This window comes from Streptomyces pinistramenti (assembly GCF_020564935.1).
Lineage (GTDB): Bacteria > Actinomycetota > Actinomycetes > Streptomycetales > Streptomycetaceae > Streptomyces > Streptomyces pinistramenti.
Genome location: NZ_JAJCXB010000053.1, coordinates 1 through 53,765 on the forward strand (window position 1 = coordinate 1; position 53,765 = coordinate 53,765).

Sequence of the window (53,765 nt, forward strand, 5' to 3'; positions counted from 1 at the left end):
ATCCGGGGCGGGTGGCCGGGGCGTGGCGGGCCGCGGGCCGGATGGCGTGGCGGGTGCCGGGTCATGGCCGGGGGCCGTGGACAGGGCTGCCAGGCAGGCGAGCAGCGAGGCGGACATCGTTCCCCCGGTGGGGTGCGTGGTGCGGAGCGAGGAGCCGGCCGCGGCCCGGGCCGGAATCGTACGCGCGGCGCCTGCGGGCCGTGGCGGCGGCCGCCGGAAAGCCCGATGGCCGGGCATCTCCCCAGATGCCCGGCCACTCGTGCCGTCCGCCGCACCCCCGTCCCCACGGGGTTGTCGGCCGGAGTCCCCCGTCCCGGGCCGCTCTCCCGGGACCGGGACGCCTCAGCGCCCCAGCATTCCGACCACGGACGACGCCTGTGTCAGGACGGCTTCCCAGCCGCCGAAGACCACTGCCAGGAGGATCGCCAGCGGCAGCACCATCGCCACGGCGACGAGGGGATGGCGGGTACCCGAGGGCTGCCGGCCGAGCGCGGTGGCGGTCTTGCGCCCCTGCGCCCTGAGGCCCGTACGCCCGGGGGTGTCCGGCATCACCTGACTCCTGTCCTTATTTGGAGCGGCGGGCGGGTGACCTCGGGGGACGAGTGCTGCGCCCGCCGCTTGACCCCCACAGTAGGCAACCGGCGGTGGACCGGCGTCAGCCCGTCGTATCGATGACGGGCCTCCAGGAGGATGACGGCAGGGGGCCCTGTGTACTCCCCTGGTTGGAGAGCGGGATGAGGCAACCCCGAGGTGACCCCGAGGCGGCTCGGGGCGCTGCGTGGATCGGGGAGCGCCGGGTGCCCCCGGGGCCGTCGTCGCCGGGTTCTCCGACGGGTGACTTCTCTCACTCCCGCAACTCCCCTCCCTCCTCCGGGTCATGCCTCGCGCGCTCCGCACCCGGCCCGTACCGCGGCGACTTGGGAGGCCGCGGGCCGGTCCCCGGCGCTTCCCGCGCGTCTGACCTGGCGCCCGTCCCCGGCGCCAATCCCCGTTCCAGGACGCGGGATTGGGCACCCGGGCCGGGCGGCGGGCCGCGGGCCTGCCCGCACCGGGAACGCCGTGCCCGGATCCCGCCGGCCGCCCGGTAATCCCGATGCCGACGCATGCGCGGCCTCGCAGCGCAGCGGGCCGGCAATCCGTAAGCTGTGCCACGTCAGACGGTTGGCAGTGTGGGGCCTCCCCACCGCAGGTAGGGGACGGACATGGCGATGATGCGGCTCCGGCGCGAGGACCCGCGTGTCGTCGGCACGTTCCGGCTGCACCGCAGGCTCGGCGCGGGCGGGATGGGCGTCGTCTATCTCGGCTCGGACAAGCGCGGGCAGCGGGTGGCGCTGAAGGTGATCCGCCCGGACCTGGCGGAGGATCAGGAATTCCGCTCGCGGTTCGCGCGCGAGGTGTCGGCGGCCCGGCGGATCCGCGGCGGCTGCACGGCGCGGCTGGTCGCGGCCGATCTCGACGCGGACCGGCCGTGGTTCGCCACCCAGTACGTGCCGGGCCCTTCGCTGCACGACAAGGTGAACGAGGAGGGTCCGCTGTCCCCCGCGCAGGTCGCCTCGATCGGCGCCGCGCTGTCCGAGGGGCTGCTGGCCGTCCACGACGCGGGAGTGGTCCACCGCGACCTCAAGCCGTCCAACATCCTGCTGTCCCCCAAAGGGCCGCGGATCATCGACTTCGGCATCGCCTGGGCCACCGGCGCCAGCACGCTGACGCATGTCGGCACCGCCGTCGGCTCCCCCGGATTCCTCGCGCCCGAGCAGGTGCGCGGGGCCGCGGTCACGCCGGCGACGGACATCTTCGCGCTCGGCGCCACCCTCGCCTACACCTGCACCGCGGACTCGCCCTTCGGACAGGGCAGTTCGGAGGTCATGCTCTACCGCGTGGTGCACGAGGAGGCACAGCTGGCCGGGGTGCCGGACGCGCTGGCGCCGCTGCTCGCCTCCTGTCTCGCCAAGGACCCGGCGGACCGCCCCAGCACGCTGTCGCTCTCGCTGCGCCTGAAGGAGATCGCAGCCCGCGAGGCGCACGGTCTGTCGGGCCCGGCGGAGAGCGCGCCGGGCGGCCCGAATCCCGGGGCCGGCTGGGCGCGTACGGACCGCCGTCCCTCCGACCGGCCCACCGGGCAGCGCGCCGAGGAGTACGCACGCCAGCGCACCGAGCGGCGGCCGGCCGGCACGCCGGCGCCGCGTCCGCAGGCCGCCAGGCCCCCGGCGCAGCGGGAGGGGACGTCCCGGCCGTCCGGTCCTGCGTCGTCGTCGGGCGGCAGCAGCGCAAGGGCCGGCGGGTCACATTCGGGACGTGTGCCGGCCGTGGGTCCTGCCGGGCGCAAGGGGCGGCGTGCCCCGGTGCGTACGGGGCCGGGCGGCCGGCGGCCGGGGCCCGACCGACGGCTGCTGCGGCAGCGCATCATCGTGTTCGTGACGGTGACGCTGCTGGTGGCGCTCGGTATCGCGGCGGCGCAGGGCTGCCAGGGGCCGAGCCACGGACTGGGTGTGGAGCGAAACGTTCCGGTCAGCCGTGCCACGGCGGGAGCGCCGACTGCCGGGCCTGCGGCGGAGGATGACGGTACGGCGGCGGCCGGTGGCGGTGCCGCCGGGCGGGCCCGCTGACCGTCGTCCTCTCCTGGGCGGCCCGGCCGCTCAGTCCTTCGGGCGGCCGGTGGCGACCGCGTAGAACGCGACGGCCGCCGCGGCACCGACGTTGAGCGAGTCCACGCCGTGCGCCATCGGGATCCGCACCCACTCGTCGGCGGCCCGCAGCGCTCCGGTGGACAGTCCTTCGCCCTCGGCACCCAGCATCAGGGCGGCGCGCTCCAAGGTGTGCGGGGCGGCCTCGTCGATGGCGGTGGCCTGCTCCGCGGGAGTCAGCGCGAGCAGCTTGAAGCCGGCTTCCCGTACGGCCGCCAGGTCGCGGGGCCAGCTGTCGAGACGCGCGTAGGGCACGGAGAAGACGGCGCCCATGGAGACCTTGACCGAGCGCCGGTAGAGCGGGTCGGCGCAGTCCGGGGAGAGCAGGACGGCATCCATGCCGAGGGCGGCGGCGCTGCGGAAGATCGCTCCGATGTTGGTGTGGTCGTTGACCGCTTCCATGATCGCGATCCGCCGGGCGCTGCCGAGCAGTTCGGCGGCGTCGGGCAGGGGTTTGCGCTGCATGGAGGCGAGCGCGCCGCGGTGGACGTGGTAGCCGGTCACCCGCTCGGCGAGGTCCGGACTGACGGCGTAGACGGGGGCCGGGACCTCGTCGATGACATCGCGCATGACGTCGACCCACTTGGCCGAGAGGAGCATCGAGCGCATGGTGTAACCGGCGTGCCCGGCGCGCCGGATGACCTTCTCACCCTCCGCGATGAACAGGCCCTCGGCGGGCTCGCGCCGACGCCGCAGCTCGACGTCGGTGAGGCCGGTGTAGTCGCGCAGCCGCGGGTCGTCCGGGTCATCGACGGTGATGATTTCTGCCACGGGGAGATAGTGCCTTGTCGGTGTCGAGGTGCCAATGCCGCTTACGGAATCGGCTACTTACGGGTAGGTGAGGCGATGGCGACGACGTCTCCGACGACGATGACCGCGGGCGGGCGTACGCCTTCGGCCCGTACCGTCTCGCCGAGTGTGGCGAGGGTGGCGTCGACGCGGCGCTGGGCCGCGGTGGTGCCCTCCTGGATGACGGCGGCGGGGGTGTCGGCCGGGCGGCCGTGCTCGATGAGCTTGGCGGCGATGGCGCCGCTGTTCTCCACGCCCATCAGGACGACGAGGGTGCCGCGCAGCTTGGCGAGCGCGGGCCAGTCCACCAGCGAGCGCGCGTCGTCGGGGGCGACGTGGCCGCTGACGACGGTGAACTCGTGGGCGACGCCGCGGTGCGTGACGGGGATGCCGGCCGCGCCGGGTACCGAGATGGTGCTGGAGATGCCGGGGACGACGGTGCAGGGGATGCCGGCCTCGGCGAGTGCCTGGGCCTCTTCCATGCCGCGGCCGAAAACGAACGGGTCGCCGCCCTTGAGCCGGACCACGGCCTTGCCGGCCTGCGCGTGCTCGATCAGCGCCTGGTTGATCGCCTCCTGGGCCATGAAGCGGCCGTAGGGGATCTTCGCCGCGTCGATGACCTCGACGTGCGGCGGGAGTTCGGCGAGCAGGTCGCGGGGGCCGAGCCGGTCGGCGATGACGACGTCGGCCTCGGCGAGCAGCCGCCGGCCGCGGACGGTGATCAGGTCGGGGTCGCCGGGGCCGCCGCCGACCAGGGCGACGCCGGTGGCGCGGCTGCGGTGGTGCGGCGCGGCGAGGGTGCCGTCCCGCAGTTCTTCGACGATGGCGTCGCGGACGGCGGCGGAGCGGCGCGGGTCACGGCCGGTGAGCACGGCGACGGTGACGCCCTCGCTGTGACCGGTGGCCGGGGTCCAGGCGGTGGCCGCCTCGGCGTCGTCGGAGCGTACGCACCACACGCGGTGGTCCTCGGCCTCCTGGGACGCGGCGGCGTTGGCCTCGGGGTCGTCCGTGGAGATCAGCGCGTACCAGGCGTCGGCGAGGTCGCCCGCCTCGTAGCGGCGGCGCTCCCAGCGGATCTCGCCGGTGTCGGCCATCGCCTCGACGGAGGGGGTGGCGGACGGGGAGATCAGCAGGACGTCGGCACCGGCCGCGATGAGCGAGGGGAGCCGGCGCTGGGCGACCTGCCCGGCGCCGAGGACGACCACGCGGCGGCCGGACAGGCGCAGTCCGACGGGGTAGGCGGCGTGTTCGGCGGCGTGCTCGGCCATGGCGGTGTGGCTCCTTGTGCGGAAGGTGCGAGTTCAGCGGCGGCCGCTGCGGCGCTGGAGCGGCTGGTGAGGGGTGGGACGGCCGGGGTGCCGGTGCGGGGCATCCTGGCCGCCAGCCTAGATGAGCGCCCCCGCGAGGCAGGCACCCGCTCATCTCTGTGGCTCGCGGCCCGGCCTACCGGGGCGGGGTAACGACCTGGGGAGCAACAGTCCTCGGGAGAAGGAGCGGCCGTGCCGGACGCCGCGACGCCGCGGACTGTTGCTCCCCAGGTCGTAAGGCCCCGGCCCGCAACGTGAAGAGCTGCGGGCCGGGGGTGCTGCGCGGGCGGTGCCGGTCAGCCCTTCTCGGTCACTCCGGCGGAGTCGAAGGTGGCGACCTCGTGCATGGCGCGGGCGGCGCTCTGCACGATGGGCAGGGCGAGCAGCGCGCCGGTGCCCTCGCCGAGCCGGAGGTCGAGGTCGACCAGCGGGCGCAGGCCCAGCTTGGTCAGGGCCGCGACGTGTCCCGGCTCGGCGCTGCGGTGGCCCGCGATGCAGGCGGCCAGTGCCTCGGGGGCGATGGCGCGGGCGACCAGGGCGGCCGCGCCGGCGCTGACGCCGTCGAGGATGACCGGGGTGCGCAGCGAAGCGCCGCCGAGGATCAGGCCGACGAGGGCCGCGTGCTCCAGGCCGCCGACCGCGGCGAGGACGCCGATCGGGTCGGCCGGGTCGGGCTGGTGCAGCTCCAGCGCACGGCGGACCACCTCGACCTTGCGGGTGTGCGTCTCGTCGTTGATGCCGGTGCCGCGGCCGGTGACCTCGGCCGGGTCGGCGTCGGTGTAGACGGAGATCAGGGCGGCCGATGCGGTGGTGTTGGCGATGCCCATCTCGCCGGTCAGCAGCGCCTTGTTGCCGGCCGCGACGAGGTCGCGGGCGGTCTCGATGCCGGCCTCGATCGCCTTGAGCACGTCCTCGTGGGACATCGCGGGGCCCACGGTGAAGTCCGCGGTGCCGGGGCGGACCTTGCGGGGCAGCAGGCCCGGCGTCGCGGGGAGTTCGGCGGCCACGCCGACGTCCACGATGCAGACCTCGGCGCCGACCTGGTTGGCGAAGGCGTTGCAGACCGCGCCGCCGCCCAGGAAATTGGCGACCATCTGGCCGGTGACCTCCTGCGGCCAGGGGGTGACGCCCTGGGCGTGCACGCCGTGGTCACCCGCGAAGATCGCGACGGCGGCCGGCTCCGGAATCGGCGGCGGGCACTTGCGGGAGAGTCCGCACAACTGCGCGGAGATGATCTCCAGCATGCCCAGCGCCCCGGCGGGCTTGGTCATCCGCTTCTGCCGCTCCCACGCCTCGCCGAGCGCCTTGGCGTCCAGCGGGCGGATGCCGTGCAGCGTCTCCTGGAGCAGGTCGTGCGGGTCCTCGCCGGGCAGGGCGCGGCGGCCGTACGTCTCTTCGTGGACGACCCAGGACAGCGGGCGGCGCTTGGCCCAGCCTGCCTGCATCAGCTCGGGCTCGTCGGGGAACTCGTCGACGTAGCCGACGCAGAGGTAGGCGACGACCTCCAAGTGCTCGGGCAGGCCCAGCTCGCGGACCATCCCGCGCTCGTCGAAGAAGCTGACCCAGCCGACGCCCAGGCCCTCGGCGCGGGCCGCCAGCCAGAGGTTCTCGACGGCGAGCGCGGAGGAGTACGGGGCCATCTGCGGCTGGGTGTGCCGGCCGAGCGTGTGCCGGCCGCCGCGGGTGGGATCGGCGGTGACGACGATGTTGACGGGCGTGTCGAGGATGGCTTCGATCTTCAGCTCGCGGAACTGCTTGGCGCGGGCCTTGGGCAGCGACTTGGCGTACGCGTCCCGCTGGTCCATCGCGAGCTGGTGCATCCGCTCGCGGGTCTCGTCCGAGCGGATGACGACGAAGTCCCAGGGCTGGGAGTGGCCGACGCTCGGCGCGGTGTGCGCCGCCTCCAGGACGCGCAGCAGCACGTCGTTGGGGATCGGGTCGCTGCGGAAGCCGTTGCGGATGTCGCGGCGTTCGCGCATCACGCGGTGGACGGCGGCGCGCTCGGATTCGTCGTAACCGGTGGCCGGGGCCTGGAGCGGAGCGCTCTCGGACGCGGGTGCGGGCACGGTGCCGTCGTCCGCCGGGGCGTCCTGGGGGGTGGACGCGGGGGCGGGGGCGGCCTCGTCGGTGGGGGCGGTGGCCTGGGCATCGGCGGGGGGCGCGGCCGGGGTGTCCGGGTGGCCGGTTTCGGCGGCGGCGCCGGTGGTCTGGCCGGACGTCCCCGTCTCGTCGGCTGCGGCGGGGGCGGTGGCCTCGGCCTGGCTCCCGCCGTCGGGGGCCTGGTCCGCGGCCTGGTCCGCGGCCTCGGTCTGGGGCTCGGCCTCCGCCTGGGGCGCCGCCTCCGCCTCGGCCTCGCCGAGCTGGACGAGTTCGGCGCCGTCCTGCTGCTGCGGCGCGGGACCGTCGGCGTCGTCAGGCGCGGCGTCGCCGGGCGCGGGGATCACGGCGGCGGGTACGTTCCCGGGCCAGCCGTCGATCGGGGTGCCGACGGCCGGGGTGCCGTGGACCGGGATGGCGACGGGGAAGGCGTCGGTGGCCCGGTCGGCGGGCTGCGGCTGTCCGGGGATCTCCTCGGCGGGCGCCTGCTCCGGGAGGTTCGGCGCGACGGCCGTCTCTTCCGGGGTTGCTGCGGCTTCCGGCTGCGCCTCGGCAGCCGACGGCTCCGCGGCTGCGGGTGCCTGGCCGTTGACGTCGGCTGCCGGGGCGGCCTCCGCGTCGGGGGCGGTGCGGTCGCCTGCGGCATCCTCATCGGCATCGGCCGGTGTGCCGTCCGCCGTCCGGTCCGCGGGCTGGTAGGCCGTCGGCTCCTCGGCCTGCCCGGCCTCCTGGGCCTCGGCCTGCGGCGACGGCTCGGCCGGGGCTCCGGCGTCCTCTGCGGCCGGCGGCTCCACGGCTTCGACGGCCACGGCCTCCGGGACCTGGTCGCCGACGGCGACCGGCGGCTGCTGCGCCACCGGCTGCTCGGCGGGGGAAGGCTCCGCGGCGGCGGCCTGCTCGTCTTCGGGGGCGGCCGGTGTGCCGTCAGCGGTGGGCTGTGCCGGGTCGGCAAGCTCCGCGTCCTGCGGCGCAGGCTCGTCGGCCGCGTCCGCAGCGGCGGTCGGGGCATCGGCCGCCGGCGGTTCCTCCTGCGGCGCCTGTTCGGCGGCGGGCTGTTCCGGCGCGGCCTGTATGACCGGGTCGGCGGTCGCCTGGAGCGGTGCCTGCGGCGGCTGGGCCTGTGTATCCGGGGCCACCTGCGCGGGAGTTGCCCCGTCGGCGTCCGGCGCTGCGGGGGCCGTTCCGGACTCCGGCAGGTCCCGCGGCGCGTCCTCGGCCGACTGCGGCACGGCGGATCCGGCGGCCGGCTCATCGGCGCCCGGGGCGGCCTGCGGGACCGTCTCGTCCGGTGTCTGCTGCGGTTCCTGTGCGTTCTGAGGTGCGGCCGCGCCGTCGGGCGTGCCGCCCTGACCGACCGTTTCTGCGACCGGGAGGCCGACGGCCTGGGCCGACGCCTCGCCCCACGGCGGCGCCTGCGACGGGATCTCGCCGAGCTGCGGGCCGGGCAGCGGGGCACCGCCGGGCGCGCCGTACGCGGTGAGGCCCTGGGCCTGCGGGCCGAACGACCGGCCGTCGTGGGCGGCATCGCGCGGCTGCCCGGCGTACGCCTGGACGGCCTCCGGCCCGGCCGGGGCCTCGGTGGCGGGGCCCGCTTCGTGGACGTCGAGGTATTCGGGGCCGACGGTGGGCGGGCCCGGCTGCCGTACGGGCATCGGCTGGGGCGGGTGCGCGGGGCCGCGGTCGGCGAGGGAGCGGACCACGCCGCCGGTCGCGTCGGGCACCGGCGGGCCCATGTGGAGCGGGCGGCGCGGGGGCGCGGGCTGGGCGGCCGCCGGCACCTGCGGGGCGGCCTGCTGGAGGCGGACGGCCTCGAAGTCGACGGAACCGGTGTCGCGGCCGCCGCTCTCGTGGTCACCGGCCTGGGCGGGCAACTGCGCGCCGGCGGCGGCTTCCTGGGGCGCCGGGGCAGCCGCCTGGGGCTGCGGGGACGGCTGCGGCGCCTGGTGTTCGCTCCAGGCGCCCTGGGCGCCGGGCATCAGCAGCAGATCGTCGTCGGCCACGGCATCGACCGGGTCGACGTAGGGGTACGCGTCCGCGGGCGGCAGCACGCCCTGCTCGATCGGTCCGGAGCCGGCAGGGGAGGGAACGGCCGCCGGCTGCGGCTGTCCGGGATGTCCGCCTGCGTTCTCCGGCAGTCCCTCGCCCGGGACCTGGCCGGTGTCGGTCATGCGTACCCCTCGCCCATTGGTAGTTCCTTCCCACCGCTCGTACGACGCGCTCGACCGGGACGCGTCGTCCGCCCCGATAGCTAGAACGAGCGAGCACGCCTCGCGGCACGTCCGCCCTCTAGAGCTTCATTTTCAGCCAAAACCGCGGCATTTTCCGGATATTGGTGCACGAAGCCGAACGCAGCACGGCGGCGCAACGATCCGCCAGCCTACCTGCCGCCGGTTACCTTCCTGGTCACGGGTGAGGAACCCGGTATCCGCTCAGCAGAAAGACGACGGAGCGCTCGCGTTCGACCCAGGCCGATGTGTCCAGATCGACCGATTGCAGCAGCGCGCACTCGACGTCGTACCCGCCGTCGGCCAGGGCCCGGCCCAGCGACTCGGCCTCGTCACGGGTCGACGCGTGGGTGACGATCCGCTCCGGACGGCGGGCCGCGCAGGCGGTGACCACCGCCGCTCCCCCGCCGCCGACCCGCACCACGTCGGGCTCGGGCAGGTCTTCGAGGATCTGCGGCGCGCGGCCGTGCACGACCTGGAGCTGGACGCCGTAGCGGCGGGCGACGGCGGTGGTGCGGGCGCAGGCGTCCGGGTCGGCGTCGACGGCGATGACGGCGGCGCCGAAGCGGGCCGCCTCCACCGCGGCCGCGCCGCAGCCGGAGCCGATGTCCCAGACCAGCTCGCCCACCTGCGGCCCGAGCCTGGCCAGTTGGGCGGTGCGCAGCTGGACGGACTCGCCCTCGCCGAGCACACCTCCGTAGGCGCCGGCCGGCAGCCCCCAGCCGCGCGGCCCGGCCGGGTGCCCGACGTCGTGGCCGGCGATCCAGCCGCTGCCCTGGGCCGCCGCGCCGCCGGCCGAACCGCCGACGACGATGACGACGTTGGGGTCGCGCCAGTCGTGGTCGGCCGCCTTGTCCGACGTGAGAACCGTCACCCGCTCGCGGTCGGTGCCCAGCGCCTCGCAGATGACGAACGTGCGGTGCACGCCGCCCAGCAGCAGGGCGAGTTCGGCGGGGCCCGCGCCCGGTGCGGTGAGCACCGCGACCTTGGGGTGGGCGCGGCAGACGTTGACGGCGCGGCGCAGGTCGCGGCTGTGCGCGACGACGATCTGGGCGTCGTCCCAGGGCATTCCGGCGCGCGCGAAGGCGGCGGCGACGGAGGAGACGGCCGGTACGACCTCGACCTCCAGGCCGTGTTCGGGGGCGCGCAGGGTGCGCACGACGCCGAAGAATCCGGGGTCGCCGTCGGCGAGGACGACGGCGGTGCCGCGGTGCTGGGCGATCCGGCGGGCGGCGAGTGAGACGCTGCCGAGCCGGATGCGTTCGGCGGCGGGCGGCACTTCGGGCAGTGCGAGGTGGTGGGCCGCGCCGGCCACGAGGGTCGCGGCCCCCAGTGCTGAGCGGGCGGCGGCGGTGAGCGGCGAGCCGTCCCAGCCGATCACCGTGACCCGGTCGGCCATGCTTCGTCAGTCTCCTGTGGCTGGTGGGGTTGCGCGGGCGGGTGCGGGGTGTCCGCGGCGCCGCAGGTCCGCGCGGTGGCGGAGGGTGGCGGCAGGCCGAGACTACCCCCGGCGGGTCCGGTCCCGGGATCGGACCCGGTGCCGGGTCAGTTCCACTCCGGGTGGGCGAAGCCGTTGGCGTCGACCGTCCTGCCGGGCAGCACTTCGAGGTCTTCGGGCAGCAGGCTCCAGACGATGAGGTCCGTGCGGATGTCCGCCCAGCCGCCGTCCTCGGTGCGGCTGCGGGCTATCCAGGCGTTGCGCAGGACGCCTTCGCTGATGCAGCCGACCTTCTGGGCCACTTGCTGGGAGGCGGTGTTGTCGGCGGCGATGCGCAGCTCGATGCGTTCGAATCTCTGGTCGTGGAAGAGCCATTGGGCGACGGCCAGCACAGATTCGGAGGCATAGCCCTCGCCGCGTGCCCAGGGAGCGGTGACGTAGCGGACCTCGGCGCTGCGCACCCTCCAGTCGGTGCGGTCGACATGGATGGTGCCGACCAGGCGCTGGGTGAGGAATTCGGTGACGGCCAGGGCGATGCCGCGGCCTGCGCTGCGGACGGACGCCGCCTTGCCGTTGGCCCAGGCACGGGCGTCGGCGGTGGTGTACGGCTGCGGCACCGCGGTCCACGCGGCCACCAGCTCGTCGTTCATCATCTCGGCCAGCGCGGGGGCGTCGGCCTCGTCGAAGGGGCGCAGGACCAACCGCTCCGTGCTGATGGAGATGTCCGGAAAGGTGGGTGTCATGCCGCTGCTCCAACGCCGTTGACCGTAGAACTCCGGGAAGTTACGGGTCGTTTTCGATCATCTTGGTGACCTCGTGAGTGCACCAGCATGCAGCATCCGGACGTGGATGTGCCAAGCACGACGGCCCGTGCGCAGCGCTGAGCTGCGGACGGGCCGTCGGGATGCCGACGCGGGGTCAGTTCTTGGGCTTGCCGAAGGACGGCAGGGCGGAGCCGTCGCTGTAGGTCTTCTCGATGTACTTCTTGACCGCGTCGGAGTTGAGGAGCTTGGCGAGCTTCTTGACCCGCGGGTCGTCCTCGTTGCCCTTCTTCACGGCGAGGAAGTTGGCGTACGGGTTGCCCTGGACCGGCTCGATGGCCAGCGCGTCCTTGGACGGCTTGAGCTTGGCGGGGATGGCGTAGTTGCCGTTGATCGCCGCGGCGTCGTAGTCAGGCAGGGAGGACGGCAGGGTCTCGGCCTTGGCCTCTTCGAACTTCAGGCCCTTGGCGTCCTTGATGTCGTTGAGGCCCGGGTTGTCGGCGTTCTTGTCCTTGAGGACGATCAGGCCCTTGGACGCGAGCAGCTTGAGGGCGCGGCCCTGGTTGCTGGGGTCGTTGGGGACGCCGATGAGGCTGCCCGAGCCGAGTTCCGAGAGCTTGGTGTGCTTCTTGGAGTAGAGGCCCATGGGCTCCAGGTGCACGTTGACCACCGGGACGATGTGGCCGTTCTGCTTCGTGTTGAACTCGTCGAGGTATTCCTTGTGCTGGAAGTAGTTGGCGTCCAGCTCCCCGTTCTCGGTGGCGGGGTCGACAAGCGTGTAGTCCTCGAAGGTGCGGACGTTGAGCTTGAGCCCTTCCTTCGATGCCAGGTTCTTCTTGACGTAGTCGAGTATCTGGCCCTGCGGGACGGACGTGGCCCCGACGGTGAGCGGCGCGTTCGCGTCGTCCTTCTTGCCGGTGTCCGGGTCGGAGGGGGCGCTGCAGGCGCCGAGTCCGAGGGCGAGGGCTGCGGCGGCCGCGACCGCCCCGGTGATCTTGATGGTGTTACGCACGAAGAGTGCCTTTCTTGCGGGTGTGTCGTCCGGCAAAGGGTCCGGACTCCGGGTCACAGAAGATGCGTCAGGTCACGGGTGATCTGCTCGGACTGCTTGCGCTGCCGGGGCAGGCGCAGCAGCCGCACGGGGCTGTCGGCGCGCGAGGAGCGGCGGGACAGGATGCGCACCGCCAGGTCGCCGATGAGCTGGACGGCGGTCACGATGACGATGATGAGGATCACCGTGACGACCATGAAGCGGGTGTCGAAGCGCTGCTGGCCGTAGGTGATGGCGACGCTGCCGAGGCCGCCCGCGCCCAGTGCGCCGGCCATCGCGGAGTAGCTGATGACGGTGATGACGGTGTTGGTCAAACCGGCCACGAGCGAGGGCATGGACTGCGGGAGCAGGACCTTGAAGACGATGGTCCAGGTGCCGCCGCCCATGGACTGGGCCGCCTCGACGAGGCCGCCGTCGACCTCGCGCACCGAGGTCTCCACCAGCCGCGCGAAGAACGGGATGGCGCCGATGGCGAGCGGGACGACCGCGGCGCTCGGGCCGATCGAGGTGCCGATCACGAAGCGGGTGAAGGGGATCAGGGCGATCATCAGGATGACGAAGGGCAGCGAGCGGCCGATGTTCACGACGACGCTGATGACCTTGTTGACCACGGCGTTCTGCAACTGTCCGCCGCGCTCGGTGAGCACCAGCAGCACGCCGAGCGGCAGGCCGCCGATGACGGCCCACACGGTCGCCCACCACACCATGAAGAAGGTGTCGAGACACGCGTTGTAGAGCAGCGGCTGCATGTCGCTCCAGCTCACTTGGCACCTTCCTTCTGGGACGAGGCGCCGGGCGCCGGGGACTGGGAGGGCTCATCGGCGACGTCGGCGACGTCGACCTGGAGCCCCTGTTCGCGGAGGAAGCCGATGGGGACGACGTTCTCCTCGAAGGGGCCGGGCAGCTCGATCCTCATCCGGCCGATCTGCTTGCCGCCGATGGTGTCCATGGCGGCGCCGAGGATCGAGATGTCGACGTTGTAGGTGCGCGACAGCTCGGAGATGACCGGGCGGGTGGCGGCGTCGCCATGGAAGGTGACGTCCACGACCGTGCGGCCTTCGGCGGAGGGTTCGCCGCCGACCGGGAACAGCTCGCGGGCCAGTTCCGAGCCGGGGGTGGCGAGGAGTTCGGCGACGGTGCCCTGTTCGACGACGCGGCCGTTCTTCATCAGGGCCGCCGAGTCGCAGATGGTCTTGACGACGTCCATCTCGTGCGTGATGAGGACGACGGTGAGGCCGAGCTGCTGGTTGAGGTCGCGCAGCAGCTGGAGGATGGAGCGGGTGGTCTCCGGGTCCAGGGCGCTGGTGGCCTCGTCGGAGAGCAGCACCTTGGGGTCGCCTGCCAGGGCGCGGGCGATGCCGACGCGCTGCTTCTGGCCGCCGGAGAGCTGGGCGGGGTACGCCTTGGCCTTGTCGGCGAGGCCGACCAGGTCGAGCAGTTCGAGTGCCTTGCGGGCGCGTTCGCGGCGGTCGACCTTGAGGATTTCCAGCGGCAGTTCGACGTTGTCCTGGACGGTGCGCGAGGACAGCAGGTTGAAGTGCTGGAAGACCATGCCGATGTGGCTGCGGGCGGCGCGCAGGGCGGCGCCCGCGCGCTTCTGGTTGCCGGCGAGCGCGGTGAGGTCCTGGCCGGCCACGGTGACCGTGCCGGAGCTGGGGCGTTCCAGGAGGTTGAGGCAGCGGATGAGGGTGGATTTACCGGCGCCGCTCTGGCCGATGACGCCGTACACCTCGCCCTCGCGGACGTGCAGGTCGACGCCGTCCAGGGCGGTGACTTCGCGGTCTCCTGAGCGGTAGACCTTGGTCAGGCCCGTTGTGGTGATCACAGGGAATTCCGTCACTGTCGAGTGCTCGGCGGCTCGCCCGCCGGGCACGGGGCATTCTTGCGAGTGCGGCATGGGGGAACCGGGGAAGGCGGGCTCGGGGCCGGGCTTCGGGTTCCGGTGACGCGCGGGGCGGCCGGTTCCGTGGGGACGGACGTATTCGGCACATGTCAGCGGGTCTCGCTTCGGGGCGCGAGGCTCAGGCGGGGGCCCTCAGCGGTCACACATTCGACACATGCAACGAGCACCGGGCGTCGTGATCGCCTCGGTCGCAGGGGTGCGGCTGCTCGTCGTGGTCATAGCGGCCAGTAAACCAGACGGCTCCCCGCGCCTCCCCAGGCTGTCCGTATAACGGACGCGACCGACCAGCGGGTGGACGGCGGGCCGGTCCTGACGCGCGCCGCCGCTCCCCTGCTGGCCTGCGCGGATACCGCCGTCCTGCCGGGACGGCCGCACCGGCAGGACGGGTGCCGCACCGGCAGGCTGTGGCCAACACCACGGCCCTCGTCCCGGCGGCAGGACGCCGGCGGTCCTTGGCCGGCCCTACCGTCCCGGGTCACCGTGGCGCGCCGGGGCCGGACGCAGCCGCCCGCCGGACGCCGATTAGCATCGCCTCATGCCCCACAACCCCACGGTGCGCCGCCGTGCCGCGCGGAGGTCCCGGTGATCGACGCCCTGACGATCGCGGTCGCCGTGACCGCTCTCGCCCTGGCCGCCTGGTGCGGTTTCGCCACGTACCGCGACGAGCCGACGAAGGACTGGCACTTCATCGGCATGGCCGTCGTCTCACTCCTCGGCGTCGTCCAACTGATCGTCGCCGTCGTGCAGTTGGCGCGCGGCCGGTCGCCCGATCAGGGCACCGCGATCTTCGTCGCGTATCTGATCGGAGCGGCGGCCTGCATCCCGGCGACCGGGTTCATGTCGCTCTCCGAACGCACCCGCTGGGGTTCGGCCACCGTCACGGCGGGCGCCGTGGTGCTGGCGGTGCTGGAAGTAAGGCTTTTCGACATCTGGGGAGGCGGCAGTGCCTGAGACCTCTGCGACCAGCGCGGCGGACACCGCCGCCCCGGCCGGGCAACGGCGTTCGCTGGGCACCGGACCCGGGCGGCTGCTGGTCACGCTCTACGGCGTCTTCACCGTCGCCGCCGCGTCCCGCTCGCTCTACCAGCTGATCGCCCAGTTCGACCTGGCCCCGATGCCGTACATCCTGTCGGCGGTCTCCGCCGTCGTCTACGGCTTCATCACCTTCTCGCTGGTGCGCGGTGGCGAGGGGGCCCGCAGGGCGGCGTTCGCCTGCTGCGCCCTGGAACTGCTCGGGGTGCTGGGCATCGGCACCTGGACGCTGGTCGAACCCTCCGCGTTCCCGGACGCCACGGTCTGGTCCGACTACGGCATGGGCTACCTCTTCATCCCCGTCATCCTGCCGGTCACCGGCCTCGTCTGGCTGCGCAGGTCCCGTACCGCATAGCCGACGTGGTGCGGGGCCCGCGGCGCACCGCCGTACGGACCCCGCACCCTCGTCGTCAGGCTCCGGCCGCGTACGCCACGGCCGCCGCCGGCTTCTCCAGCGTGATCACGCGGAGCCGGCGGGTGACCTCCTCGGTCCCGACGGGCACGTAGCCGTGGCTGCGGTAGAGGCGCAGGCCGGCCTCGCTGCGGTGGCCGGTGAACAGGCGGTAGCGCTTGGCCGCCCGCTCCTCGCCCAGCCGGGCCTCGACCGCGGCGAGCAGCCGGCCGCCCAGGCCGTGCCGCTGGAGCCGCGGGTGCACGATGAGCTTGGCGATGTCGGCGGTGCCTTCGGCGTCGACCGTGCCGCGTACCGAGCCGACCACCTCCGCGCCGAGCCTGGCCACCAGCACGCAGCCGCCGCCCAGTTCCGTGCGGAGCGCCGTGAGGCTCTGGGTGAGCGGCTCGATGCCGTAGTCGTCGTAGAGCGCGGCCTCCGGCTGGTAACAGAGGTACTGGAGTTTGAGGATCTGCTCGGCGTCCTGATCGGTCGCCGCAGAGATGGTCACGCTGGTGCCCATGCGCGTCTGCCTCCCCTTTTCGGTTCGCTGTGGCCGGGCGCGCTGAGGGTGTTGGGGGTACGCCCGGAACGAATGGCCCTGACCGGCGGCGCCTCGGGTACGCGCCGCCGCCATGGCGTGACGGACACTGCTGCACTCCGCACTCCCCGGATTTCGGCAGCGGCAATCTCCGCAGCGAGCATTCTGCGTCGGCAAAGGGGACAACCGGAACGGACCGGCCCCAAGCTCCCCTGTGACATTCCCAACTCCGATGAGCGGGGCAGGGGATGGGGCCGGTCCGGAAACGGAACCGGGCGCACCGGCCGGGGCGGTCAGCCCTTGCGGAACTCCGCGGCGGCCAGCAGCGCGGTGTCGGGGTTGTCGGAGAACAGCCCGTCGATGCCGGTGCCGAGGTACGCACGGAAGACGGCGAGGGAGTCGCCGTACGCCTGGGGGTCGCTGCCGCGGCGGTGGTCGGCGGGCAGGAAGGGGTTCTCGTTGCGGACGGTGTAGGGGTGCAGCACGAGCCCGGCGGCGTGCGCGTCCTTGACGACCGCGGTCGGCTTGCCGAGCTTGTCGTCCTTGTCCCACGGGATGATCACGGTCAGGTCCGGGCCGATGCCCTCCGCGAAGCCGGCTATCCACGTCAGGCCCTTGGGCGTGATGAGGTCGGCGACCGTCCGCGGGTCGCCGGCCTCGACGAAGTCCCACGGCTGGGTCTCGGGCGTGGAGAGCAGCACGACCTTGGGGCAGTCCACCAGCTTGCCGAGCCGCTGGAGGCTGCTGGGCTCGAAGGACTGCAGGAAGTTCGGCGCGTGCTTCTTGTGCCGGCCGTACGCGCGCAGCAACTTGGCCAGCCGCTCCTCCAGGCCGAGGCCCAGCTTGCGGAAGTAGGTGGGGTGCTTGGTCTCGATGTGCAGCCAGACCCGGCGGCCGCGCTTGCGGCCCTCGCGCTCGGCCCACTGGAGGACCTCGTCGAAGGTGGGCACCTCCCACACCCCGTCGTACAGGGTGTTGTGCTGCCGGTTGCCCGGAATGCGCTCCTTGGCGCGCAGCGTCTTGATCTCGGCGAGCGTGAAGTCCTCGGTGAACCAGCCGGTGAGCTTGACGCCGTCGACGGTCTTGGTGGTCTTGCGGCCGGCGAACTCGGGGTGGTCCGCGACGTCCGTGGTGGCGGTGATGTCGTTCTCGTGCCGGCAGACCAGATGCCCGTCCTTGGTGGGGACGACGTCCTGCTCGATGACGTCCGCGCCCATGTCGAGGGCGAGTTGGTACGAGCCGAAGGTGTGCTCGGGGCGGTAGCCGCTGGCTCCGCGGTGGCCGACGATCAGCGGCACCGGAAGTTCGTGGCCCGCGCCGCCGTGCCTGCCCGCGGTACGGCCTCCGGCCGCGGAGCCGCGCCCGGCCGCACCCGCCTGTCCGGCCGCGCCCAGTACCGCCGCGCCCGCGCCCAGGGCCGCGGCCCCCAGTACCGTCCGGCGTCCCGGCTGCTGCCGCTTCTGCATCCCCGCTCCTTGCTCCGTGCTGTATCGGTTGTCCCTGACCTGCCTGTTGGGACGGTCCGATCGTATGCACGGCCGGCCGCGTCCGGGGAGACGGGCGGCGGTTTCGGGGGGAACATGGGGGAAACGCGTGTCAACTCTGCGTATCCGTCCGGTGAACCCGATGTGCGGGCGGAGGTGACCCGCGAGTATCGTCCAGAGCCGCTGAGTGGTTCTGCACTTGCTCGCTTCGACCAGCCACGCCCGGAGGGCCCGTTGTCCCGCATTCTGCTGAAGGCGATTCTCGGATTCGTCATGCGCGTCCTGTACCGCCCGACGGTCGAGGGCAGGGAGCACATCCCGGACACCGGACCCGTCATCATGGCCGGCAATCACGTCACCTTCATCGACTCGCTCTTCCTGAGCCTGGTCGTCAAGCGCCCCGTCTACTTCATCGGCAAGGACGAGTACGTCACGGGCAAGGGCATCAAGGGCCGCCTGATGGCGTGGTTCTTCACCAGCTCCGGGATGATCCCGGTGGACCGGGACGGCGGACGCGGCGGCGTCGCGGCGCTGATGACCGGCCGTCGGATCCTGGAGGACGGCCACGCCTTCGGCATCTACCCCGAGGGCACCCGCTCCCCCGACGGCCGGCTCTACCGCGGCCGTACCGGCATCGCCCGGCTCGCGCTGATGACCGGCGCGCCCGTCGTGCCCTTCGCGATGGTCGGCACCGACAAGGTGCAGCCCGGTGGCAAGGGCCGGCCGCGCATCGCCCCGGTGACCGTCCGCTTCGGCGAGGCCCTGGACTTCTCCCGCTACGACGGCATGGACCGCGACCGCTACGTCCTGCGCGCGGTGACCGACGAGGTCATGAGCGACGTCATGGAGCTGTCCGGCCAGGAGTACGTCGACGTCTACGCCACCAAGGCCAGGGCCGCCTGACCGGCCTTCCGCCGCACGGGCCGCATCCCTTATGGATGCGGCCCGTTGCCGTGCCGCGGACGGCTGTCAGCAGGGCACCCGGAAGCCGCCGGGCGCGCGCTGCCCCTGCGGGCCGCCGGTCCGCGCGGCGCGCAGGGCCGCCTCGGGCCGCGGCATCGCGCTGCCGTCCGCCTGCCGCAGCTGCGCCCGTTCGGTGACGGTGCCGACGCGGGCGCCGGGCGCGGCGGCGTTCTTCACCCGCACCCGGTCCAGGGCGGCCGGCTTGAGCGTCTTCGTGGTCCGTACGTAGGAGACGAAGCTCTCGAAGTCCCTGGTGTGCCGGACCGGTGTGGTGAAGCCCAGGAAGGCGCTGAAGCCGTCCTGGTTGATGAGGGTGTACGAGGGGGCGGCGATCCGGTAGGTGCGGGCCTCGTCGAGGGCCTTGCCGTCGATGAAGACCTCGGCGGGGTCGACGCGTTTGCCCACCGGGCCGGCGGCGTCGAAGGTGTAGCGGACGTTGCCGGAGACGGCCAGCGGCGCGTAGGCCAGACCGCCGCCCTGGGCCGGCGCCCACTGTTCCTCCAGCGCGTCGTGGATCTGCCTGCCGGTGACCGTCACCGTCATGACCGGGTCGCCGAATCCGACGGCGTTCCATGCCTGCCCGAACGTGACGGTGCCGCCGGAGGCCGCGTCCCGGACCAGGTCGGCGGCGATGACGGCCTGCCCGGTGCGCGGCGCGACGGCGATGACGGCGAGGTCGGCCGGGGTGTTGGCGGGCCCGCCGGGGTCGGCCGTCGGGTCGAGCGGCTGCCGGCCCGCCCACAGTGCCCAGTCGGCCGCGAGGTCGCCCATGGTGCTCTCGCCCGCGGCGTTGCGGGTGCGGATGAAGGATCCGGTCTGGGTGCCGAGTGCGGTGGCGGCGCGCCGGGTTCCGTAGCCGGCCCAGTAGTCGGCGATCTCCCGCAGCTCCGGATCGGGGGTGATGTCACGGGTGTTGGGGTGGTTGGTGGTCGTGGTCAGGGACCGGACGACGGCTCCGGTGGTGGGGTCGAGGCGCAGGTTGATCTCGTTGATGAGCTGTCCGTAGCAGCCGGCCTCGACGAACGGGCGGGGGGTGCCCTTGGGGTCGGGCAGCATCATGTTGAAGGCGCAGTGCCAGTGCCCGGTGACGATCGCGTCGATGTCGGGCGAGGCGCGCAGGGCCAGTTCGTAGGCCGGTCCCGAGGGGTTGCTGCCGCTGTTGAAGTCGCTGCCCGCCACCGCGCCGTCGTGCATGCTGAGCACGATGGCGTTGACGCCGCTCGCCTTGAGTTCGGCGGCGCGGGCGTTGGCGGTCTCCAGTTCGTCCAGGGTGCGCAGGCCGGGCTGGTAGGAGCCGGGGAAGGTTTCGGTGCCGGCGGCGGTCAGGTGGATGAAGCCGACCGGCAGCGTGCGGCCGCCGCCGGCGTCGACCTGCACGATGTTGTACGGCGGCAGCACGGTCTTGCCGGTGCCGGACCAGACCATGTTGGCGCTGTAGTAAGGGAAGTCGGCGCCGTGGAACCGCTGTCCCGTGGAGTCCTTGAAGGCGTCGTCGCGGTCGATGACGGGGAAGGACGTGCCGGCCTCCATGTGCGAGGTGAGGAAGGTCGCGGACTTGTCGAACTCGTGGTTGCCCGCGGAGGCGAAGTCCAGGCCCATCGCGTTCAGTGCCTCGATGGTGGGCTCGTCGGCGAGCGAGGAGGCGTCGAACTCCCAGCCGGAGAAGAGGTCACCGGGCGCGAAGAAGACGGAGTTGGTGCGGCCTGCCCGCAGCGCCTTCAGGTGCGCGCCCATGTAGGCCACCCCGCCCACCGTGTAGGTGCGGCCGCCGGCGCCGGTGATGACGGAGTTGCCGCCGGGGGCGCCCTGGAGGTAGCCGTGCAGGTCGGTGATGCTGAGCAGTTGTACGTCGACGTATTCGGTGGCGGTGGCCGCGCCGCGTGCGTGGTCGGTGGCATGGGCCCGGCTGCCGATGGCGCCGGTGGTGGCCAGGACTCCGGCCGCGGTGAAGAAGGAGCGTCGTCCGATCTCGCGCACTGCGTCACTCTCCTGAACGGGCCCGACCGAAGGGGAACGGACGGAGAGTCAAACGGGCGGGTCGGGCCGGCCGGCCTCCGGGACGCGTCCCGGACGTGAACGGGCGGCGGACAGCGGTCCCGGCGGCGTGCCGTATGGATCATGGCGCCCGCACCGCGCGCCGCCTCGCAGGACACGCCCCGCCGGCGCGCACCGGGCGCCGCCGTCCCCCGTCCGCCACAGACCGGCCTGCTCAGCGGCCGTGAGGGCCGCCGTTCGCCGGAGCGTGCGGCGGCCCTCACGGCCAAGTGACGGGGGCGGTGCCCGGGTTACGCGGATCCGGCGGGGCGCTCGGGGACGGTCTCCGGCTCGGGCTCCGGACTGTCGCCCAGCTCCTGGCCGTGCAGCAGGAACCACGCGGCCACCGACGCGGCCAGCAGCACCGCGGCGCCGACCCCGGCCGCCACGTCGAGCCCTTCGACGAAGGCGTCCTGCGCGGTCTTCAGCAGCGCGGCGGCCTGGTCCTGCGGCAGCGTGGCGGCCGCGTCGACGGCGCCGCCCAGGGATTCCCTGGCCGCGTCGGCGGGGCCCGCCGGCACGCCGGACGGGGTGGCGAAGCCGCGGTAGATGCCGGTGACGATGGAGCCGAGCAGCGCGATGCCGAGCGCGGCGCCCAGTTCGTAGGCCGTCTCGGAGACCGCGGACGCGGCGCCCGCCTCCTCCCTGGGCACGCTGGAGAGAATCACGTCGGCGGTGACGGTGAAGGCGAAACCGGCGCCGACGCCGACCACGAACAGGATTGTGGCCAGCGCGAGGGTGCCGGTGTCGGCGTGCAGGGTGACGCAGCCGGCGAGCGCGAGCCCGACGATCGCCAGGCCGCCGGCCACCACGATGCGCACGGACAGCCGCCGGGCGACGTATCCGGCGGCCAGGCCGGCGCCCACCGCGCCGATCGCGGCGGGGAGTTCGGTGAGTCCGGCGTTCAGCGGCGAGCGCAGCTGCACCATCTGGAGGAACTGGGAGAGGAAGAAGACGAGTCCTGACAGGCCCAGGATGGTCAGCAGGTCGGCGAGGACCGCACCGGAGAAGCCGCGGTGGTGGAAGAGCTTCATGTTCAGCAGCGGCGAGGGCAGCGAGAACTGGCGGCGGACGAACACGACCAGCGCCAGGATGCCGATGACCGCGGCCACCGCGATGTCCCAGCGGAAGCCGTGCACCGCGGCTTCCTTGATCGCGTAGACCAGGCCGACGATGCCGATCAGCGAGAGGGCGACGCTGGGGATGTCCCACGGTCCCGGGGCCGGGTTGCGGGATTCGGGGATCACCCGGGCGCCGACGACCACCAGCAGCGCCATCACCGGCAGGTTGATCAGGAAGACCGAGCCCCACCAGAAGTGACCGAGCAGGAAGCCGCCGAGTACCGGTCCGACGGCGGTGCCGGCCGAGGCCATCGCGCCCCAGATGCCGACCGCGAGGCTGCGTTCCTTGGGGTCGTGGAAGAGGTTGCGGATCAGCGCGAGGGTGGAGGGCATCAGGGTCGCGCCGGCCACGCCGAGCAGCGCGCGGGCGGCGATCATCATCTCCGGGCTGGTGGCGTACGCGCACAGCGCCGACATCGCGCCGAACGCGACGGAGCCGATGAGCAGCAGCTTCTTACGGCCGATCCGGTCACCGAGGCTGCCCATCGAGACCAGCAGTCCGGCGATCACGAAGGAGTAGATGTCGCCGATCCACAGCAGCTGGGTGCCCGAGGGCTTCAGGTCCTCGCTGAGGAAGGGGGTCGCCAGGCCGAGGACCGTGGCGTCCACACCGACCAGCAGTACGGCGAGGACGAGGACGGCGAGCGCAAGCCAGCGTCCGGGGCGGGGGTGGTCCTCGTGGGCCGAACCTGCCGGTCCCGCCGCTACGGTCTCGCTCATTTCTCCATGCTCCGTCGGATGCCGCCGAGCAGCAGCTCGGCGATCGAGTGGGTGAGGTCGTTGCGGGCGACCCGGCCGTCCTGGACGGCCCACGCGCCGGCGCCGACGAGTCCGTAGAACGCCTCGGTCAGCCAGGTCGCGCTCAGGTCGATGCGGAAGTCGCCCTCTTCCTGGCCGCGGCGGAACAGCGCGTGGATGCGGGTGTCCAGACGGGCCCAGCCCGCGTTGACCTCCTCGCCCTCGAACAGCTGGTTCTCGGTGAACAGGAAGGCCAGCACGCCGGCGACCTGCTGGGCCTCGGCGACCAGCCGGCGCAGTGCGCCGGCGGCGTCGCCCTCGTCGAGCCGGGCGGCGTCCATCGCCTGGGCGAGCTGTTCTATGCCGAGCTGTTCCAGGGCGCGGATCAGCGCGTCCCGGCCCGCGAAGTGCCGGTGCAGGGTGGCGCGGCTGATGCCGGCGGCGCGGGCGATCTCGTCCATGGAGGAGGTCGACCGGCGCGCCAGCAGCGCGGCGGCTTCTTCGAGTACGCGTGCACGGTCCACGGCCATGAGACGCACCTTAATGGAATGAGACGTGAATGTCTCATCCAGTACGTGGGGCGCTCCCTTTGGAGGGGTGCCGGGCCTTGCGCCGATCGGACACGGCGGCGGCCCCCACCCGGTCCATCGGGTGGGGGCCGCCGCACGTGCCGGGAGGGGCGGCCGGCATCGCACCGCCCGCCTCCGTACCGTCCCTACGTCGTCGGCTGCTTCGCCGTGGCCCAGGCCCGCTGCGTCGCCAGGTCAGCCGTCACCTCGGCGAGCTGGACGGCGACGGCGGACGGCGCGGTGCCGCCCCGGCCACTGCGCGAGGCGAGCGCGCCGGGCACGTTGAGCACCGTGCGGACCTCGGGGGTCAGGTGCGGCGAGATCTTGGCGAACTGCTCGTCGGTCAGCTCGTCCAGCTCGATGCCGTGCGCCTCGCACTCCTTGACGCACTCACCGGCGACCTCGTGCGCGACCCGGAACGGCACGCCCTGCTTGACCAGCCACTCGGCGATGTCCGTGGCGAGCGAGAAGCCGGCGGGGGCCAGCTCCTCCATCCGGGCGCGGTGGACGGTCAGGGTGGCCATCATCCCGGTGAAGGCGGGGAGCAGGACCTCCAGTTGGTCGCAGGAGTCGAAGACCGGCTCCTTGTCCTCCTGGAGGTCGCGGTTGTAGGCGAGCGGCAGCGCCTTGAGCGTCGCCATCAGGCCGGTCAGGTTGCCGATGAGGCGGCCCGACTTGCCGCGCGCCAGCTCGGCGATGTCCGGGTTCTTCTTCTGCGGCATGATCGACGAGCCGGTGGAGAAGGCGTCGTGCAGGGTCACGAAGGAGAACTCCTTCGTGTTCCAGATGATGACCTCCTCGGCGATCCGGGAGAGATTGACACCGGTCATCGCGGTGATGAAGGCGAACTCGGCGACGAAGTCACGGGAGGCCGTGCCGTCGATGGAGTTGCCCGCACTGCCGTGCTCGAAGCCCAGGTCGGCGGCGACCGACTCCGGGTCGAGGCCCAGCGAGGAGCCGGCCAGCGCGCCGGATCCGTACGGCGAGACGGCGGTCCGCTCGTCCCACTGCCGCAGCCGTTCGGCGTCCCGGGACAGCGACTGGACGTGGGCCAGCACGTGGTGGGCGAAGAGCACCGGCTGGGCGTGCTGGAGGTGGGTGCGGCCCGGCATCGCGACGTCCGGGTGTGCCTTCGCGAGGCCGACCAGCGCCTCCTGGAGTTCGACGAGCAGGCCGCCGATGATCCGGGCGTGGTCGCGCAGGTACATCCGGAAGAGCGTGGCGACCTGGTCGTTGCGGGACCGGCCGGCCCGCAGCTTGCCGCCGAGGTCGGCGCCGAGCCGCTCCACCAGGCCGCGCTCCAGGGCGGTGTGCACGTCCTCGTCGGCGACGGTGCCGGTGAAGGAGCCGTCGGCGACGTCGGCCGCCAGCCGGTCGAGACCGGCCAGCATCCGCTCCAGCTCGTCGGCGGTGAGCAGTCCTGCCTTGTGCAGCACGCGGGCGTGGGCGCGGGATCCGGCGATGTCGTAGGGGGCCAGGCGCCAGTCGAAGTGGACCGACGCGGACAGCTGGGCGAGTGCCTCCGCCGGTCCGTCGGCGAATCGGCCGCCCCAGAGCCGGACGTCGCCCGTGCTCTTATCGATCGAATCGGCGCCGTTGCTCACTGCTGCTCCTCAAGGACTGTGACGGTGCGACCACCGCCCCGCGCGGGGCGGGGAGGCGGGGTGGTGCGGGAATGTGCGGTCCTGTGCTCGGCTCTGGTCGCGTCGGGCTACGCCCGCAGTTGACGCTGCGCGGCGATCTTGCTGGACATTCCGAACAGCTCGATGAAGCCCTTGGACAGCGACTGGTCGAAGGTGTCGCCGGTGTCGTAGGTCGCCAGGTTGAAATCGTAGAGCGACTCGGCGGACTTCCGGCCGGTGACGACCGCGCGGCCGCCGTGCATGGTCATCCGGATGTCGCCGGTGACGTGCTGGTTGGCCTCGGCGATGAAGCCGTCCAGGGCGCGCTTGAGCGGCGAGAACCACAGGCCGTCGTAGACCAGTTCGCCCCAGCGCTGCTCGACCTGCCGCTTGTAGCGGGCCAGTTCGCGCTCGACGGTGACGTTCTCCAGCTCCTGGTGCGCGGTGATCAGCGCGATGGCGCCGGGGGCCTCGTAGACCTCACGGGACTTGATGCCGACCAGCCGGTCCTCGACCATGTCGATCCGGCCGATGCCCTGGGCGCCGGCCCGGACGTTGAGCTGCTGGACGGCCTCCAGGACGGTGACGGGCCTGCCGTCGATCGCCACCGGGACACCCTGCTGGAAGGTGATGACGACCTCGTCCGCCTCGCGCGGGGTGGCCGGGTTCTCGGTGTACTCGTAGACGTCCTCGATCGGCGCGTTCCAGATGTCCTCCAGGAAGCCGGTCTCGACGGCCCGCCCGAAGACGTTCTGGTCGATGGAGTACGGCGACTTCTTGGTGGTCGCGATCGGGAGGTTCTTCTCCTCGCAGAAGGCGATGGCCTTGTCCCGGGTCATCGCGTAGTCCCGGACCGGGGCGATGCACTTCAGGTCGGGGGCGAGGGAGGAGATGCCGGCCTCGAAACGGACCTGGTCGTTGCCCTTGCCGGTGCAGCCGTGGGCGACGGTGGAGGCGCCGTGCTTCTTGGCGGCGGCCACCAGGTGCTTGACGATGGTCGGCCGCGAGAGGGCGGAGACCAGCGGGTAGCGGTCCATGTAGAGGGCGTTCGCCTGGATCGCCGGGAGGCAGTATTCGTCGGCGAACTCGTTCTTGGCGTCCGCGACCTCGGCCTCGACGGCGCCGCAGGCCAGGGCGCGCTTGCGGATGACGTCCAGGTCCTCGCCGCCCTGGCCGACATCCACGGCAACGGCGATGACCTCGGCGCCCGTCTCCTCGGCGATCCAGCCGATACAGACAGAGGTGTCCAGGCCGCCCGAGTAGGCGAGTACGACGCGCTCGGTCACGGGGCTCTCCTTACGGTGCATACGCTGATAGGCATAAGTATGCACTCCACTGTATGTTTCGTCAACGCGAGAGCGAAGTCGCAGGTCAGCAGCGGTCCTACGGAGTGTCGCGGGCCCGTCAGCCGGCCTCGCGCAGCGCCTCCAGCAGGATCTGCACATGGCTGTGCGGCAGGTCCTTCGTCGCGGTCAGCAACGTCAGCGGGCCGTCCGCCGCCAGCTCGCGCAGCCGCCGCAGCGCCACCTGCGGCTGCGGCTCACCCAGCTCCTCGCGGTAGCGGCCGGCGAACTCGTCGAAGCGCCCGGGGTCGTGGCCGTACCAGCGGCGCAGGTCGGGCGACGGCGCGGCGTCCTTGCACCACTCGGTCAGCCGGGCGTCCTCCTTGGAGACGCCGCGCGGCCACAGCCGGTCGACCAGGACGCGGGCGCCGTCGGCGGGCTCGGCCGCGTCGTAGATCCGGCGCACCTGGATGTCGCTCCCGGAGCCGCCGTTTCCCGGGTGTCCGGTGCCATGCGATTCCTTTGCCATAGCCTCATCGAAACACGTCAGGCACCGCTCCGCCGGTGCGCGCGGCACCCCCGTACGACCGCCTCCCGCGGGCCGTCGGAACCCCCGCTTTGGATTCAGGGCACCGGACAGGGTATTTTTCTTCTGCACGCACCGACCGGAGGTCATCCGGCCGGAACGAGCACCGGGACGTGGCGCAGCTTGGTAGCGCACTTGACTGGGGGTCAAGGGGTCGCAGGTTCAAATCCTGTCGTCCCGACGGTGCGAAAAACCCGCTGACCGGAGAGAAATCTCCAGGTCAGCGGGTTTTTTCCTGCGCGCCCCCGATCAGACCTGCGCGCCGTTCCCGGGCCGTTGCCCCGGACCACGGCGGGTGCCTGCCGCTCTCCGCCCGCCGGACCTGCGGCCGGCCGGACGCGGCGCGGGGCTGCCGCTGCGTGCCTCCAGCGCGATGGCCAGCGGCGTCGCGGTGAACATCGAGGAGTACGTCCCGACGCCGATGCCGATCAGCAGCGCCACGGCGAAGTCGGTCAGCGAGTCGCCGCCCAGGACGGCGAGCGCGGCGAGGATGAAGACGGCGCCGATGCCGGTGTTGACGGTGCGCGGCACGGTCTGGAGCAGGGCGGTGTCGGCGATCTGCGGGAACGGGGTGCGACGGGCGGCCGCCCACAGCTCGCGCACACGGTCGAAGACCACGACGGAGTCGTTGACGGAGTAGCCGATGACCGTCAGCAGGGCCGCGAGGAAGACCCCGTCGACCGGCTTGCCCAGCCAGGCGAAGACGCCGACGAGGATCAGCACGTCGTGTGCCATCGCGGCGACCGCGGAGACCGCGAACGTCCAGCGGAAGCGCAGCGCCAGGTAGGCCATCTGACCGGCGAGCGCCACACCGAGGGCGATCAGCGCATTGCGGCGCAGCTCGTCGCCGAGGCTGGGCCCGATCAGCTCGTCGCGTACCTTCTGCGCGCCGCCGCCCAGTGCGTCGACCACCTCGCCGACCCGGTCCTCCTGTTGGCCGGTCAGCCGCTCGGTGCGGACCGTCAGCTCCCCGTCGCCCGAGGTCTGGACGACCGCCCGCGGGAAGCCCGCGTCGCCCAGGGCGGTACGGGCCCGCTCGGCGTCGACGGGGGATTCCGTCGTGTAGGCGATCTGCCGGCCGCCGGTGAACTCCACCCCGAAGTCGAGGCCGCGCAGCGCGATGCCGCTGGTAGCCAGGATCAGGGCGGCGGCGGATCCGGCGAGCCAGCGGCGCCGGTGACGCATGAGGGACGGGCCGCGGCGGACGAGCAGGCGGCGCACCCGCCCGTGACCTGCGATGCCGGACAGCCGCGGTCGGCGCTCCAGGGCCTTGCGGGTCACCGCGTACTCGGCCAGGACCCGGGTGACGAGCAGGGCGCTGACCATGGAGGCCAGCACGCCGACGGACAGCGTGACGCCGAAGCCGCGGACCGGCCCGGAGGCGAACAGGAACAGCAGTCCTGCGGCGAGCAGGGTGGTGACGTTGGAGTCGGCGATGGCGCTGAAGGCGTGCCGGAAGCCGGCGGTCAGTGCGGTGCGCAGGCTCCGGGGCGCGGCCGCTGACCCGTCGCTGCGGGTCGCGCGCCCGCTGCCGCCGGCCGCGTACTCCTCCCTGGCGCGTTCAAAGACCAGCACATTGGCGTCCACCGCCATCCCGACGGCGAGCACGAAACCGGCGAGCCCGGGGAGGGTGAGGGTGGCGCCGACGGCGAGCAGTGCCGCGTACGAGAGAAGCGCGTAGCAGGCCAGGGCGAGCGTGGCGAGGAAGCCGAGCAGCCGGTAGACGACGGTGAGGAACACGGCGGTCAGCGCGATGCCGAGGGCCGCCGCGCGGGCGCTGGAGTCGATGGCGGCGGCGCCCAGGGTCGGGCCCACGGTCCGCTGTTCGACGACCTCGACGGGTACCGGCAGCGCGCCGCCGTTGACCAGCAGCGCCAGTTCGGCCGCCGCTTCCTGGTCGAATCCGCCGGTGATCCGCGTCGAGCCGCCGGTGATCCCGGTGCCGCAGGCCACCGAGGTGTCGACCTGCGGCGAGGAGATGACCTTGTCATCCAGGACGATGGCGGCCCGCCGGGCCGGATCCCCCGGCGGCGCGCAGGCCGCCTCGCCGGTCAGCCCGGCCCAGGCCCGCTCCCCCGTGCCGCGCAGATCGAGGCCGACGAACCAGCCGGCCCCGGTCTCCGCGTCGAACTGCGCATCGGCCCGGTCCACCTCGGCGCCGGTGAGAGCGGGCGGCCCCAGGCGCAGGTGCGCGCCGGATGCGTCGGGGAGGACCTTCTCCGCCGGGTCGGCGGTCTTCTTCTCCTTCCGGTCCTGCTGCTGCGGACCGGGGGCCGTGCCGAGGACCGGGTGGACGGTCAACTGGGCGGTGCGGCCGAGCACTTCGGTGGCCTGCTCCGGATCCTGGACGCCGGGTAGTTCCACGACGATCCGGTGGTCCCCGGAGCGGGCGATGGACGGTTCGGCGACACCGAGGGCGTCCACCCGGCGGCGCAGCACCTCCAGTGTGCGGTCGGTCGCGTCCCGGTCGGCATCGGCCGTCGGGGAGTCGCGGGTCTCCAGGACGATCTGCGTACCGCCGCGCAGATCGAGACCGAGCCGGACGGGCTGTGTCACGGCGAGAAAGGCGGACAGGGCTAGCAGGGCGAGCGCGAGCAGCGCCCGCACCCTGGTGGCGCGGGTCATCAATGCCTCCAACAGGCATACCGCGGCCGGGAGTTGCCGGACGCGGCGGAAAGCGACGGGGACGTCGGTCAGCTGCTGGAGTGGGGCGGAGCGCGGTCCAGGCACCGTCCGGCGTACCGGAGGCGGTCCTGGCGGGCGGGGCGCAGGCGGGGCAGGCGGGGGCCGGCGCGCAGCGGGGGCGCCCAGCGGTACGCGGATGCGGTGCCGGGCGCGGGCAGGTGCGGGTGGCCGGGCTCGTTCCCGCACGGCGTGCCCGGCCGCAGCGCGGAGAGCGGGGGCCTGGCGGAGGGCGCGGCCCGCTGCGGGGTGCCCGCGCAGGGGGTGGCCTTGTGGCGGATGCCGAGGTCTGGGGTGCGTGAGTGTGGGGTGTCCGGGGTGGTGCCGGAGTGCCGGGTGTCCGGGTGCGGTGCGGTGGCGTGGAGAGCGGGCGCGGTGGCGGCCGTCGCCGGGGACGCGGCCGGGAGGAGGCCGACGAGCAGGGCGGTGAGCGTGAGCAGGGTGTGCAGCGCGCGGCCGCCCCGGATACGGAGCGCGCCGCCGGGCCGCCGTACGGTCCGCCGCGCCATGCCCCCTCCTCGTATCCGGTGTGTCCCCGTCCGCGCCCCCGCCCGCCCGCGCTCGCGGCGCGCTACGGCTCGATCAGGCCGACCCTGATCGCGTACCGGGTCAGCTCCAGGCGGTCCCGCATGCCGAGCTTGTGCAGCATGTTCGCGCGGTGGCGTTCGACCGTCTTGACGCTGATGACCAGGGTGCGGGCGATCTCCTTCGACGAGTGGCCCTCGGCGATCAGCTTGAGGATCTCCTCCTCGCGCACGGTGAGCACCTTGTCGGGGACGTCGTCGCCGCGCCGGACGCGGTCGAGGTAGTTGCGGATCAGGGCGGTGACCGCGCCCGGGTAGAGGAACGGCTCGCCGCGGATCGCGGCGCGGCAGGCTTCCACCAGGTCCCGGTCGGCGACCGACTTGAGCACATAGCCGGAGGCGCCGGCCTTCAGCGCCTCGAAGAAGTACTGCTCGTTGTCGTACATCGTCACCATCAGGATGCGCAGGCCCGGTTGGAGCGCGGAGAGTTCGCGGGCCGCCTGGAGGCCGGTCATCCGGGGCATCGCGACGTCCAGGATGGCCAGGTCGGGGCGGCTGCTGCGGGCCAGCGCCAGCGCCTCGGCGCCGTCCCCGGCCTCGGCGACGACTTCGAGGTCCGGCTCCCCGTCCAGGATGAGCCGGATGCCGCGGCGGACCAGCGCGTGGTCGTCGGCGAGGAGGATGCGGGCCGGGCGGAGCGTGCGCGCGTCCGCGGGGGACGCGTCCGGGCGCGACGGGTGGGTGCGGGGCGGGTGCGTCATGCGGCGTCCCGGGGCAGCGGAACGGTCAGCCGGACCCGGGCGCCGCCCGTGGGACCTGCCCCGATGTCCAGGCCGGCGTCGATGAGCAGCGCACGCTCGCGCATCCCGCGGATACCGGCGCCCTCCCATGCGTGGCCCAGGCCGCGGCCGTCGTCGCAGACGTCCAGCACGACCTCGGTACGGGAGTGCCGCAGGGTCAGTTCGACGTTCCTGGCGTCGGCGTGCCGGGCCGCGTTGGTCAGCGCCTCCTGGGCGACGCGGTACAGCACCAGCTCCGTCTCGGGGCCCAGGGCCGGCAGGTCGGGGGCGCAGCGGCGGTGCACGGCGAGGCCGGTGTGGGTGGCGTAGTCGGTGGTCAGCGCGGTCAGCGCGCTCACCAGGCCGAGGTCGTCGAGGACGCCGGGGCGCAGTCGGCGGGCGAGCCTGCGGACCTCGTCCAGGCTCTGCCGGGTGGTTTCCTGGGCGTGCTGGAGGTCGGCGCGCAGGGTGTCCGGTGCGCGGTCGGCCGCGCGTTTGAGTTCGAGCAGTACGGCGGTCATGCTCTGTCCCACCTCGTCGTGGAGTTCCTGGGCGATGCGGCGCCTTTCGGCCTCCTGGGCGGAGAGCACCCGGGCGGTGCTGGTGGCGCGCTCGGTTTCGAGCCGGTCGAGCATCTCGTTGAAGGTGCGCAGCAGTTGGGCGACCTCGCCGTGTCCGGCGACCGGCAGCCGGTGACCCTGCCGCAGCAGGTCGACGGTGGTCATCTGCTGGGTCAGCCGGTCCAGCGGGGCCAGTCCGATGCGCAGCAGCGCTGCGTTGGCGACGAGCATGACGACCAGGCCGCCGATCAGGACGACGGCCTCGGTGAGCACGACGGGGACGGATACGGTCACCGGCGCCCACAGCAGCAGCGCGGTGGCCGCGCCCAGCACCACCGCGTTGAGCCCGAAGATCCGCCAGAACAACGACACGGCCACAGCGTGCAAAACCTCCTCGTTTCGGCCACTCTCCCATCCACCGCGCCCACGGGGACGGCCGGGTCCTGACCGCCGACGACCCGGTACGGCCCAGCCTGCCGGTGCCGGGGAGGCCACGTCGATCGGGTACGGCAGCCATCCGCCGCACCGGATACGCGGGGCGCGGGCAGGCGGTTACAGCTCAGGCGCCCCCGGAAATGGGTGCCGGCCCCCATGGCAGGAACCGGCACCGGCGGCCAGGGTGGGGCCAGTCCGTCCGTCCGCCCTCGACCCCGCACCACCTGCCTCGCCCCGCCCCGGTGCCCCTCGATACGGCGTTCCGGGGCCGTGACGGATCCACCGCGGATTCGCTACGTGCCGGAATCCGCAGCGGATCCGGCCGGGGTGTACCGGAAAGGAACCGTCCGTCATGTCGCCAGAAGCGGCCCACGCCGATCCCCGAGCCGAGCGGCTCACCGCGCACGATGCCCGCGGGCGCCTCGCGCACGAGCGTCATTCCCGTCTGACGCAGCTCGCCGCCATCGAGGAGAGCGCGCCGCCCGGTACGGACGCGCTGCTGGCGGTGCAGACCCGGGCGATCCGGCAGGTGCTCGCCGAGATCGACGCGGCGGTTGCCCGCCTGGACGCGGGGACGTACGGGGACTGCGGGCGGTGCGCGAAGCCGGTGCCCGTCGAGCGGCTGGAGATCCTGCCGTACGCCCGCTGCTGCGTCGGCTGCCAGGAACGCACCGTCTGACCGGCGCCGGACGCGCCGCTCTCCCTTTCGCCTCTCCCGGAGGATGTGACGTCGTGCCCCACCAGCTCATCGATGCCGGTCCGGCAGGTCTGGATCCCGAGGAACTGGCCGCGCTGCGCGCGAACCTGGAGGACCAGCGCCGGTTCCGCCACGATCAGCTGCGGGAGTTCGAGCGGTCCGCCGCCTCGCGGGATCTGCGGCCTGGCGAACGTGCCTCACCGGGGCAGCTGGAGGTGCACGTCCAACTGGCGGCCTCCGCCCGGATGGTGCTGGTGGACGTGGAGGCCGCCCTGGAGCGGATGGACCGCGGCGGCTACGGCCGGTGCCACCGCTGCGGTCTGCCGATTCCGTTCGCGCGGCTGGAGATCGTGCCGCAGGCCCGGTACTGCGGCGGCTGCCACCGGGTCAAGGAGACGGCGCACTGAGCGCAGGCCCGCTCAGTGCGCCTTCTGTGCCAGCCGCAGCAGATGGTCGGCAAGCGCCTGGCCGCCCGCGGGGTCGCGGCTGATCAGCATCAGGGTGTCGTCGCCCGCGATGGTGCCGAGGATGTCGTGCAGTTCGGCCTGGTCGATGGCCGAGGCGAGGAACTGCGCGGCGCCCGGCGGCGTGCGCAGCACGACGAGATTGGCCGACGCTTCGGCCGAAATGAGCAGTTCGCCGGAGAGCCTGCGCATCCGCTCCTCCTTGGCCGACTCCCCCAGCGGCGCCCGTGGCGTGCGGTCGCCGCCCTCGCTGGGCACCGCGTAGATCAGCTCACCGCCGGTGTTGCGGATCTTCACCGCGCCCAGCTCGTCCAGGTCGCGCGAGAGCGTCGCCTGGGTGACGGTGAGCCCGTCGTCGGCGAGCAGCTTCGCGAGCTGGCTCTGGGAGCGGACCGCCTGCCGGTTGAGGATGTCCACGATCCGGCGGTGGCGGGCGGTGCGGGTCTGCGGTACGGCCTGGCCGCCGACCGGCGTCTCGTTGTCCTGCGCCTCGGTCATCGTTGTCGTCAGTCTCCGGATCGTTGTTCCCCGTCGGCCCCTTCGCGGACCGTGTCGAGGACGGCGGGGAGCCTGTGGAGGAACGTATCCGCATCGTCCTCGGAGAGGATCAGCGGCGGGGCGAGCCGGATGACGTCCGGCGCGACCGCGTTCACCAGCAGGCCCGCGTCCTGAGCCGCCTGCTGCACCTGGGGCGCGAGGGGCTCGGTCAAGACGATACCCAGGAGGAGGCCCGCGCCGCGGACTTGGTCGACCAGAGGGTGCACCGACGCCTCGATGCCGGCCCGCAGCCGCTCGCCGACCCGCTTGACGTGGTCGAGCAGCCCGTCCGCCTCGATGGTGTCCAGCACGGCGAGGGCGCCGGCGCAGACGATCGGGTTGCCGCTGAACGTCGAGCCGTGCGAGCCGGGGGTCAGCAGCTCGGCGGCCGGGCCGAAGGCCAGCGTCGCGCCGATGGGCAGGCCGCCGCCGAGGCCCTTGGCGAGGGTGATGATGTCGGCCTCGACACCCGGCGCCTGGGCCGCGAACCAGTGCCCGGTCCTGCCGATGCCGGTCTGGATCTCGTCGAGTACCAGCAGGGTGCCGGTGGCGGCGGTGATCTCCCGAGCGGCCTGGAGGTAGCCGGGCGGCGCCGGGACGACGCCGTTCTCGCCCTGGAGGGGTTCCAGGATGACAAGGGCGGTGTCGGTGGTGACGACGGCGCGGAGTGCGTCGACGTCGCCGTACGGGACGTGGTCGACGTCGCCGGGCAGCGGCGCGAAGGGGGCCTGCTTGGCGGGCTGGGCGGTGAGCGCGAGGGCACCCATGGTCCGGCCGTGGAAGCCGCCGGCCGCGGAGACCATGTGCCGGCGCCCGGTCAGCCGGCCGATCTTGAAGGCGGCTTCGACGGCCTCGGCGCCGGAGTTGGAGAAGTAGACCCGCCCCTGGCGGCCGGCCAGCGCGAGCAGCCGTTCGGCGAGGGCGACCGTCGGCTCGGCGACGAAGAAGTTGGAGACATGGCCGAGGGTGGCGACCTGGTCCGACACGGCGCGGACCACCGCGGGGTGGGCATGGCCGAGCGCGTTGACGGCGATCCCGCCGAGGAAGTCGAGGTATTCCTTGCCGTCGGCGTCCCACAAGTGGGTGCCTTCGCCACGTACCAGGGCCAGGCGGGGGGTGCCGAAGTTGTCCATCATGGCGCCCTGCCAGCGCCGTTCGAGGCCCGCGTTGTCCATCGGCTCGCTCATACCGTCCCCTCGATCGTGTCCGTGTCCGGCACGACCATCGTGCCGATTCCTTCGTCGGTGAAGATCTCCAGCAGAATCGAGTGCTGGACCCGCCCGTCGATGACCCGGGCGTTGCGCACGCCGTTGCGGACGGCGTGCAGGCAGCCCTCCATCTTGGGCACCATGCCGCTGGCCAGGTCGGGCAGCAGCTTCTCCAGCTCCGTGGCGGTGAGGCGGGAGATCACCTCGTCGCTGTGCGGCCAGTCCTCGTACAGGCCCTCGACGTCGGTGAGGACCATCAGCGTCTCGGCGCCGAGCGCGGCGGCCAGCGCGGCGGCCGCGGTGTCGGCATTGACGTTGAAGACACCGGATGCGTCGCCCTCGTCGCTGCTGCGGGCGATGGAGGAGATGACCGGGATCCGGCCGTCGTCCAGCAGCGCCTGCACCGCGCCGGTGTCGATCGCGGTGACCTCGCCGACCCGTCCGATGTCGACCTGCTCGCCGTCGATCACCGCGTAGTGCTTGGTCGCGCTCATCAGCTGGGCGTCCTCGCCGGTCAGGCCGACGGCGAGCGGCCCGTGCCGGTTGAGCAGGCCGACCAGCTCGCGCTGCACCTTGCCGGCCAGCACCATCCGTACGACGTCCATCGCCTCCGGCGTGGTGACCCGCAGGCCCGCCGTGAACTCCGACTCCAGTCCGAGCCGGTCCAGCTGGGCGCTGATCTGCGGGCCGCCGCCGTGCACGACGACCGGGTGCAGTCCGGCGTGCCGCAGGAAGACGACGTCCTGGGCGAAGGCGTTCTTCAGCTCCTCGTCGACCATGGCGTTGCCGCCGAACTTGACGACGACGGTCTTGCCGTGATGGCGGGTCAGCCAGGGCAGCGCCTCGATGAGGGTGCGGGCCTTGGGCAGTGCGGTGTGCTTGCGGGTCGCGCCGGTGGCGGCGGGGGAATCGCTCATGACGAGTACGCGCTGTTCTCGTGGACGTAGTCGGCGGTCAGGTCGTTGGCCCAGATGACCGCGGACTCGCTGCCGGCCGAGAGGTCGGCGGTGATCCGCACCTCCCGGTACCGCATGTCGACAAGATCACGGTCCTCGCCCACCGAGCCGTTCTTGCAGACCCAGACGTCATTGATCGCGACGTTCAGCTGGTCGGGCTCGAAGGCCGCCGACGTCGTGCCGATGGCGGAGAGCACCCGGCCCCAGTTGGGGTCCTCGCCGTGGATGGCGCACTTGAGGAGGTTGTTGCGGGCGATGGAACGGCCGACCTGGACGGCGTCGTCCTCGCTCGCGGCGTTGATCACCTCGATGCGGATGTCCTTGCTCGCGCCCTCGGCGTCGCCGATCAGCTGCCGGGCGAGGTCGTCGCAGACGGCCCGTACGGCCTCGGCGAACTCCGTGCCGTCCGGGACGACGCCACAGGCGCCGGAAGCGAGCAGCAGCACCGTGTCGTTGGTCGACATGCAGCCGTCGGAGTCGACCCGGTCGAAGGTGGTACGGGTCGCCGCCCGCAGCGCCGTGTCCAGCTCGGCGGCCGGTACGTCGGCGTCCGTGGTCAGCACCACGAGCATGGTCGCGAGGCCCGGCGCGAGCATGCCCGCGCCCTTGGCCATCCCGCCGACCGTCCAGCCCGCGCCGCCGGCCACCGCCGTCTTGTGCACGCTGTCGGTGGTCTTGATCGCGATGGCGGCCTTCTCGCCGCCGTGCTCGGTCAGTTCGGCCGCGGCGCGCTCGACTCCGGGCAGCAGCTTGTCCATCGGCAGCCGCAGCCCGATCAGGCCGGTGGAGGCGATGGCCACCTCCCCCGCGTTGTGGCCGGCGAGCACATCGGCGGCCTTCTCCGCGGTGGCGTGGGTGTCCTGGAAGCCGAGCGGGCCCGTACAGGCGTTGGCGCCACCGGAGTTGAGGACGACGGCGGAGACCCGGCCGCCCTTGAGCACCTGCTCGGACCAGACGACCGGCGCGGCCTTGACGCGGTTGGAGGTGAACACCCCGGCGGCGGCGAGGCGCGGCCCGTTGTTCACCACGAGGGCAAGGTCCGGATTGCCGTTCTGCTTGATCCCGGCGGCGATACCCGCCGCCGTGAACCCTTGTGCTGCGGTGACGCTCACTGCTTCTTCTCCTCCATCGCTTCTCCGGCCCCGCCGGTCACGCCCTGCTGCCCCGTGCCCTTCCGTGTCACGGGGCGACCCCGACCTTCGGGAGCCCCGTGTCCTCGGGGAGGCCCAGGGCGATGTTCATGCTCTGCACCGCGCCGCCTGCGGTGCCCTTGGCAAGGTTGTCGATGGCGCAGATCGCGATGATCCGGCCGGCCGCGGGGTCGAGGGTGACCTGGAGCTGCGCGATGTTGGACCCGTACACGGCGGCGGTCGCCGGCCACCGGCCCTCGGGCAGCAGGCTCACGAACGGCTCGCCGTCCAGCGCCTTCTCGTACGCGCTGCGCACCGCCGCCGCGTCCACTCCGGGCTTCGCCTTCGCGGTGCAGGTGGCGAGGATGCCGCGGGCCATCGGCGCGAGGGTCGGAGTGAAGGAGACCCCGACCCGCTCGCCGGCCAGCGCGCTGAGGTTCTGGATCATCTCCGGGGTGTGCCGGTGCCCGCCGCCGACGCCGTACGGACTCATCGAACCCATCACCTCCGAGCCCAGCAGGTGCGGTTTGGCCGCCTTGCCCGCTCCCGAGGTGCCGGACGACGCGACGATCACCGCTTCGGGCTCGGCGAGCTGCGCCACGTAGGCGGGGAACAGCGCGAGCGAGACGGCGGTCGGGTAGCAGCCGGGGACCGCGATGCGCTTGGTCCCCTTGAGCGCCTCGCGCCCGCCGGGCAGTTCGGGAAGCCCGTACGGCCAGGTGCCCGCATGGGCCGAGCCGTAGAACGCCTCCCAGTCGGCGGCGTCCTTCAGCCGGAAGTCCGCCCCGCAGTCGACGACGAGAACCTCGGGCCCCAGCTCATCGGCGACCGCCGCGGACTGCCCGTGCGGCAGCGCGAGGAACACCACGTCGTGGCCCGCCAGCGCCTCGGCCGACGTCGGCCCGATCTCGCGCTCGGCCAACGGCAGCAGATGCGGCTGCACGGCACCCAGTCGCTGCCCGGCGCTGGAGTGCCCGGTCACCGCGCCGATCTCCACCTCCGGATGCCCCAGAAGCAGACGCAGGACTTCACCCCCCGCGTACCCACTCGCACCGGCCACTGCTGCTCGCACCGCCATGGTCCCTCCTCCTCGATGGCATGACTATACGGAGTGTGGCAGTTTTATGCAATCTGCGCGCGGAGGATCCCTCACACTCCGATCACATCAGCGGGATCCTTCTCCGTCGTACGCACAGGGCCGCTCCCCCGAGGACACGTACGCGGATGCCGGAGCCGTGGCGCGCCCGGACCGGTGCGGGCCGGAAGGGCTGATCGCCCCGCACGTGATCACCGATTCGGTACGCGGCCGGCCGTGGTCGGACGGGGGCCGGACGCGTTCGCTCACGGCTCCGGAGCCGTGGGCTTCAGCAGTCGGCCAGGGTGCGGTCGAGGAGGGGGAGCAGGCGGTCCCAGTGGCGCTGCAGTGCGGCGGGGTTGAAGGCTTCGGTGTCGGACATGGTGAAGCCGTGGATGGTGCCGGGGTAGATCTCGGTGGTGTAGCCGACACCTGCGGCATCCAGTGCCTGGTTGAGCTCGCTGATCGCCTCGGGCGACATGTCGCCTTCGGCGAGGCCGATGTGGACCTGGGCGGTGAGCTCGGGGATGCGGCGGTGCGGACTGTCGGGCGCGTCGGTGACCAGGAAGCCCGGGTGGAATCCGGCGACGGCGGCCACCTGGCCGGGGTGGGCCGTCGCGGTACGCATCGCCAGGACGGCGCCCAGGCAGTAGCCGATCGTGGTGACCGGTCCGGCGCCGACCTCGGGCTGGGCGGTGAGGAACCCGAGGTAGGCATCGGCGTCGCGCAGGACACGTGCGGTGGTGTGCGCCTCGATCAAGGGCATCAGCTGGGCGATGACCGCGGGCCGGGCCTCTTCTCCGATGTGCTCGGGAAGTTCGATCACCGGCGCCGGGCCCTGCCGGTAGTAGAGGTTGGGGACGAGCACGTAGTACCCGTGCTCGGCCAGTTCGCGGGCCATCTCCTTCAGCACGGGCCGCACGCCGAAGGCGTCCGGGTACAGCAGCACCCCCGGGTGCCGCTCGCCACGGTCGGGGAAGGCGGCGAAAGCGTCGGCCTGGCCGTCCGCGGTGGGAATCTGCAGAGTCTTGGTGGGCATGGCGGATCATCTTTCCTGGGACTGACGCCGGCGCACAAGGGACGAGATCAACCAGAGATCAACCCGGCGATGACCGACGAACACCGGCAAAACGGCGCGAACCGTAGTAATGATGATCAAGTCAGCCGCCATCAGGCGGCAGACCGCGACCTGCCACGACAGCACAACCAACCTGACCGATGCCCCACCGCCCACGGCCACGGCTGCGCTCTCAGCCGGCGGCGCCGAACCACTGGGGCAGCCGGTCGAGCAGCTCCTGCTGGTCTTCGCCGGCCCACGCCACGTGGCCGTCCGGCCGCAGCAGTACCGCGGGCGCGTCCAGTTCCTCGCTGACGTCGACGACGTGATCGACCCGATCCGCCCAGCCCGCCACCGAGAGCCGGCCGGTCTGGTCGAGCAGCAGTCCGCGGCCTTCGTGCATCAGCTCATAGAGGCGTCCGCGCTTCAGCTCCACGTCCCGCAGCCGCCGGCCGAGCAGTTCGTGGCCCTCGCCGAAGTCGTAGCGGACCCCGACCGCGGTGATCATGCCGGTCACGTACCGGTTCACCTCATCGAAGTCCATCAGCTTCGAGAACAGCTCCCGCAGCGCGGTCGCACCAGGATCGGTTCCGAGGAGCGTGATCTGCGCGCGGGTGTTCTCCAGCACGCGGGCGCCCACCGGGTGCCGTTCGGCGTGGTAGCTGTCCAACAGCCCCTCCGGCGCCCAGCCGTTGACCGCGGCGGCCAGCTTCCAGCCGAGGTTGAACGCGTCCTGCACGCCGAGGTTGAGCCCCTGACCGCCGGTCGGCGGGTGGATGTGCGCCGCGTCGCCGGCGAGGAGTACCCGGCCGACCCGGTAGCGCTCGGCCTGCCGGGTGGCGTCGCCGAACCGGGAGAGCCAACGCGGCGAATGCACGCCGAAGTCGGTGCCCGCAACCGCCCGCAGCTGCTGCTTGAACTCTCCGAAGGTCGGCGCCGCGGTCGTACGGTCCTCGGACACGCCGTCGGCGGGCACGATGACGCGGTACGTGCCGTCCCCGTTGGGGATGGTGCCGAACCGCAATTGGGTCTTGCGGACTTCCTCGACAACGGCGGCGACCGTCGCCGGATCCTCGGCCATCTCCATGTCGCCAAGGAGCGTCTCGACCGTGGCGGGCTCACCGGGGAAACCGACACCGAGCCCCTTGCGCACCGCACTTCTGCCGCCGTCGCACCCGACGAGGTAGCGCGAGCGCAGCTGCGCGCCTCCCCCGCCGACCACGCCCTCACTGGCGGGGGTGACCCCACCGGCCAGCTCGACGGTCACACCGTCCGCATCCTGGCTCAGCCCGACCACTTCGCAGCCACGCCGGATCTCGGCACCGAGTTCGACGGCACGCTCGTTGAGCAGCCGCTCGGTGACCGGCTGCAGGGTGGAGAGGCCGTACGGGTGTGCCGTGTCCAGCCGCTCCGGCCACGGCTTGAGGATGCCGCCGAAGAAACCACCGACCTGGAACTTCTCACTGACCGCGAGGAACCGGTCCAGCAGGCCGCGCTGGTCCATCAGCTCGACGCTGCGCGTGTGCAGGCCGCGCCCGCGCGACTCCCCGGTCGGCTCGGTCAGCTTCTCCAGCACGACCACGTGCACGCCGTGCAGCCGCAACTCGGCGGCCAGCATCAAGCCGGTCGGCCCGCCGCCGACCACGATCACGTCGATCACGAAATCCCCCATTTGGCAAGGTTGAATTCAACAAGGTTGGGTTCAGGCCGGCCGCCCGCGCGGTCGGACGGCGCGCAGGTCCGCGACGCCACGCCACGGCGCCACCGTGCCAAGTGCCGCAATCACGCCGCGAGTCCCACCATCGGTGCGGTCGGCGCGGTCGGTTCGGCGTCTCCGCGCGCCCCGTATGCCAACAACAGCAACGACAGCACACGTACTTCGTGAATCTGTTATTTCCCCAGGTACTGGCCTTGGCCGACCATTCTGCGGCACCACCCGGGCCTTGCCGCAAGGCCCCCGGTGCGCTATACGTTGAGAGCGGCAAGGAGAGAATTGACCTCCTTGCCTTTGCCTTTTGCCTTTGCCTTTTGGCCTTGCCTTTTGCCGTCCGCTGTCGCCGCGCTGCGCGGGTGCTCTCAAGCGCTGAAGGGGCAACCGCCGGTCGTCCGGCTTCCGCCGGCGCTCGCCCGCGACGGGCATTTCTGTCGTCCGGCTTCCGCCGGCGCTCGCCCGCGACGGGCATTTCTCCGGGCCGTCCCGCAGATCGTGGTTGGTAGCCTCCCGGGATGACTGCGACCTTCGACGAAGCCGTCCGCGCCCGCCTGCAAGCCGCCAACATCTGGTACGTCGGAACCGTGTTCGCCGATGGAGCGCCGCAGGTCAGTCCTATGTGGGTGGATCTGGAGGGAGAGCGGGAGCTGACGTTCAACACCTCGGTGGGCCGGGTGAAGGAGGAGAATCTGCGCCGCGATCCCCGCGTCTATCTGTCGCACGCCGATGCCGCCGATCCCTTCGACCGGGTGCAGATCAGTGGCGAGGTGGCCCGCTTCATCGAGGGCCAGGAGGCGCACGACCGGATGGACCGGCTGGCCCGGAAGTACCTGGGCAGCGAGCGGTTCGAGTGGATCATGCCGCGGGAACAGCGGGTCGCGGTGATCGTGCGCCCGGTCAAGGTGCGGCACATCGTCGGGGTGGAGCGGTTCCGGCCCGGCGGCCCCGTCCCCGCTCCCTGACCGGCCCGCCCGAGCGCCGCCCCACGGCTCCGCCATGGCTCCGGATCGCGTAACTCCGCCGATGCGCGGCGGTGGCTGCGGCATGATCTCGTGCCATGGATTATGAGCAGGCCCAGAACCTCACCACCGGCCCCCGGGCGACGCGGTTACCGGTCAAGAACTATCTCCCTCCGCTGCTCGATGCGCTGGAGTGGCCCGGCCAGGAGCTGCGGGGCATTCTGGTCGCCGGTACCAACGGGAAAGGGTCGACCTGCGCGTTCGCGGTATCGGGTCTGGCCGCGTGCGGACTGCGGGTCGGCAGCATGCCGGGCCCGCACCTCCAGGAGTCCACCGAGCGCATCCGCGTGAACAACGTCCCGGTCTCGCGCTCGGCGTACACCTCCGCGTACGCCGAGGTCGACGCCGCGGCCCGGCGGCTGAGCGAGCCGCTCGACGCGCCGGCGCTGCGGGCCGCCGCCGCGGTGGTGCACTACCGGCGGGTCGGCGTCGATCTGGCGGTGATGGAGGCGAGCGCGGGCGGCCGGGACACCGCCGTGAACTCGTTCGATCTCGGCGTGAAGGTCCTCACGAATGTGGCGCTGGATCACATGGAGATGCTGGGGCATTCGTACGCGGAGATCGCTTGGGCCAAGGCCGGGGTGGTCAGGGACGGTGACCATGTCGTTCTCGGCGAACTGCCGCCGGAGGCCGAGCAGATGGTGCGTCGGGTTCTCGCCGAACGCAGCGGGCTGACGGTGTGGCGCCTCGGCGAGGAGATCCGGGTCACCACCCGGCCCGCCGACGCGGTTCCCGGACCCGCGGGCGGTGCGGCGGCGGGTGACGGGCCCTCGTCCGTGGTCCCGGCGCGCCGGGAGGTGGCGCAGGTGAGCACGCCGCTCGGCATCCACCGTGACCTGCCCTGTCCCCTGCGCGGCGCCCATCAGGAACGCAATCTCGCGCTGGCGGTCGCGGGCATCGACGCGCTGCGCCAGCGCGGCCTGGTGCCCGGCTTCACCGAGAGCCGGCTGCGGGAGGGCCTGGCGGCCACCACGTGGCCGGGCCGGCTGGAACTGGTGCGTCCCGCCCGGCTGGACGACTGGTCCGGTTCGGTCCTCATGGACGGGGCGCACAATCCGCACAGCATGGCCACCGTGCTTCCGGAGATCCGGCGGATAACGGATGCGGGGCAGGCCCCCGTGCTGGTCTTCGCGGCGGGCGAGAACAAGGCGGCCGCCGAGATGCTGGACGAACTGCCCGCGGACTGGCCCCTGTTGGTGACGCGTACCGGATCGCCGACGGCGGCCGATCCGGACCACCTCACCCGCTGTGTCGCCGACCGCCCGCACACCCACCGCGCGCCGGACGTCCCCACGGCACTGCGGCACGCGGCCCGGCTCACCGGACCGGGCGGCCTGATCGTGGTCATCGGTTCACTGGCCCTGGTCGGCGAGACCCGTACCCTGCTCGGCCTCCCACCGGGCTGAGGCCGGACCGGAGAACGCGGGGAGGAGACGAGGGTGGAACGGGGTGAACTTCCCCTTTCCGTGGCTCATTTGGATGCGTCAGGTGACGACTGCACGGCGGGCCCGGCCGGTAATTCCGTGGCGGGCCCGGCCCCGCTCTGCCAGCATCGCCGGATGACCGGGTCAGGGGCAGAGGCAGGGCGGACAGCGGAGCGGGACAGCCGGGTGCATACCGCCGCGCGCAACAATGCGGAGTGGTGTGAGGCGGTCTGCCGGGCGCACGGCTCCCCCGGCGTGTTCGGGGACACCGCGTGGACCCAGTCACGCCGCACACCGCCGCTGTATCCGGATGCCGTGACGCTGTCCCCCGCCGCCTCGGCCGCGGAGATCCTGGCCCGGATCGACACCACCTCGCCGGGGTGTTCGGTGAAGGACAGCTTCGGCACGCTGGACCTGTCAGGCGCGGGATTCGACGTGCTCTTCGAGGCGGAGTGGATCCACCGGCCGCCGGGCCCGGCCCCGCGGCACCCGGACACCGACCGGACCGGCGTCCGCTGGGACGTCGTACGGGACGCCGATGCGCTGGCCGCCTGGGCGGCGGCGTGGAGCGGTGCCTCCGGGACGGGCGGCGCGGGCGGCGGACCCTTCCGTCCTGAACTGCTGGGTGACGGGCGGACGTTCGTCCTCCGCGGCAGGGACGGTGACCGTGTCGTGGCGGGCGCGGTGGCCAGCCGCAGCGCGCAGGCCGTCGGGCTCTCCAACGTGTTCGCCGCGGACGGCGGGTCGGGCGCCGCCTGGGCCGGGGCGCTCGGCGCGGTGTCCGAGCGGTGGCCCGGCCTGCCGGTCGTCGGCTACGAGTCCGGCGAGGACCTGGCGGCGGCCGTCGCCCACGGCTGCCTGCCGGTCGGGCCGCTGCGGGTGTGGCTGGCCACGGACCGCTGACGGCGCCGGGTACGCCGCCCGGGGGGGGCGGCGCCGGGTGTCAGTGCCGGCCGCCGCCTCGGGTGGCGTGCCGCCGGCAAGTGGCCAGGCCCCAGCCGACCGCGCCGGCCAGCAGGGTGCCGCCCAGCACCGTGGTACCCACGCCGGTCCCGGACGCGCCGCCGACCCCGGCCTCCGAGCCGCCCTTGGGCACGTCCTCGTGCCCGCCCTTGTGTCCGCCTCCGTGTCCGCCCTTGTGTCCGGCGACGACCGTCATGGTCCCGGTGAGCTTCATCTTCCGTCCGGATGCCGCCGCCACGGCCCGCTGCACGGCGCCCGTGGGCCCCGCCTGAGCGGTGGGTGACCCGGGCGCAGGTGCCCGCTGTTCACCAGGCGGGAGGCTTCCGGCGCCCGTTCCGGGGAGCCCGCCGTCGGCCCCGGCCCCGTAGTCGGGCGGCTCGGCGCCCGCCCCGTCACCGGGCATCGGCATCCCCAAGTCCCCCGCGTCTCCCGCACCTTCCGCACCTTCCGCACCTTCCGCACCGTAATCGGGCAGCTCGGCACCGCTGCCGTCACCGGGCAGTGCGCCGCCCGGTGCCGCCTGGCGGCCGTACGCGCCCGTGCCGCCCGCACCTCCGTCCGGGGACAGGCCGTCCTGCTGCCCCTTGGGGACCACGCCGTCCTGCTGCCCCCGCGGCGGCTTGTGCGTACCGCCGCCCCAGGAGCCGGAGCCATCGCGGCCCGCGCCGCCTCCCCCTCCCCCGCCGCCTCTGCCTCCGCCGCAGGTGATCGTCACGGTGTACGAACCGGGCTTGGTGGTCTTCGGCACGGTGCCGGTGCCGCCCACCTGATCGCTCAGCATGGACAGCTTCATCTTCGGGATGCCCGCGCCGCCGAACGTCGCCTCACCGGTCCCGCCCGGACACCGGCCGCCGTCGAAAACGGAGAACTCCTCGCCGGGGGACACCGGAGCGGGTTGGACGATCACCGAGTCCGCGCCGCCGGACGCGAGGGCGGGCCCCGCGCCGATCAGGGCCACGGACGCCGCCAGGGCGCCGGTCGCCGGTGCGTGCCGGAGGACGTGCTGTATCTGCATACAGCGAGCAGAACGCGGCGGTTCGCCCGTCGCATGTCGGGAGCGGGCGCCCCTGCTGTCACGGTCCGGGCCCCGGCCGGGGGCCGGACCGTGCAGACAGGTCGGGCGGACGGGTACGCCGGTCGGGTGGCCGCTGGGCCGGATGGGGCAGGCGAGGTCGGTCCTTGCGGCTGGTCACCCGGCGGGCGGGCCCGGGTCGGCGAGGCCGAGGGTCATCCACTGTTCGGGGGCCGCCAGGGCACGGAAGCCCGCCTTCTCGTACATGCCGTGCGCGTCGTTGGTGGCCAGGGTGATCCGCGGCAGGCCGCAGGCCGCGAGGCGGTCGGCGACGGCCTCGACCAGGGCGCCGCCCAAGCCCTTGCCGCGGTCCTCGCGCCCGACGTAGACGTCGCAGAGCCAGGCGAAGGTGGCGTGGTCGGTGACCACCCTGGCGTACGCCGCCTGGCGGCCCGAAGTGGACTCGTACAGGCCGAAGTTGAGCGACCCGGCGATGGCCAGCTCCTGCTTCCTGCGGTCGCGGCCCAGGGCCCAGTAGGTGTCCGTGGACAGCCAGTGGTGGATCAGGTCCGTATCCAGGCGGTCCGGGTCGGTGGAGATCTCGTAGCCTTCGGGAAGGTGAGCGCTCATGCCGGGAGGTTCGCAGATCCACGGGGCGCCGTCGAGCCGTTTGTGCGGGCGGCGCGGGAGGCCGCCGCGCGCCGCTCAGCTGCCGGTGACCTCCGCGCAGGCGGCGGCCAAGCGGCGTACGCCCTCGGCGAGTTCGGCCGTTCCGGTGGCGGACGCGAAGCCGAGCCGCAGGTGGGGAGCCGGTGGTTCGGCGGCGAAGTACGGGCGGCCCGGCGCGACGGCGACACCCGCGCGCAGGGCGGCACCGGCCAGCGCCGGCTCGGAGGTGCCGTCCGGCAGCCGCAGCCAGAGATGGCAGCCGCCCTGCGGGATGCGCAGGCCGCGGCCGTACGCCTCGCCCTGCGCCGGGCCGGGTGCGGCGAGGCCGGGCAGCAGCTCGTGCAGGGCGGTGGCCAGGGCGTCCCTGCGGGCCGCCAACTCCCGTGAGATCAGCCGGAGATGACGGCCCCAGGACGGCGATCCGACCAGCTCCAGGGCGGCCTCCTGGAGGGGGCCCGAGACGAAGAAGCTCTCGACGACCTGGATGGCGCGCAGCCGGTCGAGGACCGGGCCGCGGGCGGCCAGCGCGCCCACCCGCAGGCTGGGCGAGGTCACCTTGGTGAGCGAGCAGACGTGGACGACGGTGCCGTCCTCGTCGTCCGCCATCAGGGTCGGCGGCAGTGCCGGGGCGTTCTCGTGGACCAGCCGGCGGGCGAAGTCGTCCTCGACCACGAATGCGCCCGCGGCACGCGCCACCCGCAGCACGTCCCGCCGCCGCTCCCCGCTGAGCACCGTGCCCGTCGGGTTCTGGAACAGCGGCTGGCAGACGACGAGCCGGGCGCCGCTGGCCCGGAAGGCTTCGGCGAGGAGGTCGGTGCGGATGCCGTCCCCGTCCACCGGCACCGGTACCGGGCGCAGGCCCGATGCGCGGGCGGCGGCCAGGATGCCGGGATAGGTGGGCGCTTCGACGAGGACCGGGGCGCCGGGTGCGGCGAGCGCGCGCAGGGCGGCGGGCAGCGCGCTCTGACCGCCCGCGGTGACCAGGACGTCGCTCGCCGCGACCGCCCCGCCGGGCCCGCCGATCTCCCGCCCGAACCACGCACGCAGCTCCGCGACGCCTTCCACGGGCGGCCGCCGCCACGCCCCGGGGCGCCGCCCGGCCCGCGCGAGGGCGGCGGCGAGGGCGCGTTCGGGCTGGAGATCGGGGTGCAGGTAGCCGCCGTTGAGTTCGATGACGCCGGGCGGGGGCACGGCGAGCGTCGCCAGCACCCCTTCGGCGTCGACGCTGCGCGGCACCTGGTCGGCGGCGCCCTCGGCGCTCAGCGCAATCGCCTGCCAGGAGGTGTCGACGGGGCGGGCCGACCGGGTGGGCGGCTCGGCACGGAAGGCACCGGCACCGGGACGGGTGGTGACCAGGCCCTCGGCGGCCAGTTCGGCCAGCGCGCGGGAGACCGTCACCGGGCTCACGTGGTACCGCTCGACGAGCACCCGGCTCGACGGTAGCTTCTCACCTGGTGAGTAGCGGTTCACCTCCCGGCGGAGGGCTGCGGCAAGATCGGCGACACTGCTACGCTCATGCATGAGAGACAACGATAGCGCTACCGCCTTGCTCGCGATAGCAGTCGATGACGGTGCGGCTCCGGCCGACCGGCCCGCCCTCGAAGGCCACCGGACGGCACACGGCCCGGCGGATGCGGCCGCGGACCCGGCCGCGGTCCCCGGCCACACCGCCGGCCGTGGCGCGCTGCTCGCCGCACTCGGCGTCGCCGCCTTCTCGCTCACCTTCCCCGCGACCGCCTGGGCCCTGGAGGGCGCGGGCCCCTGGACCGTGGTGATGCTGCGCAGCGTGCTGGCCGCCGCCGTCGCCGGGGCCTGCCTCGCACTGCGCCGCGTACGGATACCGGAGCGGCGCCACTGGGCGGGCATCGCCGTCGTCATGGGCGGGGTCGTCCTCGGCTTCCCGCTGCTCACCACGCTCGCCCTGCAGACCTCGACCACCTCGCACGCGGCCGTCGTGGTCGGCCTGCTGCCGCTGACCACCGCCGTCTACTCGGCGCTGCGGACCGGCGCGCGCCCCTCCCGGACGTTCTGGATCGCCTCGCTGGCCGGTGCTGCGGTCGTCATCGGCTTCGCGGTGCAGCAGAGCGGCGGGCGGCCGAGCACCGGCGATCTGTATCTGTTCGGCGCGCTGCTGGTCTGTGCGGCCGGCTACGCGGAGGGCGGCAGGCTGGCCCGCCGGATGCCGGGCTGGCAGGTGATCGGCTGGGCGCTGGTCCTCGCGCTGCCGGTGACCGTGACGGGTACGGCCATCACGCTGGCCACCGAGCCGCTGCGGCTGACGCCGCACACGGTGGCCGGGGTCCTGTGGCTCGCGGTCGGCTCGACCTTCGTGGGCATGGTCGTCTGGTACCGCGGGATGGCGGCCATCGGCGTCGCGAAGGCGAGCCAGGTGCAGCTGGCGCAGCCGCTGCTGACGCTGGTGTGGTCGGTGGCCCTGCTCGGCGAGCGGCTGCCGCCCGCGGCCCCGGTGGCGGCGCTGGCCGTGCTGGCGTGCATCGCCGTCACCCAGCGGTCCCGCGTCTGACGGTCCCGGAGCGGCGGGCGCGGGCGGCGGTGCCCGTGCCCGGATGCAGCGTTCGCCCCCGGACGTAAACTTGCCGCAACGGCATGTACAGCCGTCCGGGCCGTTCCCGGCCCGTGATCCGTTGGCCGTTCCACCGCCCGGCCGTCGCGTTGCCGGCCGTACGGTCACCCGGCCATCCCAGGCGGGAGGACCCTGATGCACGCCACCACGGGCGACCAGCTGCTGGTGCACGGCAGGACCGTCGGACAGCACGACCACGTCGTCAAGATCATTGAGGTGCTGGGCGAGAACGGCACCCCTCCCTACCGCGTCCGCGGCGAGGACGGCCATGAAAAGATCATGTCGCCCGGCCCCGACACGACCGTCCGGCACGAAGAGCCGGGCAGCCCCATGAAGTAGGGCGCGCCCGCCGCGTCCCGGCCGCCGCATCCCGTCCACCGCACGAGGACGGCACGGGCCCCGCCGCCGGGCAGCGGCGGTGCCGCCCGTGCCCGCGCACGCCCCGCTTCACCTGGGCGGCCGGGACGCCGTCTTCCCGTAGTGGTCGGCGACGACCCGTGCCATGGCGCCCGAGCGGTCGGCCGCGACTTCCTTCGCCGAGAAGAAGATGTGGCCGCCCACCTGTGGATACCGGCCGGCGAAGGTGAGGTGGCGGGAGAGTTCGGCGGGGTCCTGCCAGGCGGCGGGCTGCGCCGGGTCGCCCGCCTTGTAGAGCGCCTCGCCGATGAAGAGGTCCACTCCCGTGCCCGCCACCGTCCGCGCCCACCACCGCACGATCTCGGCATAGTCGGCGGCCTCGAAGCCGAGGTTCCAGTACGCCTGGGGCGCGACGTAGTCGATCCAGCCCTCGCGCACCCAGCGCCGGGTGTCGGCGTAGAGGTCGTCGTAGGTCTGCACACCGGCCCGGGTCGCCGAGCCCGCCGGGTCGCTCGCGCGGTTGCGCCAGACGGCGAACGGGCTGACGCCGAAGCGGACGCGGCGGCCGGTCCCGGCGATCCGGGCGGAAAGCTCCCGCACCAGCAGGTCGGTGTTGGCCCGCCGCCAGGCCGCGCGGTCCGCGAAGCCGCCGCCGTGCGCCGCGTACGCCGCGTCGTCGTCGAAGGTCTGCCCGGCGACCGGGTACGGGTAGAAGTAGTCGTCGAAATGCACGCCGTCGACGGCGTAGCGCCGTACCGCGTCCATGATCGCGTCCTGGACAAAGCGGCGGACCCGCGGCAGGCCGGGGTTGTAGTAGAGCTCGCCGCCGTACGGCAGCGCCCAGGCGGGATGGCGGCGTACGGGGTGGGTGGGGGCCAGCAGGCCGCGGTCGGTGTGGTGGGCGACCCGGTACGGGTTGAACCAGGCGTGCAGTTCCAGGCCGCGGCGGTGGGCCTCGCGGACCGCGAAGCCGAGCGGATCCCAGCCGGGATCGCGGCCCTGCCGCCCGGTGAGGCAGTCCGACCACGGCTCGTACGGCGAGGGCCACAGGGCGTCCGCGGTGGGGCGCACCTGGAAGAAGACGGCGTTGAGGCGGCGGGCGGCCGCGGTGTCGAGGTGGGCGAGGAGTTCGCGCTGCGCGGCGGCCGGTGCGAGACCGGGCGCCGACGGCCAGTCCCGGCGGGCGACGGTCGCCAGCCACATGCCGCGCAGCTCGCGGTGGATCTTCCGGGGGCCGGGCCGGCCGGTGGCCGTCGCCTCTCCTTCGGCGAGGAGTGACGAGGCGGCGCCGAGTGCGGCCACCGTGAACCCCCGACGTGTGATTCGTCTCATGAAAAGCCCCCAACTTGTCCGGTTCATCCCATTCTTCGAGGTCAGAATGCCCGCCCCGGGGCCCGGTGCCTCCTACCGCTCGGAGTAACGTCGGGACCGAGGCGGTCGTCGGAACCCTTGGAGCCCGCCTTTACCCCCCGGTTGGATCAGCTCGTGGCCCGAGCCCGGCCTGCGCGGGTGAAGGCGGGCTCCTGCGACGCGCTGCCGGTCCTGAAGATCAGCGAAAGGCACGAGGTGACGGACTCTTTCACCGACATCGCACGCGTCGGAGTGGTCGGCTGCGGCCAGATGGGCGCAGGCATCGCCGAGGTGTGCGCCCGCGCCGGGCTGGACGTCATGGTCGCCGAGACCACAGGCGAGGCCCTGGAGCTGGGGCGTACCCGCCTGACCAACTCCCTCGGCAAGGCAGCCGAGCGCGGCAAGATCACCGCCGCGGAGCGCGACGCGACGCTCGGCCGGCTCAACTTCACCACCGACCTCGGGGAGTTCGCCGACCGCGACCTCGTGATCGAGGCGGTCGTGGAGAACGAGCAGGTCAAGACCGAGATCTTCCAGGTTCTCGACCAGGTCGTGACCCGGCCGGACGCGATCCTGGCTTCCAACACCTCGTCGATCCCGCTGGTGAAGCTGGCCGTCGCCACCTCCCGCCCCGACCAGGTCATCGGGATCCACTTCTTCAACCCGGCGCCCGTGCAGAAGCTCGTCGAGCTGATTCCCGCGCTGACCACCGCAGAGGAGACGATCAACCGCGCCGAGACGCTGGTGCAGGACGTGCTGGGCAAGCACGCGATCCGCGCCCAGGACCGGTCCGGCTTCGTCGTCAACGCGCTGCTCATTCCGTACCTGCTCTCCGCGATCCGGATGTTCGAGTCGGGGATGGCCAGCCGCGAGGACATCGACCGCGGCATGGAGCTGGGCTGCGCCCACCCGATGGGCCCGCTCAAGCTGTCGGACCTGATCGGCCTGGACACCGTCTCCTCCGTCGCCGCCTCGATGTACGAGGAGTACAAGGAGCCGCTGTACGCCGCTCCCCCGCTGCTCGCCCGCATGGTCGACGCGGGACGTCTCGGCCGTAAGTCCGGTTCGGGCTTCTACTCGTACTGAGCCTTCGCGCCGCCACGACGGCCCGCTCCCCTCGGGGACGCGGGCCGTCGTGCTGCGGCGCACCGGGCGTACGGGCCGTCCGCCCGCCGTTCGGGGGAATCCGGCGGGCGGACAGCGGCCGGCGGGCGCCCGTCCGCCGGCCGCTCCCCCCTGGCGCCTTCCAGTCAACTACCGCGCGGGCGGCGGCATAAGCGTGTGAAACGGCCAACCCGGGGTGCACGGTTCGCACCCCGCGTGAACCGGCCGCCGCCCGCCCCGAATCTCACTCTCCGTCACTTCACACGGGGTGTGCGCCGGTGACCCGCATCTCTCCCGCACACACGCTCCCGCCTTTTCCTCCTGGGCAGTTGACTGGTGTCGTACGGATCCACAGACGATTCCGGAAACGGAAAGAGGAGCGGAAAGTGACCGCCCACCCCAAGCCCGAGCTGGTAGCCACCGACATGGCGGAGCTGAGGCGCTGCCTCGACGTGCGCACCGCCCGTGTCGACGGCGAACTGGCGCTGCTCGCCCAGCGTTCCGCGCAGTACGAGCGGGACGCGGGCGAACTGCAGGCCCGCGTCAGGCAGTTGGAGAGCGGCCGCTGGCCACTTCCCTCGCTCGCCGCGCTCACCGGCCTGGCGGCGCTCGCGGTGGCCGTCTGGCAGGTGCTGGCCAGGTGACCGCCCGGTGGGCCCGGCGGGGTGACCCCTGCCGGGCCCACCGGTGGCCGGGGCTCAGCCGAGCCGGAGATGGTGCAGCATCAGCAGAGCGGCCGCCATGTTGGCGGCCGGCACCTCTCCCCTCGCCACCATGTCGGGCACCAGTTTCAGCGGCACCCATTCCCGCCGGTCGGACTCGAAGCCGTCCTCGGGCGGGCCGGTGTAGGTCCCCTCGTCGGACCAGTAGATGTGGTGCCGGGCGTCGGTGAGGCCGTTGGACGGCTCGACCGACAGCAGATGGGTCAGCGGGCCCGGCCGCCAGCCGGTCTCCTCCTCCATCTCCCGTGCCGCGGCCGCCGCGATGTCCTCGCCGTCCTCGACGACGCCGGCGGCCAGTTCCCAGCCCCAGGTGTCGGTGATGAAACGGTGCCGCCACAGCAGCAGCACCTCATTGGCCTCGTTGACCACCGTGGCCACGGCCACCGGCCGCATCCGGATCAGGTAGTGATCCAGGTGCCGGCCGTCAGGGAGCCGCACATCGGCGAGATTGACCCGGAACCAGCGGTTCTCGTATACGGTCTCTTCCGCGAGATTGTTCCAACGCACTGTCTGCCACCTTCCGCGGTTTGTCCGGCAAGGTGACACGCAGCCCGGTCAGAGCAGGTCGCGCCCTACAGCGGTACGCGCAGCACCTCGTCGATGAGATCGGCCGCCGCGTCCGTCGCGGAGCTACCGGTCTCCGCCAGATGTTCGCGCACCGCCCGCAGCCGGTCCCGCAACCGTTGCGACTCCACTCCCCTGGCCCGCTCGGTCATCTGCGCGGCATTGGCCGCCGCCCGGTCGGCATCGCCCTGGCGCAGCTCGATATGGGTGAGCATGGCCAGCCGGTGGACCCGTCCCCGGTCGTGTGCGGGCGTGTCCACGGCGGCATCCGCCTGCTCCCGCGCGGCCCGCAGATCACCGAGGCTCAGTAACGCCTCCGCGACCTGCACGTTCACCAGGCCCGGCTGGACGTAGCCGGTCTCCGCCGGTTCGAGCCCCGGCCTGATCCGCTCGGCCGCCGCCTCCGCGCGCCGGATGCAGGCCAGCGCGCCCGTGCCGTCGCCGAGCCGGGCATAGGACTTGGCCTGCATCGCGTAGAGGTCGGCGGCGAGCGCCGAGGTGATCTGCGGTCCCGCGGCCCGCAGCGCGGCCTCCGCGAAGGCCACCGCCTGCCGGTACTCCCGCACGAAGAGGGACTGGTTGACGAGCAGGGCGATGATGTAGGCGCCGAGGCCGCGGTCACCGCTGGCCTTGGCCAGGCGCAGTGCCTGGTGGAAATAGCGCTGGGCCAGCCCGAGCGCGTCCGAGTCGTAGGCGCAGATGCCCGCGACGGCCACCAAACCGCCGGTGGCGCGGTGCAGTTGGCGTCCCGTCGCGTCGCTGTAACTGCCGCGCAGCAGCGGCGCGGCCTCGGTGTTGAGGAAGCCGACGATACGGGTCCTGGTCGCGACGCCGCCGGCCTTGCGGTACAGGTGCTCGTAGTGGGTCCTGGCGGCACGCAGCATCTCGATGTCGGCCATGCCGACCCGCGCCACGCCGTCCCGGGAGACGTCGGAGTCCTCGGGCGGGTTCTCCCACTCCCAGACGGGGATGACCGCGGACGTGCCGGTCAGCGCGGGGGCATCCACGACGTGCGCGCGCTGCTGTTCGTCGGAGCGCCACAGCGCGGTGGCCCGCTCGACGAAGCCGGAGAGCGGGGTGTCGGAGGTGGTGCGGCCCAGGCCGGGGCGGCTGAGGCCGATGTCGTCCAGGCCGACCGCGCGGTGCAGCCGTTCGCCGAGGATCTCGCAGATCAGGTCGGGGACCTGGCCGCGCGGCCGCTGGCCCTTCAGCCAGCGGGCGACCGCGGTGTGTTCGTAGCGCAGGGCGAGGCCGCGGCGGCGCCCCAGATGGTTGATGCGCGCCGCGAGCCCGGCGTGCGAGATGCCCGCCTCGTCGAGGATCGCGTCGAGCAGGGTGTTGGGCTCCATGCCGGCCTCCCGGTGAGCCGGGCCCGCGCACGGGCCGGCGACTCATGACTGGATTTCCAGTCGGCGTACTGACTCCGTGCCGTCAGGGTAGTGAACCGCGCTTCACACGGGGTGTGAAGGGAGCCGGAGGGAGGGAGCCGGGCAACTGCCCTGCGGGGCAGGCCGGTTGGGTGCCGCCCCGCAGAAAAGGGGCGAGGGGGCGCGCGCCCACGCG

48 protein-coding genes and 1 tRNA gene are annotated in these 53,765 nt (G+C 73.0%); 15 read left to right on the forward strand and 34 right to left on the reverse strand.

The annotated features are described in order from the left end of the window. Window positions 1-342 precede the first annotated feature (342 nt). Window positions 343-549, reverse strand: coding sequence for a hypothetical protein (locus LIU39_RS27585; RefSeq protein ID WP_227049619.1), 207 nt, complete (start codon window positions 547-549; stop codon window positions 343-345). A 653-nt stretch (window positions 550-1,202) separates the two neighbouring features. On the opposite strand from LIU39_RS27585, the gene LIU39_RS27590 reads away from it, so the two are divergent. Beyond that, a complete protein-coding gene (locus LIU39_RS27590) occupies window positions 1,203-2,606 on the forward strand; it encodes a serine/threonine-protein kinase (protein WP_227049620.1) in 1,404 nt (467 codons plus the stop codon). A gap of 30 nt (window positions 2,607-2,636) precedes the next feature. Here the strand turns inward: LIU39_RS27590 and LIU39_RS27595 are convergent, their stop codons facing one another. The 8 genes from LIU39_RS27595 to LIU39_RS27630 form a co-directional block, all read right to left on the reverse strand. Continuing rightward, on the reverse strand, window positions 2,637-3,455 hold the full coding sequence (locus LIU39_RS27595; RefSeq protein ID WP_227049621.1) for a TrmH family RNA methyltransferase: 819 nt from the start codon (window positions 3,453-3,455) through the stop codon (window positions 2,637-2,639). A 53-nt stretch (window positions 3,456-3,508) separates the two neighbouring features. Next, window positions 3,509-4,741, reverse strand: a complete 1,233-nt coding sequence (gene cobA, locus LIU39_RS27600) for a uroporphyrinogen-III C-methyltransferase (protein ID WP_227049622.1) — start codon at window positions 4,739-4,741, stop codon at window positions 3,509-3,511. A 335-nt stretch (window positions 4,742-5,076) separates the two neighbouring features. Continuing rightward, the gene (gene cobT, locus LIU39_RS27605; protein WP_227049623.1) at window positions 5,077-9,045 is read right to left on the reverse strand and encodes a nicotinate-nucleotide--dimethylbenzimidazole phosphoribosyltransferase; all 3,969 of its coding nucleotides are present in this window, start codon (window positions 9,043-9,045) and stop codon (window positions 5,077-5,079) included. A 235-nt stretch (window positions 9,046-9,280) separates the two neighbouring features. Continuing rightward, a complete protein-coding gene (cbiE, locus tag LIU39_RS27610; RefSeq protein WP_227049624.1) occupies window positions 9,281-10,501 on the reverse strand; it encodes a precorrin-6y C5,15-methyltransferase (decarboxylating) subunit CbiE in 1,221 nt (406 codons plus the stop codon). Window positions 10,502-10,647: 146 nt separating this feature from the next. Beyond that, window positions 10,648-11,283 carry a GNAT family N-acetyltransferase gene (locus LIU39_RS27615; protein ID WP_227049625.1) on the reverse strand — a complete coding sequence of 212 codons (636 nt, stop codon included), beginning with the start codon at window positions 11,281-11,283 and terminating at the stop codon, window positions 10,648-10,650. Window positions 11,284-11,458: 175 nt separating this feature from the next. After that, a complete protein-coding gene (locus LIU39_RS27620) occupies window positions 11,459-12,313 on the reverse strand; it encodes a MetQ/NlpA family ABC transporter substrate-binding protein (protein ID WP_227049626.1) in 855 nt (284 codons plus the stop codon). Window positions 12,314-12,366: 53 nt separating this feature from the next. Then, the gene (locus LIU39_RS27625; RefSeq protein WP_227049627.1) at window positions 12,367-13,116 is read right to left on the reverse strand and encodes a methionine ABC transporter permease; all 750 of its coding nucleotides are present in this window, start codon (window positions 13,114-13,116) and stop codon (window positions 12,367-12,369) included. Next, window positions 13,113-14,177, reverse strand: coding sequence for a methionine ABC transporter ATP-binding protein (locus LIU39_RS27630; RefSeq protein ID WP_227049628.1), 1,065 nt, complete (start codon window positions 14,175-14,177; stop codon window positions 13,113-13,115). The genes LIU39_RS27625 and LIU39_RS27630 overlap by 4 nt, the downstream gene beginning before the upstream one ends. Window positions 14,178-14,837: 660 nt before the next feature. Here LIU39_RS27630 and LIU39_RS27635 point away from each other — a divergent pair. After that, window positions 14,838-15,206, forward strand: a complete 369-nt coding sequence (locus tag LIU39_RS27635) for a hypothetical protein (protein ID WP_227049629.1) — start codon at window positions 14,838-14,840, stop codon at window positions 15,204-15,206. Then, entirely contained in the window at window positions 15,199-15,642 is a 444-nt protein-coding gene (locus LIU39_RS27640; protein WP_227049630.1) for a hypothetical protein, read from the forward strand. Before LIU39_RS27635 ends, LIU39_RS27640 begins: the two co-directional genes overlap by 8 nt. Window positions 15,643-15,697: 55 nt before the next feature. On the opposite strand, the gene LIU39_RS27645 is transcribed toward LIU39_RS27640, so the two are convergent. Together LIU39_RS27645 and LIU39_RS27655 are read right to left on the reverse strand one after the other, a co-directional pair. Beyond that, a complete protein-coding gene (locus LIU39_RS27645) occupies window positions 15,698-16,201 on the reverse strand; it encodes a GNAT family N-acetyltransferase (RefSeq protein WP_227049631.1) in 504 nt (167 codons plus the stop codon). A 311-nt stretch (window positions 16,202-16,512) separates the two neighbouring features. Next, a complete protein-coding gene (locus LIU39_RS27655; RefSeq protein ID WP_227049632.1) occupies window positions 16,513-17,685 on the reverse strand; it encodes a glycerophosphodiester phosphodiesterase in 1,173 nt (390 codons plus the stop codon). Between the two features lie 252 nt (window positions 17,686-17,937). On the opposite strand from LIU39_RS27655, the gene LIU39_RS27660 reads away from it, so the two are divergent. Next, on the forward strand, window positions 17,938-18,606 hold the full coding sequence (locus LIU39_RS27660) for a lysophospholipid acyltransferase family protein (protein ID WP_227049633.1): 669 nt from the start codon (window positions 17,938-17,940) through the stop codon (window positions 18,604-18,606). Window positions 18,607-18,672: 66 nt separating this feature from the next. Here the strand turns inward: LIU39_RS27660 and LIU39_RS27665 are convergent, their stop codons facing one another. Beyond that, window positions 18,673-20,643 (reverse strand): bifunctional metallophosphatase/5'-nucleotidase, encoded by a 1,971-nt coding sequence (locus LIU39_RS27665; protein WP_227049634.1) that lies wholly within the window; start codon window positions 20,641-20,643, stop codon window positions 18,673-18,675. Window positions 20,644-20,784: 141 nt separating this feature from the next. On the opposite strand from LIU39_RS27665, the gene LIU39_RS27670 reads away from it, so the two are divergent. Beyond that, entirely contained in the window at window positions 20,785-20,934 is a 150-nt protein-coding gene (locus tag LIU39_RS27670) for a hypothetical protein (RefSeq protein ID WP_227049635.1), read from the forward strand. Window positions 20,935-20,951: 17 nt separating this feature from the next. Here LIU39_RS27670 and LIU39_RS27675 read toward each other — a convergent pair whose 3' ends face one another. The 5 genes from LIU39_RS27675 to LIU39_RS27695 all read right to left on the reverse strand — a co-directional run bounded on the left by LIU39_RS27675 (window position 20,952) and on the right by LIU39_RS27695 (window position 26,562). Beyond that, window positions 20,952-22,541 carry an MFS transporter gene (locus LIU39_RS27675; protein ID WP_227049636.1) on the reverse strand — a complete coding sequence of 530 codons (1,590 nt, stop codon included), beginning with the start codon at window positions 22,539-22,541 and terminating at the stop codon, window positions 20,952-20,954. Continuing rightward, window positions 22,538-23,089, reverse strand: a complete 552-nt coding sequence (locus LIU39_RS27680) for a TetR/AcrR family transcriptional regulator (RefSeq protein WP_227049637.1) — start codon at window positions 23,087-23,089, stop codon at window positions 22,538-22,540. The genes LIU39_RS27675 and LIU39_RS27680 overlap by 4 nt, the downstream gene beginning before the upstream one ends. Before the next feature lie 185 nt (window positions 23,090-23,274). After that, window positions 23,275-24,711: an argininosuccinate lyase gene (gene argH, locus LIU39_RS27685; RefSeq protein WP_227049663.1), complete on the reverse strand. Its 1,437-nt coding sequence runs from the start codon at window positions 24,709-24,711 to the stop codon at window positions 23,275-23,277. A gap of 128 nt (window positions 24,712-24,839) precedes the next feature. Next, complete coding sequence (locus LIU39_RS27690) at window positions 24,840-26,036, reverse strand: argininosuccinate synthase (RefSeq protein WP_227049638.1); 1,197 nt, start codon at window positions 26,034-26,036, stop codon at window positions 24,840-24,842. Between the two features lie 118 nt (window positions 26,037-26,154). Further along, a complete protein-coding gene (locus LIU39_RS27695; protein WP_227049639.1) occupies window positions 26,155-26,562 on the reverse strand; it encodes a DUF488 domain-containing protein in 408 nt (135 codons plus the stop codon). A 164-nt stretch (window positions 26,563-26,726) separates the two neighbouring features. On the opposite strand from LIU39_RS27695, the gene LIU39_RS27700 reads away from it, so the two are divergent. After that, window positions 26,727-26,800, forward strand: a tRNA-Pro gene (locus tag LIU39_RS27700). Between the two features lie 68 nt (window positions 26,801-26,868). Here the strand turns inward: LIU39_RS27700 and secD are convergent. The 4 genes from secD to LIU39_RS27720 all read right to left on the reverse strand — a co-directional run bounded on the left by secD (window position 26,869) and on the right by LIU39_RS27720 (window position 31,536). Next, window positions 26,869-29,244, reverse strand: coding sequence for a protein translocase subunit SecD (gene secD / locus LIU39_RS27705; RefSeq protein WP_227049640.1), 2,376 nt, complete (start codon window positions 29,242-29,244; stop codon window positions 26,869-26,871). 68 nt (window positions 29,245-29,312) lie between these two features. Continuing rightward, complete coding sequence (locus tag LIU39_RS27710; RefSeq protein ID WP_227049641.1) at window positions 29,313-29,810, reverse strand: hypothetical protein; 498 nt, start codon at window positions 29,808-29,810, stop codon at window positions 29,313-29,315. Between the two features lie 62 nt (window positions 29,811-29,872). Further along, window positions 29,873-30,586 (reverse strand): response regulator, encoded by a 714-nt coding sequence (locus tag LIU39_RS27715; protein WP_227049642.1) that lies wholly within the window; start codon window positions 30,584-30,586, stop codon window positions 29,873-29,875. After that, the gene (locus LIU39_RS27720) at window positions 30,583-31,536 is read right to left on the reverse strand and encodes a HAMP domain-containing sensor histidine kinase (protein WP_227049643.1); all 954 of its coding nucleotides are present in this window, start codon (window positions 31,534-31,536) and stop codon (window positions 30,583-30,585) included. Before LIU39_RS27720 ends, LIU39_RS27715 begins: the two co-directional genes overlap by 4 nt. A 415-nt stretch (window positions 31,537-31,951) precedes the next feature. On the opposite strand from LIU39_RS27720, the gene LIU39_RS27725 reads away from it, so the two are divergent. Both LIU39_RS27725 and LIU39_RS27730 read left to right on the forward strand, forming a co-directional pair. Continuing rightward, on the forward strand, window positions 31,952-32,278 hold the full coding sequence (locus LIU39_RS27725) for a TraR/DksA family transcriptional regulator (protein ID WP_227049644.1): 327 nt from the start codon (window positions 31,952-31,954) through the stop codon (window positions 32,276-32,278). Window positions 32,279-32,331: 53 nt separating this feature from the next. Continuing rightward, window positions 32,332-32,703, forward strand: a complete 372-nt coding sequence (locus tag LIU39_RS27730; protein ID WP_227049645.1) for a TraR/DksA family transcriptional regulator — start codon at window positions 32,332-32,334, stop codon at window positions 32,701-32,703. 12 nt (window positions 32,704-32,715) lie between these two features. Here LIU39_RS27730 and LIU39_RS27735 read toward each other — a convergent pair whose 3' ends face one another. The 7 genes from LIU39_RS27735 to rox form a co-directional block, all read right to left on the reverse strand. Next, window positions 32,716-33,258: an arginine repressor gene (locus LIU39_RS27735; RefSeq protein ID WP_227049646.1), complete on the reverse strand. Its 543-nt coding sequence runs from the start codon at window positions 33,256-33,258 to the stop codon at window positions 32,716-32,718. A gap of 8 nt (window positions 33,259-33,266) precedes the next feature. Then, complete coding sequence (locus tag LIU39_RS27740) at window positions 33,267-34,472, reverse strand: acetylornithine transaminase (RefSeq protein WP_227049664.1); 1,206 nt, start codon at window positions 34,470-34,472, stop codon at window positions 33,267-33,269. 8 nt (window positions 34,473-34,480) lie between these two features. Beyond that, the gene (argB, locus tag LIU39_RS27745) at window positions 34,481-35,422 is read right to left on the reverse strand and encodes an acetylglutamate kinase (protein WP_227049647.1); all 942 of its coding nucleotides are present in this window, start codon (window positions 35,420-35,422) and stop codon (window positions 34,481-34,483) included. Further along, window positions 35,419-36,573 carry a bifunctional glutamate N-acetyltransferase/amino-acid acetyltransferase ArgJ gene (gene argJ, locus LIU39_RS27750; protein ID WP_227049648.1) on the reverse strand — a complete coding sequence of 385 codons (1,155 nt, stop codon included), beginning with the start codon at window positions 36,571-36,573 and terminating at the stop codon, window positions 35,419-35,421. Before argJ ends, argB begins: the two co-directional genes overlap by 4 nt. 67 nt (window positions 36,574-36,640) lie before the next feature. Beyond that, the gene (gene argC, locus LIU39_RS27755; RefSeq protein ID WP_227049649.1) at window positions 36,641-37,669 is read right to left on the reverse strand and encodes an N-acetyl-gamma-glutamyl-phosphate reductase; all 1,029 of its coding nucleotides are present in this window, start codon (window positions 37,667-37,669) and stop codon (window positions 36,641-36,643) included. A gap of 286 nt (window positions 37,670-37,955) precedes the next feature. Further along, window positions 37,956-38,705, reverse strand: a complete 750-nt coding sequence (locus LIU39_RS27760) for a dienelactone hydrolase family protein (protein WP_227049650.1) — start codon at window positions 38,703-38,705, stop codon at window positions 37,956-37,958. Window positions 38,706-38,916: 211 nt separating this feature from the next. After that, the gene (gene rox, locus LIU39_RS27765; RefSeq protein ID WP_227049665.1) at window positions 38,917-40,383 is read right to left on the reverse strand and encodes a rifampin monooxygenase; all 1,467 of its coding nucleotides are present in this window, start codon (window positions 40,381-40,383) and stop codon (window positions 38,917-38,919) included. Between the two features lie 566 nt (window positions 40,384-40,949). Between rox and LIU39_RS27770 the strand changes: the two genes are divergently transcribed. The 3 genes from LIU39_RS27770 to LIU39_RS27780 all read left to right on the forward strand — a co-directional run bounded on the left by LIU39_RS27770 (window position 40,950) and on the right by LIU39_RS27780 (window position 43,780). Further along, window positions 40,950-41,396, forward strand: coding sequence for a TIGR03618 family F420-dependent PPOX class oxidoreductase (locus LIU39_RS27770; RefSeq protein WP_227049651.1), 447 nt, complete (start codon window positions 40,950-40,952; stop codon window positions 41,394-41,396). Between the two features lie 95 nt (window positions 41,397-41,491). After that, window positions 41,492-42,859: a bifunctional folylpolyglutamate synthase/dihydrofolate synthase gene (locus LIU39_RS27775; RefSeq protein WP_227049652.1), complete on the forward strand. Its 1,368-nt coding sequence runs from the start codon at window positions 41,492-41,494 to the stop codon at window positions 42,857-42,859. A gap of 333 nt (window positions 42,860-43,192) precedes the next feature. Further along, entirely contained in the window at window positions 43,193-43,780 is a 588-nt protein-coding gene (locus LIU39_RS27780) for a hypothetical protein (RefSeq protein ID WP_308409423.1), read from the forward strand. Window positions 43,781-43,820: 40 nt separating this feature from the next. Here LIU39_RS27780 and LIU39_RS27785 read toward each other — a convergent pair whose 3' ends face one another. The 3 genes from LIU39_RS27785 to LIU39_RS27795 all read right to left on the reverse strand — a co-directional run bounded on the left by LIU39_RS27785 (window position 43,821) and on the right by LIU39_RS27795 (window position 47,042). Then, the gene (locus LIU39_RS27785) at window positions 43,821-44,855 is read right to left on the reverse strand and encodes a hypothetical protein (RefSeq protein WP_227049654.1); all 1,035 of its coding nucleotides are present in this window, start codon (window positions 44,853-44,855) and stop codon (window positions 43,821-43,823) included. A 174-nt stretch (window positions 44,856-45,029) separates the two neighbouring features. Next, on the reverse strand, window positions 45,030-45,482 hold the full coding sequence (locus LIU39_RS27790) for a GNAT family N-acetyltransferase (protein WP_227049655.1): 453 nt from the start codon (window positions 45,480-45,482) through the stop codon (window positions 45,030-45,032). A 75-nt stretch (window positions 45,483-45,557) separates the two neighbouring features. Continuing rightward, window positions 45,558-47,042 carry an aminotransferase-like domain-containing protein gene (locus tag LIU39_RS27795; RefSeq protein ID WP_227049656.1) on the reverse strand — a complete coding sequence of 495 codons (1,485 nt, stop codon included), beginning with the start codon at window positions 47,040-47,042 and terminating at the stop codon, window positions 45,558-45,560. On the opposite strand from LIU39_RS27795, the gene LIU39_RS27800 reads away from it, so the two are divergent. Together LIU39_RS27800 and LIU39_RS27805 are read left to right on the forward strand one after the other, a co-directional pair. Then, window positions 47,041-48,045, forward strand: a complete 1,005-nt coding sequence (locus LIU39_RS27800; protein ID WP_227049657.1) for a DMT family transporter — start codon at window positions 47,041-47,043, stop codon at window positions 48,043-48,045. The two genes, LIU39_RS27795 and LIU39_RS27800, sit on opposite strands and share 2 nt — an antisense overlap. A gap of 195 nt (window positions 48,046-48,240) precedes the next feature. Then, window positions 48,241-48,444: a DUF1918 domain-containing protein gene (locus LIU39_RS27805; RefSeq protein WP_227049658.1), complete on the forward strand. Its 204-nt coding sequence runs from the start codon at window positions 48,241-48,243 to the stop codon at window positions 48,442-48,444. A gap of 108 nt (window positions 48,445-48,552) precedes the next feature. On the opposite strand, the gene LIU39_RS27810 is transcribed toward LIU39_RS27805, so the two are convergent. Continuing rightward, window positions 48,553-49,794, reverse strand: coding sequence for a glycoside hydrolase family 10-like protein (locus tag LIU39_RS27810; RefSeq protein ID WP_227049659.1), 1,242 nt, complete (start codon window positions 49,792-49,794; stop codon window positions 48,553-48,555). 234 nt (window positions 49,795-50,028) lie between these two features. On the opposite strand from LIU39_RS27810, the gene LIU39_RS27815 reads away from it, so the two are divergent. Both LIU39_RS27815 and LIU39_RS27820 read left to right on the forward strand, forming a co-directional pair. Further along, window positions 50,029-50,898, forward strand: coding sequence for a 3-hydroxybutyryl-CoA dehydrogenase (locus tag LIU39_RS27815; protein ID WP_227049666.1), 870 nt, complete (start codon window positions 50,029-50,031; stop codon window positions 50,896-50,898). 404 nt (window positions 50,899-51,302) lie between these two features. Next, window positions 51,303-51,560, forward strand: coding sequence for a hypothetical protein (locus LIU39_RS27820; RefSeq protein WP_227049660.1), 258 nt, complete (start codon window positions 51,303-51,305; stop codon window positions 51,558-51,560). 54 nt (window positions 51,561-51,614) lie between these two features. Here LIU39_RS27820 and LIU39_RS27825 read toward each other — a convergent pair whose 3' ends face one another. Next, a complete protein-coding gene (locus LIU39_RS27825; protein WP_227049661.1) occupies window positions 51,615-52,145 on the reverse strand; it encodes an NUDIX domain-containing protein in 531 nt (176 codons plus the stop codon). 65 nt (window positions 52,146-52,210) lie between these two features. Continuing rightward, on the reverse strand, window positions 52,211-53,551 hold the full coding sequence (locus LIU39_RS27830) for an NsdA family TPR-like regulatory protein (protein ID WP_227049662.1): 1,341 nt from the start codon (window positions 53,549-53,551) through the stop codon (window positions 52,211-52,213). Between the last annotated feature and the right edge of the window lie 214 nt (window positions 53,552-53,765).

Coding starts and splice junctions, on each gene's coding strand:
- LIU39_RS27715 (WP_227049642.1), bottom strand. CDS start 30,586: ATGACGCACCCGCCCCGCACCCACCCGTCGCGCCCGGACGCGTCCCCC.
- secD (WP_227049640.1), bottom strand. CDS start 29,244: ATGACCCGCGCCACCAGGGTGCGGGCGCTGCTCGCGCTCGCCCTGCTA.
- LIU39_RS27670 (WP_227049635.1), top strand. CDS start 20,785: ATGGCGCCCGCACCGCGCGCCGCCTCGCAGGACACGCCCCGCCGGCGC.
- LIU39_RS27795 (WP_227049656.1), bottom strand. CDS start 47,042: ATGCATGAGCGTAGCAGTGTCGCCGATCTTGCCGCAGCCCTCCGCCGG.
- LIU39_RS27735 (WP_227049646.1), bottom strand. CDS start 33,258: ATGACCGAGGCGCAGGACAACGAGACGCCGGTCGGCGGCCAGGCCGTA.
- LIU39_RS27785 (WP_227049654.1), bottom strand. CDS start 44,855: ATGCAGATACAGCACGTCCTCCGGCACGCACCGGCGACCGGCGCCCTG.
- cbiE (WP_227049624.1), bottom strand. CDS start 10,501: ATGGCCGACCGGGTCACGGTGATCGGCTGGGACGGCTCGCCGCTCACC.
- LIU39_RS27695 (WP_227049639.1), bottom strand. CDS start 26,562: ATGGCAAAGGAATCGCATGGCACCGGACACCCGGGAAACGGCGGCTCC.
- LIU39_RS27805 (WP_227049658.1), top strand. CDS start 48,241: ATGCACGCCACCACGGGCGACCAGCTGCTGGTGCACGGCAGGACCGTC.
- LIU39_RS27585 (WP_227049619.1), bottom strand. CDS start 549: ATGCCGGACACCCCCGGGCGTACGGGCCTCAGGGCGCAGGGGCGCAAG.
- argB (WP_227049647.1), bottom strand. CDS start 35,422: ATGAGCGATTCCCCCGCCGCCACCGGCGCGACCCGCAAGCACACCGCA.
- LIU39_RS27775 (WP_227049652.1), top strand. CDS start 41,492: ATGGATTATGAGCAGGCCCAGAACCTCACCACCGGCCCCCGGGCGACG.
- LIU39_RS27740 (WP_227049664.1), bottom strand. CDS start 34,472: ATGGACAACGCGGGCCTCGAACGGCGCTGGCAGGGCGCCATGATGGAC.
- LIU39_RS27655 (WP_227049632.1), bottom strand. CDS start 17,685: ATGCAGAAGCGGCAGCAGCCGGGACGCCGGACGGTACTGGGGGCCGCG.
- LIU39_RS27615 (WP_227049625.1), bottom strand. CDS start 11,283: ATGACACCCACCTTTCCGGACATCTCCATCAGCACGGAGCGGTTGGTC.
- LIU39_RS27760 (WP_227049650.1), bottom strand. CDS start 38,705: ATGCCCACCAAGACTCTGCAGATTCCCACCGCGGACGGCCAGGCCGAC.
- LIU39_RS27710 (WP_227049641.1), bottom strand. CDS start 29,810: ATGGCGCGGCGGACCGTACGGCGGCCCGGCGGCGCGCTCCGTATCCGG.
- LIU39_RS27675 (WP_227049636.1), bottom strand. CDS start 22,541: ATGAGCGAGACCGTAGCGGCGGGACCGGCAGGTTCGGCCCACGAGGAC.
- LIU39_RS27590 (WP_227049620.1), top strand. CDS start 1,203: ATGGCGATGATGCGGCTCCGGCGCGAGGACCCGCGTGTCGTCGGCACG.
- LIU39_RS27770 (WP_227049651.1), top strand. CDS start 40,950: ATGACTGCGACCTTCGACGAAGCCGTCCGCGCCCGCCTGCAAGCCGCC.
- argC (WP_227049649.1), bottom strand. CDS start 37,669: ATGGCGGTGCGAGCAGCAGTGGCCGGTGCGAGTGGGTACGCGGGGGGT.
- LIU39_RS27725 (WP_227049644.1), top strand. CDS start 31,952: ATGTCGCCAGAAGCGGCCCACGCCGATCCCCGAGCCGAGCGGCTCACC.
- LIU39_RS27645 (WP_227049631.1), bottom strand. CDS start 16,201: ATGGGCACCAGCGTGACCATCTCTGCGGCGACCGATCAGGACGCCGAG.
- cobT (WP_227049623.1), bottom strand. CDS start 9,045: ATGACCGACACCGGCCAGGTCCCGGGCGAGGGACTGCCGGAGAACGCA.
- LIU39_RS27830 (WP_227049662.1), bottom strand. CDS start 53,551: ATGGAGCCCAACACCCTGCTCGACGCGATCCTCGACGAGGCGGGCATC.
- LIU39_RS27790 (WP_227049655.1), bottom strand. CDS start 45,482: ATGAGCGCTCACCTTCCCGAAGGCTACGAGATCTCCACCGACCCGGAC.
- LIU39_RS27810 (WP_227049659.1), bottom strand. CDS start 49,794: ATGAGACGAATCACACGTCGGGGGTTCACGGTGGCCGCACTCGGCGCC.
- cobA (WP_227049622.1), bottom strand. CDS start 4,741: ATGGCCGAGCACGCCGCCGAACACGCCGCCTACCCCGTCGGACTGCGC.
- LIU39_RS27800 (WP_227049657.1), top strand. CDS start 47,041: ATGAGAGACAACGATAGCGCTACCGCCTTGCTCGCGATAGCAGTCGAT.
- LIU39_RS27680 (WP_227049637.1), bottom strand. CDS start 23,089: ATGGCCGTGGACCGTGCACGCGTACTCGAAGAAGCCGCCGCGCTGCTG.